The sequence below is a fragment of the Streptomyces sp. NPDC090022 genome, from assembly GCF_044748145.1.
Taxonomy (GTDB): domain Bacteria; phylum Actinomycetota; class Actinomycetes; order Streptomycetales; family Streptomycetaceae; genus Streptomyces.
Genome location: NZ_JBIVFN010000001.1, coordinates 1 through 57504, shown reverse-complemented (window position 1 = coordinate 57504; position 57504 = coordinate 1). Strand labels below are relative to the sequence as shown.

Sequence of the window (57504 nt, the reverse complement as noted above, 5' to 3'; positions counted from 1 at the left end):
CCAGGTGCTGACAGCAGTCCCCGTGTTCGGGGTGCCAGTCGAGCGCGGCCGCCGCCCGGCGCATGGGCGGGACCATCTCCCACGCCGCGTCCGGCAGCGACGCCAGCCAAGGGCCGGCGCTCTCCACGCACAGGGCTCCGCCGGCCGCGTCCCAGGCGAGCAGCGTGTCGGGGCGGTCGGCGAGCCAGAACCGGCCGCGGCTGCGGGCGGCGGCACAGCACAGGTCCTCCAGTGCCTGGTAGAGGCGTTCGGGATGGAACGGCCTGCGGCGGTGCCACACGAGCGTGGCGACGCCGGCCTCGTCGGCGTCCTGGGGCAGGAGTGCGTACGCGGGGTGCTGGGCTGCCGCGGCGGCCTCGACGTCGAAGCCGGCGAACGCGGCCCGGGCGAGTTCGACGGACCCGGCCGGTACCCGTTGGGCGGTGGGGTGCAGCTGAGCGAGGAGCGCGCGGTCCTCGTCGTCGGCCTCGTCGCTGTCGACGAGGGCGAGGACCGGCGCGTACTCCAGCTGGCGGGCCCAGGTGTCCCCGACGGTCCGCTGGTCGGTGGGGGCCGCCGCGAGGCCTGCCTCCGCGAGGTCGTCGCCGTTGCCGAGACAGGGCAGGACGAGCGCGGGGTCCACGGCGGTGATCACGTTCGTCAGGACGAGCCGGTCCCCGCCGTGCGCGGCGATGACCTCGGCCATGGCCTTCGGTTCGACCGAGTCCCACAGCTCGACCACGGCGAGCCGGGTCAGGCCGCTGTCCGCCATCCGTTCCAGTTCCGGCACCAGGTCCTCGCGCAGTGCGCAGCACGCGCAGTCGTTGACCAGCGGCGTGTCACCGGTGGAGAGGGTGCCGGAGGCGTCGCGGATCACGCGGAGCACGGTGCCGTCGGGCGCCCCGGCCAGATCGTGGTGCAGCGCCACGCTCCCCTGTACGGACCGCAGAAGGCGTTCGACGACCTCCTTGCGCGCCTCGGCGTGCATCCCGGCGACGATCACGACCGGGAGCTGGTGATCGTGTTCCATCACCGGGCCCCGTAGCGGCGCTGGAACTTCTCGACGCGGCCGGCGGTGTCGAGGACGCGGGCGGTGCCCGTGTAGAAGGGGTGGCTCGCGGAGGAGATCTCCACATCGACCACCGGATAGGTGTTGCCGTCCTCCCAGTCGACGGTCTTGTCGCTGGTCATCGTGGAACGGGTCAGGAAAGCGGTGCCGGAGGCGGTGTCGCGGAAGACGACGGGCCCGTAGGCGGGGTGGATGCCGGGCTTCACGGCAGGAACCTTTCGACGGTGGGGCGGGGGTGCCGGGGGTCAGCGCTCTTCGCGGAAGTCGACGTGGCGACGGACGACGGGGTCGTACTTGCGCAGCACCAGCCGGTCGGGGTCGTTGCGGCGGTTCTTGCGGGTGACGTAGGTGAACCCGGTGCCCGCGGTGGAGCGGAGCTTGATGACCGGGCGGATCTCGGTGCGTGCCATGGCGCTACTATATGGCAATGGTTTCCATTACCAACACGGGGACCCACACGGAGAAGGAGCAGGACCCATGTCTGCCCACTGCCAACTGACCGGCGCCAAGCCCGGTTTCGGCAACAACATTTCCCACTCGCACCGGCGCACCTCGCGCCGCTTCGACCCGAACATCCAGCGCAAGCGCTACTGGCTGCCCAGCGAGGGGCGCCACGTCCGCCTGACGCTGAGCGCCAAGGCGATCAAGACGGTGGACGCGATCGGCATCGAGGCCGCCGTGGCCCGCGTCCGCGCCCGGGGAGGGAAGGTCTGATGGCGAAGAAGAGCAAGATCGCGCAGAACGAGAAGCGCAAGGAGACCGTCGCGCGGTACGCCGCACGGCGCGCCGAGCTCAAAGAGGTCATCCGCCGCCCGTCCTCCACCGCGGCCGAACGGGAGGCCGCCCTCGCGGAGCTGCGCCGGCAGCCGCGCAACGCCAGCGCCACCCGCGTGCGCAACCGCGACAGCGTGGACGGCCGCCCCCGCGGCTACCTGCGCAAGTTCGGGCTCTCCCGCGTACGGGCCCGGCAGCAGGCGCACGCCGGCTTCCTGCCGGGAGTGACGAAGTCGTCCTGGTAGGCGAGACCCCGACCGCACACCCGACCCGCCCGGGCATGACCCGTGCACACATCCACGCCGCAGGCGTTGAAAATGATTACCATTAAGGGTTAGGGTGCGTCCCGTACGCGTGCGGCACCTCGGCGGGCAGGCAAGGGGGGCCCGAAGGGGGCCGCACGCGTACGTCGCGCAAGCCGAGCCGTCACGGCGCAGACCGGCTCGGCTTCCGAGACGCACTCGCCCATGCACCGGGCGCATCCGGCATGAACCCCGCATCAAAACCCCCGTGCACCAAGGGAGGGATCCGAGTGAAGGGCAACCCCGAATCCAACGGCAACACCTCCGAGGTCCGAGGCGAGCTCACCGGGCAGCTGTCCCGCAGACATCCGACAGCCGTCACCCTCTCCCCCTCCATCCACACCGCAACGACCGGTCGCCACCCGGTGGTCCAGCGCCTGATGACCCCGACGGCCCCGGTACGAACCTCGAGGTGGACGTCTCGTGAGAGGCAACGGGCGACCCGACGGTGATCCTGCGACAGGACCTGATCGCACTCCGGCGGGCCAAGAGGGACGTACACATCCTCCTCACCCTCCCCAGGAGGTCGACACCCTGCCCTTCCTGCTGCAGCTGCGGCGCAGCAGGATCGGGGCCGACAACCTGGAGGACCACTACGACTGCGCCCCCGTCCTCGCCGCCGTCGACCCCCTCGCCTTCTTGCACCTCCCTCCCTTCACCCCCCGACCCCCAACACCTCGCGGTGTCCAGTCTCGTATGGCATGCCCGGCGGCCGCTGCACCCGGGCCGGCTCGCCGAGGCCCTCGGGGACGTCATGTTCGGCGTGCTGCGCAGCCGAGGCCACCTCTGGCTCGCCGACAGGCCCGACACCGTCATCAACTGGCGGTCGGCCGGGCCGGGCATCGACGCCGAACGCATCACGGGCGCACTGGATGCGGCCCTGGTCACCGATGCCGAACTGTCGCTCGGCCGCGCGAGCTGGAGCGGATGGACCGCCCCTCTCTTCCACCCTGCAGCGGAAAGCTGACGACCCGTCGGCCCCAGCCCAACGGCGGACCACCCACTGAAGACACACCCCCCAGATTGATAATGAGACCCATTTTCATATAGCCTCTCCGTATCGCCACCCCGAATGAGGAGTTCCACCATGGCCGTCCCCAAGCGGAAGATGTCCCGCAGCAACACCCGCCACCGCCGCGCACAGTGGAAGGCGACCACGCCCCAGCTGGTGCCGATCACCGTCGACGGCTCCGTCTACCAGGTCCCGCAGCGCCTGGTGAAGGCGTACGAGCGCGGCCTCATCCGCCCCGAAGGCTGATCTCGTGACCTCGTACGACCGCCTGCCCGTGACGGTTCTGTCCGGCTTCCTCGGTGCGGGAAAGACCACCCTGCTCAACCACGTGCTGAACAACCGCGATGGCCTGCGGGTCGCGGTGATCGTCAACGACATGAGCGAGGTCAACATCGACGCCGCGCTCGTGCGCGGCGGCGAGGCGGCGCTCTCGCGCACCGAGGAGCGGCTGGTCGAGATGACCAACGGGTGCATCTGCTGCACCCTGCGCGACGACCTGTTGGAGGAGGTCGACCGGCTCGCCCGCGAGGGCCGCTTCGACTACCTGCTCATCGAGTCCAGCGGCATCTCCGAGCCCATGCCGGTCGCCGCCACGTTCTCCTTCCCCCGGGACGACGGCGCCACCCTCGGCGACCTCGCCCGCCTCGACACCATGGTCACCGTCGTCGACGCCGCGAACTTCCTGCACGAACTCGCCGGCGGGGACGAACTCACGGCACGCGGCCTCGACCAGTACGAGGACGACGAGCGGACCGTCAGCGATCTCCTCATGGACCAGGTCGAGTTCGCGGACGTCATCGTCCTCAACAAGCTCGACCTCGTCGGGCCGGGCGACGCCGCGCGACTGCGCGCCACCCTCTCCCGTCTCAATCCCGAGGCCCGTATCGTGCCCGCCGTACGCGGCCACGTCGCGCTCGAACAGGTCCTGGGCACCGGACTCTTCGACGTGGAGCGCGCCCAGCAGGCCCCGGGCTGGGTCAAGGAGCTCAACGGGGACCACGTCCCCGAGACCGAGGAGTACGGCATCTCCTCGCTCGTGTTCCGAGCCGACGTGGCCTTCCATCCCGGCAGGCTGTGGACGTTCGTCACCAAGGGCCTCGACAGCGGCACCTTCGGGCGGATCCTGCGCTCCAAGGGCTTCTTCTGGCTCGCCAGCCGCCCCAAGGTGACCGGCCTGTGGTCCCAGGCCGGCGCAGTGGCCCGCTTCGAGCCCTCGGGAGCCCGCGGCCCGGAGACCGCCCAGGGCCAGGAGCTGGTCTTCATCGGCACCGGACTGCGCGCCGAGGCACTCCGGGCGGCCCTCGAAGCCTGCCTGCTCAGCCCCGACGAGCCGGTCCCCGCCGAGGACGAGTTCCCGGCATGGGAGACGTACGGCATCGACGACGCCTGCGAGCACGAACCCGTCGCCGCACCCGTGACGGCGGCAGCCTGAGACTCCGGGCTGGGCGGTGGTCGCAGCCACGGCACCGCCCAGCCCGGCCCCTGTCCGATACCGCTGTCTCCTCGCCGGTCCTCGCCGTGTTCGCGGGTGAGGGCGGCGAAGGCGGGCCGGTAGAAGGGGGCGGCCATCGCGGCGCCGGCGAGCAGCCATCCAGCGAAGAAGACGGCGAGGTCGGAGGCTTGGGCCCCCGGGAGGGAGCCGTCCGCACTGTTGTCGAAGGCTCTCGATCTCTGATGAGACGTCAAAGAGAAACCCTCATGTGCGTGCTCTCTCCGAGTCGGACACCGATCGCGGATTCTCGCAGCCACGGGGCTGCGCAGACCGGTCCCGCCGGGCGCAGCCCCTCCTTGCCGGCCGGGTCGTTCGCCGCCCCAGCCATCACAAGACCGGCCGATCTTACGGCCGGGCCCGGCTTCGGCGTCTTCGACCGAACCCGGACGGTTCTGACGCCGGAGAGCGAAGTCTTTCGCCCGGAGCAGGCGGCGAGCCGTCGTCAGCGCACCCCGCTGGTCGGCGACGCCGGCTCCACGCCGTTGTGCCGGGCGTACCGCCCCGCTTCCGACCGGTTGTTCACGCCGAGCTTTCGCAACACGGCGGCGACGTGGTGCTCGACCGTGCGGCGCGACAGGAACAACACGTCGGCGATCTCGGCGTTGCGGAGTCCGTCTGCCAGCAGGGCGAGCACCTCCTGTTCCCGGGTGCTGAGCCCGTCGGGGCCAGCGGTGCGGGACGGGCGTCTGGGGATGTCGCGTGCGCCGAGCCGACGCAGGCGGCGGGCGGTGATGTCGCGCATCGGCCGTGCGCCCAAGCGGTCGAAGGTGGCGAGTGCCTCCCGCAGCATCCCCTCGTCCGTGGTGTCGGCGAGGGCGAGCGCGGCTTCGTAGGGGCATCCGGTCTCCTCCCAGCGTCCGGCCGCTTCCCGGGAGCGGCCGGACAACTGAAGCCGGTAGGGCTCGGCGGCCCGGCCCGGGACGGCGGCGGGTCCGTCGGCCCGCGCGAGCCAGTAGGCCAGCTCGCCGAGGAGCCACGGTTCGCCCTGGGTTGTGGCAGCGGCCAGGGCCGGGGTCACGAGTGTGCGTACCTGGTCCACGTCACCGGCGTACGTCCCGGCCTCGGCCAGCGCCGGTGTGGAGCCGATGATCCAGTCGACGACCGGCTCGGCCGTGACCATGACCGAGTGGACCCTGGTCAGCAGGGGGCCGGCGTCGGAGTCGCCTCGACGTGCCCGCAGCCGGCCCAGCACCACCATGGCGATCATCCTGCGCCCGTCGTCGACCCCTGCCGTGCGCAGCACCTCCGAGGCGAGTGCTCCGGCGTCGTCCCACCGTCCCTGGTCGAGCAGTGCCCTCGACCGGAACGCGCGCAGCCACTGGCGCCAGACCTCCTGCCCGTGATCGTCGGTGAAGGAGAGGGCCTCCTCGTACCAGCGGTCGGCCTGCCGGTACCAGCGGCGCGTCACGCAGATCAGCTGGAGCCAGAAGTAGGCGAGACCGGCCTGGTCTTCCGCCGATGCGCCCCGCGCCAGCCGGACGCTCTCCGCGATCAGGTCGAGTCCGGTCGGGTCGCCGTCCTGAGCGCGGCCGATGCCGATCGACAGGAGTGCGAGTGCCCGTTCCTGCGGTTCCGAGCCCTCGCCGGCAGCAGCCAGGAGCCGCTCGCCCCAGGCCACTGCGTCGGCGTTGCGGAACGCCATGGCGGACAGCTTCGCGCGGATGGCGCAGGCGAGTGCGTATTCGGGCCCTGGCGGTTGCGTCGCCAGCAGCGCGAGGGCCTCGTCGCAGGCCTTCTCCCCGAGCGGGATCTCCCGGGCCAGGTGGGCCGCCGTGATCGCCAGTCCGACCAGGGCCCCGCCCCGCCGCCTGTCGTCACCGGCCGCCCGCCATGCGTCGACGGCTTCCTGCCGGGCCCGCAGGGCGTCGTCGAGGTCATCGGCGAGATGGCATTGCCGGCCGAGTTCCTCCAGGAGCCCCGCCTGGGCGGCGTCCGGCCCGTCGCCGAGCGCGGCGAGTGCGTGGCGGAGGTGGTCCGCCGCCTCCGTGTGGGCCCCCAGCCTGGAGGCCCGCTCCGCCGCCAGGGGGGCGTAGGCGAGGACGGCGGCCCGGTCGTCGGCCCGCTCCGCGTGATCGGCGAGCCGCGCGGGCTCCACTTCACCGGGCGGTCTCGCACCGAGCACGGCCAGTGCCTGCCGGTGCAGGGCTGCCGCGCGTCCCGGCGGGATCGCCTCCAGGACGGCGACCCGGACCAGCTCGTGCCGGAACGCGACCGTGCCGTCGACGGCGGTGACCAGTCCGCGGTCCATGCACGCGTCGAGGTCGTCGGCCGGGCGGGCGGAGACCGCCTCCACCAGCCATGGCGCCGCCCGTGTCCCGAGACAGGCGAGGGCGTCGAGAGCCTCGCGCGCACCCCGTTCCAGACGGGCGGCGCGGGCGAGGACCGCGTCCCGGACCGTCGGGGGAACGGTGGCCCGGCCGTCGGCGAGGACTTCGGTCACGAAGAACGCGTTGCCTCCCGTGCGGCGGTGCAGCTCGCCCGGGTCGATGCCGGTTCCCGCGGCGAGACGGGTCACGGCCGCCTCGGAGAGCATCGGTACGGTCAGCCGGCGCACCACGGGAAGCGCCGCCAGGTCCCCGGCCAGGACGCGCAACGGGTGGCGTGCCCCCACCTCGTCCTGCCGGTAGACCACGACGATCATGGCGGGACGGGCCTCGATGCGGCGGCCCAGGAAACGCAGCAGGTCGAACGTGGCCTCGTCGGCCCAGTGCGCGTCGTCCAGCAGCACCAGGGCCGGTTCACCACCGCTGCGCAATTCGTCGAGCATCAGGCGGCGCACCTCCGCCGGCTCCGCCTCGCCGGTGAGCTGTCGGCGCAGCGGTGCCGACACACCGAGTGCCATATCGCGGAGGGGACCGAGCGGAAGCGGCGTGGTGAGGGGTTCGCAGCCGCCACGGAGGAGGCGCACGCTGCCCAGCGTCCGGGCGAACTGCTCGATCAGCGCGGTCTTGCCCGAACCCGCCTCACCACCGACGAGAACGAGCCGTCCGGTGCCGCCGCGCGCCTCCCGCCACCAGCGGGTCAGCGACGCGAGCTCGCCGTCCCGCTCCAGGAGCGTGCAGGGGCCGACCGTCACCTTGCCCATGGTAGGCAGGCCACGTCCACAAGGCTGGGTAGCCACCACCGATGTCCGCGGCAGGCAGTCCTGCGCATGCTGCCCCATGAGCAGAGGAACGGGGCACACCGAAGGGAACGGCCATGGACTACGACGTGATCATTGTCGGCGCGAGCATCGCCGGCTGCACGGCCGCCACGGCATACGGCCGGGCCGGGCTGCGGGTGGCACTCGTCGAACGGCAGCGCAGCCCGCAGGCGCACAAGACGCTGTGCGGGCACTTCGTGCTCGGCGGCACGCACGGCGTCCTGCAGAGGCTGGGCTTCTGGCAGCCGATGGTCGCCCGGGACGCGGCCGTGACGACCGGGCTCGGCATGTGGACGGAGCACGGCTGGATCGTGCCCCGGCACGACGGAACGGTTCCGCCGGCGATCAGCCTGCGCCGGAGCAAGCTGGACCCGCTGCTGCGGGAGATCGCCGGTGCCACCCCCGGCGTGGAGCTCATGCTGGGACACCGCGTCGTCGACCTCGTACGGGACCAGGCCGGCGGCATCCGGGGAGTGGTCACGGAGCACGGCGGGACAGGCTCCACCGAGCTCCGCGCCCGACTGGTGGTCGGTGCCGACGGCCACCACTCCACGGTCGCCCGGCTCGCGGAGGTCCCCGAGAACCGCGCCCCGAACGAGCGCTTCCTGTTCTGGACCTACTACGAGGGCGCGTCCATGAACGGCCCGGGCGACGGCCAGGTCTGGCCCCTGGGCCGGGACGTGGCCGTGTGCATCCGCGTCGACAACGGGCTCACCCAGGTCGGCGTCTTCCCGGCGAAGGACCGGCTGCCCGAGTTCACCGCGGAACGGGATGCCGCGTACGACCGGTTCGTCGCGCGCCTGCCGGACGGACCCTCGCTCGCAGGGGCCCGACGGGTGTCCCACCTCATCGGAACCACCGACTACCCGTGCATCCGCCGGGACCCCGTACCGCGGCCGGGCCTGGCCCTGATCGGTGATGCCGCCACCGCCTCGGATCCGGTTCCGGCAGTGGGCTGCGGCTGGGCGTTCCGTAGCGCCGTGTGGCTGGCGGACGCGACCGCCGGGCCCTTGGCCCAGGGCCGGGACCTGCGGCAGTCGCTGCGCGGCTACCGCCGGGCCCGCCGGTTCATCGACGCGTACGACGCGCTGGGGCGGCGGGAGGCGCTCGCCGGGCCGCCGAATCCGCTCCAGCGGGCGATCCGCACGGCAGCCGTGTCCGACCCCGACATCTCCCGCCGGCTCGCGCTGTTCGCGATGCGGGCAGAGTCCCCGTCCGTCCTGCTGAATCCCAAGGTCGTGATCCGCGCCTTCGCCGGATCACGGGGCCGGAGGCCGCGCAGCGGACTCACGGCCGCGTCCACCCGGTACCCGGAGGGGCCCGGTGAGGGCGGCGGGCTCCTTTGACGAGGACCCGGAGGGCGGCGTGCGGAGTGATGGAACCGGGGGCGCGTGTTCGGCATCGACGCCCCGATCGTGTGCGCGGCCTTCGGCCCCTGGGACGAGGTCGATCTCGCGGCCGCGGTGTGCCGGGCGGGCGGTCTGGGCAGTCTGGGCACCGCGGTGCGGCCCCTGCCGGAGCTGAAGGACCGATGGGCTCGGCTGCGCCGGCTGACCGACCGGCCGCAGCGAGCGTATCCTGCCGCCGTTCAACCGCCCCGGCAGTGCCGGCGTGCCCCGTTGCCTGCGCACTCCCCTGATGGACCTCCTGCGCGAGCACCCCGAGCAGGTGGATCCCGCGGAGATCGTCCGGCGGACCGTACGGGAGGCCGAGACAGCGCTGCCCCTGCGGGGTGCCCCCACCAGGCGCGTCCCCGGTCGCCGGGGCAATCTGGGAGTGGGGATGCTGCTGTACCCGAGAGAAGCGAGGCAGTCATGACGGCGACGACACGGCAGGAGACACCGGTAGCGATCGAAGGCGGTGGAGTCGAACTCCGTACGCAAGAGGTCGGCGGGGACCTGTCCGTCGCCTTCGTGCGTCTCCCCCAGGGCGCCGACCTCCGGCCGGCGGTGAAGGGCCTGCCCGACGATCTCTGCCCGTGCCCTCACTGGGGGTACATGCTCAAGGGCCGTCTGAAGATGGTGACCAAGGACGGTGAAGAGGTCTACGAGGCCGGACAGGCGTTCTACTGGCCGGCCGGGCACGCGCCCGTAGCACTCGAGGACTGCGAGTACGTGGACTTCTCCCCCACGGACGCCTTCGCGTCCGTCATCGACCACATCACGTCGCAGGGTTGACCGGCTTCCCTGCGCGGCCTCGTCGCCCCCGTGCCGCCCAGGCCCGGGCGTGGAGGAGGATCGAGCCGTCCGCCGCCTGCGGCAGCGCCGCACGGAGCTGCTCGCGGAGTTCCGCACGGTGGCCCTCGGGGAGGCCTGCCATGTAGGCGGGGGCCGGCCCCTGGCCTCCCAGGAACGGTGTCCAGTAGTCGTCGAAGTCCGCGAACCGGGTCGGTACCCGGATCTCGTCGACCTCCACGTCCTGGAGTCCCGCTCCGGCCAGGAGTTCGCCCAGCGGGCTGCGGGCGCACAGCTGGAACCTGACGGCCTCGTCCAGTGGCTTTGCCTGCCGGTCCAGGGTGACCGCGGCATCCCAGAAGGCGCGGATGGCCTCCATCCCGCCCTCTCCGTAGTCCCATACGTACGCTCCGACCTGTCCCCCGGGGACGACGACCCTCGTCATCTCGGCAACCGCCCGTGCCGGGTGCGGGACGAAGTTGAGTACGAGGCCGCTCACCGCGACCGATGCCGTGGAATCCGCGAACGGCAGCTGCATCGCATCCGCCAGAACGAATCGCGCCCGCCGGTCGGCGATGTGCCCGCGGGCGTAGTCCACGTAGCCCTGCGACGGGTCGGCGCCGATCACGCCGGCCGGGTCGGCGACCTCCAGGACCGCCCCGGTCACGGCCCCCGTGCCGCAACCGATGTCCCGCCAGGTCCCTCCCGCCGGCGCGCCCATCCACCGAACGAACCGGATGGCGACCAAGCGGCTCCATCGGCCGACATACGGCTCATACGCCTCACCAGTCGCCCACATCGGCCCACACCTCTCTCGGTACGCCTGCCCCCTGGAGATGATGCTGCGTCAAGGGCACGGGGGACGGGACCACCACACCGCCGGGAGCACACGAACGGCGCTCGCGCGCCGACCGCGGTGCTCCCGGACGGTGCGCGAAGGGGTGAAGTGCCCCGCGCCACCGGAGTGGGATGACGTGTCAGGAAAGGTCGGGGGCCTCCGCCGCCCAAAGGACCCGCCGGAGGTGGGCCTCCGCCGGCCCGCACACGTTGCGAGTGCGGGCGAGCGACCGCGCCGGGTCCAACGGGGAACACGGGAATGCCCTTCGTCGAAGGGCGACAGCTTCTCTATGGCCGGTTCCACGTCCAGTCCGAGCACTATCCCTGGTTTCGGCGCGTCCTCGCCCGAACGAGAACGGTCAGCTGGAGCGGTACCGAACCGAGGTCCCCGCCCACGCGCAAGGCATGGCCGCTGCCCGAATGGGCCTCGAAGTGGGACGGCCGCATGCTGCGCGCGAAGCGGAGGGGAGTGCCGGGTGGTGGGGCAGGCGTGCGGTGAGGGCGGTGAGGTAGCGGGTAGCGATGCGGGTGCCCAGGGGCAAAGACTGCGGCTTGGCGAGCATGCCCCAGATGCCGAGTGTGAGGACCAGGGGCGTGGGAGACGATGACGAGGCCGAGGCCGGCCGCGCACAGCTTGTCGGTGTGGCCCTCGACGGCGGCGTCGCCAACCTCGGTGCGGGTGGCCATCTCGGCGTCGCTCGTCATCCGCCAGGCTCGGCCGCCGAAGCGTTCCAGGGCGCGTTGGGTGGCCTGGCGGCGGGTGCCGGCGCCCAGGACGGGGGTGGCCGCAACCTCGCGGGCTCAATGAGGGCGCCATCAAGGCGGCTGCCTTCAGCTTGAAGGGTGCGTCAGGCGATCTTGTAAGCGCCACGCGTCCGCCCAGGAGCAGGCCGAGGGTGTCGATCACGCCGACGCTCGGCTCCGGGTCCCGCCCGGCCTGCTCGCGGGCCTTGCGGCGGATCCGGTCGCGGAACTCCTTTACCAGACCGTCGTCGCGCCAGCGGCGGAAGAACGCGCAGACCCGTCGCCCACTGCGCATCGGACATGTCCGTCGGGTACCGGCGCGCACGAACCCCGTGGTCGGCGGCGCTCTCGAACCGGTGTGCCAGGCAGTCACACGCGAGAGTGACCGAAGGCCACCCCCAGCGGTGTTCGAACGGCGTCGCCGGGAACCCGCCGGCGGCTCGGTGGACGAGCGGCCTGATGCGAGATGTCGCGTCAGATGGCCGCAGTCGCCGTGGCGGGCTCGGCTGTCATGGTCAGGTGGGTGGGGCGGGGGATGGTGGCCAGTGCCTCGCCGACGGTGTGTCCTGGGGCCTGCCGCAGGTGCCAGCGGGACAGGAGTGTGGCGAGCACGATCTTCATTTCGGTCCAGGCGAAGCCGTCGCCGATGCACTTGGCGTTGCCTGCGCTGAAGGGGATGAAGGCGCCCTTGGGCAGGTGGGCCTGGCGGTCGGGGAGCCAGCGGTCGGGGTCGAAGCGGGTGGGGTCGGTGTAGTGGCGTGGGTCGTGGTGGAGTGCGTGGATGCTGTAGCCGATGTCGGCGCCTTGGGGGACGTGGACGCCGGCCAGGGTGACGGGGGCGGTGGTGCGTCGCATGAGGAACAGGGCGGCGTGGCGTCGGCAGACCTCGTTGAGCACCCGGTCGATGAGGCCGAGGCCGGGGAGGGCCTTCACGGTGATGGGACCGTCGGCTGTGGCGGCGACGGCTTCTGCGCGGCAGTGTTCGGCGATGCCGGGGTGCTGGTCGAGTTCGTGGAAGGTCCAGGCGAGGGTCATGGCGGTGACCTCGGTGCCGGCGATGAGGATGTTGATGAGTTCGTCGCGGATCTCGGTGTCGGTCATCGCCTCGCCGGTGTCGGCGTCGCGGGCGTGCAGGAGCATGGAGAGCAGGTCGGCGTGGTCGCCGTCGTCGGCACGGTAGGTGCGGACGGCTCCTTCGATGGCGGAGCGCAGTTCACGGGCCGCGGTGTCGAAACGGCGGTTGAACGGCAGCGGAAGCCTGCTCAGCGTCGCGGGCATGAGAGCGCGGATCACCGCGCCCTGGGCGAAGTCCGGCAGAGCGCGTCCGATCGCGGCCCGCACGGTGGCTCCGAGCGGGGTGCGGATCATCGCTTCGGAGACGACGGCGGCCGCCAGGTCGCTCATGGCCCTGACGACGTCCACGCTCTGGCCGGGGTGCCAGGAATCGGCCAGCTGCTGGGCGTGGCGCTGCATGATTTCGGCGTAGCCGTCGATGTGCGCGCGGTGGAAGGCGGGCTGGACCAGGCGGCGTTGGCGGTGATGCCAGGAGCCGCTGGAGACGAGGAGCCCGTTGCCGAACAGGGGGCGCAGTTGGTCGAAGAAGCGTCCCTTCTCGAAGTGGGCGGCGTCGGTGACCAGGACGCGGCGGACGAGTTCGGGCGTGGTGAGGAAGTAGACGGGGACGGTCCCGACGTTGACGCGGACGACGTCTGCGACACCGGTGAGGGACTGCAGGAAGCCCTTGGTGTCACGCAGGAGGGCGACCGAGTGTCCCAGTAGAGGGAGGTGGCCGGGCGCGCGGGTCAGGGGGCCGGCCGGGGCGAGCAGGGCGGGGGTCATGGGCTCTCTCGGTGGTGGGACGGGAGTAATGGTTCGCGGCAAGCGGCCCCGTGGGCCTGGAAGAACCCCCTTCAGGGGACTTCGCCTGCTGCGGGAGCCGGGGTGGTGGCGGGCGCGGTGGTGGCGCGGACGTTGAGGACGCCCAGAAGGCGGGAGATGTTGCGGCCGCGGGCCATGGAGAGGAGGGCGCACGCCGCGACGGTCGTGCGGACCTGCCGGTGGTCGCCCGTCGTGGCCAGGCGCATGAACCGGATCAGTACCTCGTTCCCGTCGTGATCCAGTGCGGGGACGGTGGCGGGGTCGGCGCCGCGAGCGAGCGCGAGTGCGCGCCCGGCCCAGCGGTCGAAGACCTCGACGGTGTTCCAGTCGACGTGGCGGGCGTCGACTGCGCCGAGGAGGCTGTCGTCGGCCGGCACCGTACGGGCTGCGAGGGCCGTGGGCACGTGTGGGGCGGTCCGCGGGTCGAAGATCGCGGCCAGCGGGCCCGGTCGGCAGGTGGTGCACAGCTCGGTCTTGCCGTCGAAGGCACGGTGGTAGGCGTCCCGGCTGGTCAGGTGTGTGCCGTGCGGGGCTGCTTCGGACAGGTCCGCGAGGGTGGCACGGTCGACTTGGAGGGCGGCGCCCGCAAGGAGCCGGCCGGGGCTGTAGCGGGGGATGACCAGGGCCCAGATGTACCAGTTCAGGGTTCCCTGCGTACCGGAGGCGGTGTCGCGGCCGGTGAGGACGTCGGTGACGTTGCGCAGCAGGCAGCCGGCGACGGCGTGGTAGGCGGCCTCCCGGTCCAGCCCGAGTTCGTCGAGGCGGCCGATGAGCAGGCGCGAGTTGGTCAGGACGTTGCCGTAGGCGCAGTCGTAGGGGATGTCGTACAGGCCGGCGGCCCAGATGCTCAGGCTCATCTGGGTGAGTTCGTCGGGGAAGGGCGCGCGCCCGTGGCGGATGTAGCCGGGGCCGGCGCAGTTGTAGCCGTTGGTCAGCCACCACAGTTCGTGGGGGACATCGAAGGCGAGGCCGGTCTCCGGGTGCGGGGTGCGCAGGCTGTGGACGTATTCCTGGAGGTCGATGTCCATGGCGCCGGTGACGACTTCGACCATGCTCACCTGTGGTCCGGTGCCGGAGCGGGGAACGGGGAGGTGGACGTCGTGGGAGTCGAAGCCGTCGCGTACGACCAGGGCGTGGTCGTCGATGCCGCAGATGTACCAGGCCATCGACTCTCGGTCCGCGGTGCCGTAGGTCATCGCCCAGGAGCCGGTCCAGCCGTAGACGCAGGTGGGGGTGTTCTCGTCGCGCCAGGCGAAGCCCAGTTCGGCGCAGAGGGCGGTCCAGTCGTGCGGCGGGTCGAAGTTGCGGCGCCCGAGGTCCTTGGGCGGCAGCAGGCACAGGGCGCCGGTGGAGTCGGCGGGGTGGGACCGGTCCTGGACGGCGACGTCGATCAGCGACGCGTCGGCAGGTGCCGGGACGGGGCGCGCGAGCGAGGCGAGGGTGCTGGTGAGGCCGACGAGGACGTTCATCAGCCAGACGGGCAGCAGGGCGTCGTCGTCGAGGACGTGGGTGTGGGCGGCCCAGTCGGCACAGGCGTCGAGGATCGGGGTGAGGTCGGTCTCCGCGAACGGCGCCCGGGCCCGGTCGAGAGCGGCTCGGGATGCCGGGTCGAGCGGTAGGCCGTCACGGGAGCGGCTGTGGCACCACACCAGCACGCAGGCGGTGCGGATCATCTCGTCCAGGCCGTTGACGTGCGCGTCGAACAGCAGGGTGCTTCGGTCCGAGCAGTGGGCGGCAAGAGCCTCAGCGGTGGCCCACGCCTCATGGAGCGGCCGTGGCTGGGGACGCAGCGGCAGCCGGCCCCGCTCGTGCGCCAACATGATGCTGGAGCGAACGCAGTTGCTGGAAGACACTGCAGGGGCGGTTGTTAACACGACTCTCCGTGATCTACAGGTGAAACAGGTGAAGAGGGGGCGTCGGCGATCGGGGGCAGATGCGCGCAGCAAGCCGGAAGACGTGCGCAATACGGCCCGAGGACGCGTCCGCGTCTGTTCAAACGAGTGCCCGGCTAGCGGCGCTTGCGTCAGAGGAAGAAGGCCGACCCGGTTCCACAATCGGCCCAAGGAGTACGACCTGGTGGGCCGGCTCCTGGCGCAGCCGAGGGGTGCACAGGCATCAACGACCGGTCGGCCAGAGCGAGAGGTCGACCGGTCACTGGTGGACGACCACCTCGCCAGGGCCCTCAGCGCCGTCATGGCCGCTGCCAAGAAAGAGGATCCCTTTGCTCCGTCCACCGAGCCGGGCCCCCCTTGGAGTGCCCTGAAGATCTCGACCAGAGAGCCCGATTCGCCCCAGACCGCCAGTGGGTGACGGTCAGATCGGACTGGAGTGAATCGGGCGCGTTCTCAAGATCTACCTGAGTCTCCTAGACGGCCGCCGGCGGCCTGCCGTACAGCCAGTTGCCCGCGGCGTCGGGATCGTTGCTGGTGAAGTACTCGATGGTGGCCCGCTCCAGCTCCGACTTGTCGATCACACCGTTGCCGTCCCGGTCAAGGCGGAGGAAGCTTTCCTCGATGTCCGCACGGGACATCTTCGGGGACTGCGCCAGAATGAAGCCTGCGTACTCGGAAGGTTGGATCACCCCGTCGCCATCGATGTCGGCGAGGCTCATCACGCTGTCGATCAGCGCGCCGGAAACCTCCTCGAAGAACTCCGGCCGGGCGAACAGGCTCCGGATCGCCGTGAGGAAGGAGTCCTGGTCCACCCTGCCCTCCTGGTCGGCGTGGGGAAGCTGGACCCCCTTCCAGGCTGAGCGGTAGGCGTCGATCAGCTGCTGCTCCTGGGACGAACCGCTCGGGTAACTGAACTCCTTCGCGGCCCGCCGGCCCATCAGAACGTGGTCCTCTTCCGTGAGGAACCCGTCCCCGTCCGCATCGAGCAGGTTGAAGTAGTGCGTCATCTTCACCGTGACGAAGTCCATGGCGGACATGACGAATCCTCTCCTGGGCTGGCCAACTCCTTGCATGGCGCTGGCTGCACCGAATGCGCAATCAAGGTCAGCTGCGTGTAACGGGCTGTGACCCGCGTGTTCAACGCAGACTGTGCAATGTCGGTCCGACGCCGCACAGTTCAGACGCACACCCACGCGGCCCGGAAGGTCGTCGTACCGGCGAGCCGACCGCACCCACGCCACGGAAGGTATCCGGCTGGACGCCGGGCGATCTGCTTCACAGCCCGTTCGTAAGCGTGGCGCCCGCCGATGTTGACGCCCGTGGCGTCGCTGACATCCCCTACTGCGCCGAAACGAGGCCCGCGGGCGCCCCAGTCGGCCTGCTCACTGATCAGCGGCCGGCGCGCGGCAATCGGCAGCAGGACGGCCCGACTGCGCCTGCGGAGACGATGGTTCGACCCCCGGCCATGGTGGCCTTCGGGATCCCCGCCCTGAACGCGGCCTGGAGATCGACCAACCGGTGGAGCGGTGAGTTTCGCGAGCTTCTTGTAGCAGGTCAGGGCGGCGGCCAGGCCGAGGAAGGCGAGGAAGTGCGAGCCCTTCCGCTCGTATCGGACGGTGAGACGGCGGTAGCCGAACAGCCAGGCGATCGACCTCTCGATCTTCCAGCGGTGCCGGCCGAGCCGTTCGCTCGACTCAATGCCCGGGCGGGCGATACGCGGGATGATTCCGCGTTCACGCAGCCAGACGAGGTGGTCGGCGGAGAAGTACGCCTTGTCCGCGCGGAGCTTGACCGGTCGGCGCCGGCGTGGCCCCGACGGGAGCGGACCGCGGGTATGCCGCGGATCAGCGGCTTGAGGGCCTGGCTGTCGTGGGTGTTCGCGGCGGACACGGCGACGGCCAGGGGTATGCCCCGCGCCTCGGACAGTACGTGCAGTTTGCTGCCCTTCTTGCCGCGACCGACCGGGTTCCGCCCGGTCAGCGCACCCCCCTTTTCGCCCGCACACCGGCGGCGTCGACGTAGCCGAACGGGCTGGGCTGCTCAGCCCTGTCCGACGATCCCTCGGCAGGCCCCTCGTCACCGGCGTCCGCCGGGACATCGGCCGGCGCACGGTGCCCTCCGGGGAAGCCACTGAGAGGCACCGGCGCGGGCACCGGTTCCCGCCCGCCTCCTGTACGGCTGCTCCTGGCGGTGCTCGGGGGGTGAAGGGTCACGCGGGGACCGGGTGGAGGGTGGCCTCTCCCGTGATCCTGATGCCGGTGCGCTCGCCGGGGGACGCGGGTGAGGGGCCCGGGACGCGGATGTCGATGGGTGCGTCCACCTCGTCCAGGCTGACGGTGACCATCGCGTCGTGGCCGTAGTAGCGGACGTCCGTCACCGTGCCGCAGGCCTCCGCCGAAGTGGTGTCGGTCAGTCGGATCTGTTCGGGCCGGAGCAGCACCATGCCCTCGTGTACGCCCCCCGGCGGGTCTGCCAGCGGGACACGGCCGAGCGCAGTGGTCGCCGTGCCCCCGTCCACGGTGCCGACGACGAGTACCGCGTCACCGACGAAGGCCGCCACCCAGGGGTCTGCGGGACGGCGGTAGACCTCGTGCGGTGTGTCGCACTGGGCCACCCGCCCCTTCCGTACGACGGCGACGAGGTCGGCTGCGGACAGTGCCTCCTGCTGATCGTGGGTGACCAGGACAGCGGTGGCACCGGTGGCCTGGAGGGCGGCCCGCACATCGGCCCGCAGTCCGGACCGCAACGCGCTGTCCAGTGCGTTGAACGGCTCGTCGAGCAGTACCAGCTGAGGCTGCGGGGCCAGGGCGCGGGCGAGGGCGATGCGCTGTTGCTGGCCGCCGGAGAGCTCGTGCGGCATGCGGTCACCGAACCCGGCGAGTCCGACCAGTTCCAGCATGTCCCCCACGCGACGGCTGCGCGCACCCCGGTCCAGGCCGGTCAGGCCGAAGGCGACGTTGCGCGCCACGCTGAGGTGCGGGAACAGGGCGCCTTCCTGGGGAACGATCCCGATGCGGCGGTGTTCGGGCACCAGGTGCGATCCGGGGCCGCTGAGGATGCGGTCGCCGAGGGTGACGGTGCCCCCGTCGGCGCGCAGGAAGCCGGCGATAATGCGCAGCAGGGTGGTCTTGCCGCAGCCGGAAGGGCCGAGTACGGCGACCAGGGCGCCGGCGGGGACGGTGAGGTCGAGTCCGTCGAGCACGGTGGCGCCTGGGCCGTACGCCTTGGTCAGCCCCGTGATCTGAAGGTCGGTCATGTGCGGTGCCTTCCGAGGAGGTAGGACGGTACGGCGGCCAGCAGGATCAACGCGGCGGCGTAGGGGGCCGCGGCGGCAAAGGATCCGGTGCCGGTCTCCGTCCAGAGGCGGGTGGCGAGGGTGTCCATGCCGGTGGGGCGCAGCAGGAGGGTCGCGGGGAGTTCCTTCATGCAGACCACGAAGGTCAGCGCGGCTCCGGCCAGCACTCCGGGCGCCGCCAGCGGCACCGTCACCTCGCGCAGCACCTTCAGCGGGGATCGGCCGAGGGAGCGGGCGACATCCTCCAGCAGCGGCGGGGACTGAAGCACGGCTGCGCGGGTACCGGCCACCGCGACCGGCAGGAAGAGCACGGCGTACGCGCAGACCAGCAGCGGGAGTTCCTGGTACACCGGTTCGGCGTAGCGGACCGCGAAGAAGACGAGGGACAACGCGACGGTGATGCCCGGCAGGGCGTGTCCGGCATACGCGGACTGCTCCAGCAGGGAGGCCGTCCGACTGCGGTAGCGGGCGGCGATCACGCCGACCGGCAGGGCGAGGAGCGTGGTGAGGGCGGCTCCGGCGGCGGCTACCCCGAGGGTCGTGCCGGCAGTGTCGAGGAGCCCGGTCGGGTCCCAGGTGGCGGAATTGCCGACGGCGAGCCAGTACGCGAGCGTGGCCAGGGGGGTGAGGACGGCCACGGCCGTGACGGCTGTGCACCAGACCAGCGCGGGTCCCCGCCAGCGGCCGAGCGGTACGGGGACGGCGGGGCGCGCGGTGCCGGTTCCGGTCCTGGCATGGCCCGCGCGGCCGCGGGTGCGGGCCTCGGCGGCCACGAGCAGGATGGTCATGACCACCAGGACGACGCTCAGCGCGGCGGCCGGGGTACGGTCGAAGCTGGCCCGGTAGGAGGTGTAGATGCCGCGTGTGAAGGTGTCGTACCGCATCAGGGAGACGGCGCCGAAGTCGGAGAACACGTACAGCGCGACGAGGACGGATCCGCCGGCGGCCGCAGGGCGCAGCTGCGGCAGGGTGACGCGCAGGAAGGTCCGCAGCGGTCCGTGGCCGAGCGAGCGGGAGACCTCCTCCTGTGCCGGATCGGTGCCCCGCAGCGCGGCTGTGACCGGGAGATACACGTACGGGAAGCTCACGAGCGTCAGGGCGAGCGCGGCCCCGGTGAAGCCCTCCAGGCCGGGGAAGGCGGAGAGCCAGGCGAACGCGGCGACGTAGCTGGGCACGGCCAGCGGCAGGGTCACCAGCACCGACCAGGCCCGGGCGCCGGGCAGAGCGGTCCTTACGGTGAGCCAGGCCAGCGAGACGCCCAGCAGCAGGGAGGCGGTCACGACGACTGCGGCGAGTCCCACGCTGCGGCCGAGGAGCTGGGCCGTGCGCTCGTTGGCGATCACGTCCCAGGCGAAGGCGGGACCACGTTCCAGGGAGCGGATCGCGAGATAGCCGAGGGGCAGCAGTGCGAACACGGCGGCGACGGCGGCGGGAACGAGCAGGGCGGCAGGCGGGCGGCTCCCGGCACGCAGCCGCCCGGCCGGCGGGGTGACGCCGGGCGGGCGGGCGGCCGGATCCGTCTGCAGGACGGGATCCGTGGAGTGCATGACGGCTCAGACCATCCCGGCGTCCTGCAGCATCTTCAGGGTCTCCTGAAGAGATTCGAGCTTGCCGAGGTCGATCTTGGGGGCTTCGAGGGAGGACAGCGGCGGCAGGTCCTTGACCGTGCTGGTGACACCGGAGGCCAGGGGGTACTCCTTGGTGTCGTCGGCGAAGTACTTCTGCGCCTTCTCCGAGAGGAGGAAGTCGACGGCCTTCTGCGCCACGGGCGTCTGGTCGCTGCCCTTGATGATGCCGACTCCGGCCGTGTTCACGAGTGCCCCCGGATCGCCGCCCGGCAGGAAGTGGATCTTCGCGCCGACCTTGTCCTCGCCCTTCTCGGCGACGCGCTCGTACCAGTAGTAGTGGTTGACCAGGCCGAGGGAGACCTCGCCCTTGCCGACGGCGTCCAGCACCTTGAGGTTGTTCTCGTACACCTTCGGCTCGTTGGCCTTGAGTCCCTTGAGCCAGGCGCGGGTGGCGTCGTCGCCCTCAAGGACGCGCATGCCGGTGACGAACGCCTGGAAGGAGGCGTTGGTCGGGACGTAACCGATCCTGCCCTTCCACTCCGGCTTGACCAGGTCGTGCACGGTGTCCGGCACCTTCGCCACCTGGCCGGGGTGGTAAGCGAGGACTCGGACACGCCCGGAGGTACCCACCCAGTCACCCGCGCCGCCGCGGAACGCCTGGTCGACCCTGTCGAGCGAGGCCTGGGGCAGCTTCTCCAGCAGTCCCTTGGTGGAGAGCGCGCCGAGGGCGCCGGCGTCCTGGGAGAAGAACAGACCCGCCTTGGTCCTGTCGCCCTCTTCCTGGATCTGGGCGGCGAGTTCGGCGCTCTCGCCGTAGCGGACGGCGACCGTGGTGCCGACGGCCTTCTCGAGATCGTCGAGGAGCGGCTTGACCAGCTTCTCGTTGCGCCCGGAATAGATCACGAGCCCGGCATCGTCCTCGTCGACGCCACAGCCGGCGACGGCGGGGAGGAGGAGCGCTGCCGCGAGGAGCGCGGTCAGACGTCGGACCGAGGGGCGTCGCATGGAAAGCCTTCCTGCACGTGCAGCGAGAACCTGTGAACGCCCTATAAGTAAGGTAAAGCTAACCTAAAGGTCAAGGTGATGCGCACAACATTTCAGCCTCACCGGGGGTTCGGCGGAGCCGACCCTACCCGCGAGTTCCTTATGGATCTTCATTGGCCCAGCCGTGACATTCCTGTGACTACCCCATGAGGTAAGCCTTTCCTAAGATGCGCTCGTGACAGCCCCTTCCGCCCTGCTGCCAGGCTCAAAGAACGTCCCCTTCGCCGGCGAACTCGCGACCCACGGCGACCGCACCGCGGTCATCACCGCCGACGGCCCCGTGACCTACCGCGAGCTCGCCGCCCGGGTGGAAGCGGCAGCCGATCGCCTGGGCCGAACGCGCCGCCTGGTCCTGGTGGCCGGCGCCAACACTGTCGACGCCCTCGTCGTCTATCTCGCGGCACTCTCGGCGGGGCACCCGGTCCTGCTGGTGCCGGGCGACCACCCGGAAGCGGTGCAGTCACTCCTCGAGACGTACGATCCGGATGTTGTCGCATGCCCCGACGACAGCGGGGAGTGGCTGCTCGACGAACGCCGCCCCTGCTCCGCGCACGACCTGCACCCGGACCTCGCCCTCCTGCTGAGCACGTCCGGCTCGACAGGGTCACCGAAACTGGTCCGGCTTTCGCACGAAAACCTTCAGGCCAACGCGGAATCCATTTCCGAGTACTTGGGAATCCGGGACACCGACCGTGCTGCCACGACCTTGCCCATGCACTACTGCTACGGCCTTTCCGTCATCCACAGTCATCTGCTGCGCGGCGCCGCACTGATCCTCACCGACCTCTCGGTCGCCGACAGTTGCTTCTGGGATCTGTTCCGGGACGCCCGCGGAACGACCTTCGCCGGCGTCCCGTACACCTTCGACCTGCTCGACCGCGTCGGCTTCGCCGCGATGGACCTGCCCCACCTGCGCTACGTCACCCAAGCCGGCGGCCGGCTCGCGCCCGGCCGGGTCCGCCACTACGCGGCTCTCGGCCGCGCCGCCGGCTGGGAGCTGTTCGCGATGTACGGTCAGACCGAAGCGACGGCCCGGATGGCCTATCTGCCGCCCGACCTCGCGGAAACCCACCCCGAGGCAGCCGGAGTCGCGATCCCCGGCGGCTCCTTCCGGCTCCGGCCGCTGGCCGACTGGTCCGAGGAGGACACCGGGGAACTCGTCTACGCGGGTCCGAACGTCATGCTCGGCTACGCTCACTCCCCCGACGACCTCGCCCTGGGCCGGACCGTGGAGGAGCTGTACACGGGCGACATCGCGCGGCGCACCGCCGAGGGCATGTACGAGATCGTCGGCCGGCGCAGCCGGTTCGCGAAGATCCTCGGCCTGCGCATCGACCCCGCACAGGTCGAGGCGATGCTCGCACGGCGCGGCGTCACCGCCCTGTGCACCGGCGATGACACCGGGCTGTCCGTGGCCGCCGTCGCCACCGCCGGTGCCCACGCGGCCGACGCGCGGCGCATACGCAAGCTGGTGACGAGCGAGTGCGGCCTGCCGGCCCGGGCGGTCCGGGTCCACGTCCTGGCGGACCTTCCCCGTCTGTCGACGGGCAAGCCCGACTACCGGGCCGTACGCGAACTGGCCCGCCCGGCCGACGCCGCCTCATCGGCACAGGGCCCGGGCAACGACCCCGAAGACCTGTGCCTGCTCTACTCACGCGTACTCGACCGGACCGATGTGACGCGGGACAGCACCTTCGTCAGCCTGGGCGGCGACTCCCTCTCGTACGTCGAGATGTCTCTCCACCTGGAAGAGCGGCTCGGTCACCTGCCGGCCGACTGGCACACCACGCCGATCCGGGAACTCAGGCCCCCGGCGGGAGAGATCCCGGCACGCGGGCGGACACTGGAGACCAGCGTCGCCCTGCGCGCCATGGCGATCTTCTGCATCGTCGGATCGCACATCCACGTCTTCGGCATCAAGGGCGGAGCACACCTGCTCCTCGCCATCGCCGGCTACAACTTCGCCCGCTTCCACCTCACCACCGCCGACCGCGGCGAGCGCATCCGGCGCGCCTGCCTCAGCATCGCGCGGGTCGCGGTGCCGGCCATGATCTGGATCGGCTTCGTCCTCCTCCTCAACGATGACTACACCCTGGCCAACCTCGCCCTCCTCGACAGTGTCCTCGGGCCCGAGGACAGCAAGACGGGCATGCACTTCTGGTTCATCGAGGCGCTGGTCTACATCCTGATCGTCACCGTGGCCCTCCTGGCACTCCCCCTCGCGGACCGGGCGGAACGCCGATTCCCGTACGGCCTGCCCCTGACACTCGCCGCTCTCGGCCTGCTCACCCGCTACAACCTGCTCGGGCTCCCCGACCGCACCCGGATGCCCGACGCGGTCACCGTCTTCTGGCTGTTCGCGCTCGGCTGGGCGGCGGCGAAGGCCGGCACCAGGACACAGCGGATCATCGTCACGGCCGCCGCCCTGATCACGGTGCCCGGCTTCTTCCCCGGCGACCCCGGACGAGAAGCGATCATCATGGGCACGTTCGCCCTGCTCGTGTGGGTGCCGACCCTCCCCGGTCGCGAACGCGTCAATCAGGTCGCCGGTCTCCTGGCCGGCAGCTCGCTGTACATCTACCTGACCCACTGGCAGATCTTCCCCTTGATCGACGGGTTCTCCCGGCACTTGGCCTTCCTCGCCTCGCTGGTCTTCGGCGTCGCCTACGGCATCGCAGCGACCCGCGTGATGCGCGGACTGCCCTCGCTGCTCCCGCCGGGTTCACTCCGCAGACACGCCCCTGAGGGACTCCGAGTCCGGGTTCCGGTGTCCGTAGTGGAGCGGTTCCGTCGAACTCCTACGCCGACAACCTCCGTTCAAGGGCGCAGAGGTCCTTGAGCCACGGGCTGCGCCGGGGCCCGCTGCGCTGTCCCATGCCGACACCATTCACGTCGCGGTCGTCCCCGACAGCGAAGGAGGGGCACGGGGGACGTCGCCCGTGGCTTGAAGATCCCTTCGAGGAGGGCCCAGGCCGGCCCGCTCCCCCCGGGGGAGCCGGTTGGCATCGCGCCCTGCGTGCTCAGCCGATCGACCCGAGCTGGGGCACCACGTCCTGTCCCACCCGCTGTGCGAAATCGACCGGGTCCCGGTCCGGCATGACCTGCAGCTCCGTGACGCCGAGGCGGGCGTACTGCTCCGCCTGGCCGAGGAATGCCTTCGGGTCGTCCAGTGGCGGCTGCAGCGCCAGGACGGTCTTCGTGATCGCGTCGTAGTCGCGGCCCTCGTCGGCGCAGTGCGCGCGCAGGACGTCGAGCTTGTGCGCCACGTCCTGGGGGCTGGAGCCGAAAAGGTTGCACGCGTCCGCATAACGCGCGGCGAGCAGCAGCGTCTTCTTCTCGCCGCCGCCCCCAATCATGATGGGCGGGTGCGGCCGGGTCAGCGGCGCCGGCACATTGAGGGTCTCGGCCAGCCGGAAGCGCCGGCCCTCGTACGGTCCGTTGTCGTCGCTCCACATCTGCCGGCAGATCTGCAGCGTCTCCTCCAGACGTTCGAAGCGCTCGGCCACCGGCACCACCGGCACCCCGAGTCCGCGCTGCTCGCGCTCGTACCAGGATGCGCCGAGGCCCAGGCGGGCCCGACCGCCGGAGAGCACATCGAGCGTAGTGACGATCTTCGCCAGCAGGCCCGGATGCCGGTACATCACCCCCGTGACGAGCAGCCCGAGCGTCATACGCTCGGTCAGCGCCGCCACGTAGCCGAGGGTCGTGTAGCCCTCGAGCATCGGTTCATCGGCCGCGGAGGTCGGCGTCTCCATCTGAAAGTAGTGGTCCATCACGGTGAACGAAGCGAAGCCCGCTTGCTCTGCGGTTCTGGCCGTTGCGGCCAGGGTGGGAGCGATCCGTGCCGGATCGGCGGGCGTTGAGAAGTTCCAGTAATGCAGCCCCAACTTCACAAGAAGCCTCCGCAGAAAAGACGGCGGGCGGCAGCGCCGCCTCTCGCCGCCGAGCCTAAGCCGCGCCCAGCCCGTCCAGTACGCCGCCACACCTCGCCCGCCCCCACCCGGGTCACGGGATGGACATGGTCACCCGCCTGCCACACCGAGGGAGGACAGGGCCGTCGCTCCGATTGCGCCGAGCGGTGATCCACCTCGCTGCCCTCTGCTACCAGGGACAGGGCCGTGCCCACCCCGCGCAGGCGCGCCTTCGAGATCACGCTCGAACGTTCACCTGATAGCGTGGACGGGCCGCGCCGCTGAAACAACCGGCCCGTTCGCGGCTCAGCCGCGTGGGACCGCGAAGTACGTGAGCACCGCGGCGGCCGGTTCCAGGGCGGGGGCTTCGCCGGCCAGGAGCAGGATCAGCTCTTGCAAGCCCGGGTTGTGCAGTCGCGGCACGAAGCGTACCGGGCCGGAGAGGGTACGCGGACGACCTACGAAGCGGGCTCCCTGCGCCGGCATTGTCCGGATCAGGTGCTGGGGGTCGCCTTCGGGTCATCACACCCTCCGGCCTCTCAGCCCGACAGTCGCTGTCGGCCCCGGCGGACCTCATTCGCTTCCGCCAAAGTCGGCTACTCCGGTCGAGCTCCCTCGCTCGCTTCATAGGCCTACTTCTTGGTTACCCCGCAGCCAACGAGGGAAACATCCGATTTTCACTCTTTCCTCCCGCAGAAGCCGGCGCTGCCTGCCTGTGCGGCGTCGGGCCGACATCCATGCATACGGCAGCCGGGAGTCGCCAGTACGGCTGCGGATGTCAGGCATCACGCCCTACCCAGAGTCGGCCGGCCCCACGCCGAGGCCCATCCGATGAGTCGCCCCACCAGCCCCTCGTCGCCATCCCGCCCGTGGCGGGCACCGGCGATGGGCGCGGAGGCCGAGAGCGCGGGAAGCCGCCGGGTCCAATGCTGGCCGTTTGCTGACCGAACCTCGGCAGGACAGGATTGGAGTCTGCCGCGCGTCCTACCACTACGAGGAGGCCCGCCAGGCCACCCCGGCCGCGGCCCTCCGCACGAGGACCGTCCATCCGTCCGCCCCCCGGACCAGGGCAGCGACGGCTCCACGAAGGGCCGCTCCGCATCGGACGGTTCACAGCGACGTGTCACCCGACCTCGATCCCTGACCGAAGATCGTTCGACGACCGCCCAGGACACCGAGGAGCGCTCAGCCACCGGACATCGCCACTCAACTTTCTAGGTCGATCGACCTATACTGGGACGCATGATCACTGAATCGATGGACGAAGTGCGCCTGGACCCCTCCGGCCCCGTACTGATCACCGGCGGGTACGGCACCGTGGGGGCCGAGATCGCCCGGATGGTCGCCGTGGACACTCCGGTGCTGCTCACAGGGCGTTCCCCCGACAAGGGCGGGTCCCTGGCAGCTGCCCTCGGGGGCGAGGCACGCGCCTGGGACCTGGCGGACCCGACCCCCTTCCGGGCGGACGTACGGGCCGTCATCAGCTCGGTCAACGACCCTGACGACCGAGTGCTGCGCGCGACGGTGGCAGGGGGCGTCCCCTACGTCGACATCACGCGCTGGACGAGCCGGTTGCAGCGGGCCACCGCTCTCACCGCCCTGCTCCGCCCGGACTCACCCGTCCTGTTCTCCTCCGCCTGGATGGGCGGGGTGAGCAGTCTGGTCGCGGCGGCGCTCGCGGCGGACCTGGGCGGCGCCGAGCGGATCGAGATCGCCGTGCGCTGGGACACGGCTGACCGGGCCGGTGCGGATTCCGTCGAGTTCATGGACCGGCTGGGCGTGGACTTCGAGGTGGTCGAGAGGGGTGCGCGCCGGCTCGCAACGCCGCTCACGGACACACGGACCGTGGGCATCGGCGGTGCGCCGGTGCGAGTCGCGCGCATCGACACGCCGGAACAGTTCACCCTCCCCCTGACCCTCGGGGCCACCACGGCAGCCACCCGCATCGGCTTCAGCTCCCCGGCCACGACCCGCGCACTCCTCGCGCTGCGCAGGACGGGGTTCTTCCGCTGGGCATCCGGTGACCGCTGGACCCCGGTGCGCCGGGCTGTCCTCCACGCGCCCGGCGAGGGCGGCACGGCCCAGCTGCGCGTCGACGTCTCGCACCGAGGGCGCACCCGCACCATGACCGTCACCGACCCCCTCGGACAACACCACCTGACCGCGGTCGGTGCGGTGCTGGGTCTGCGCCGCGTCCTCGGCACCGACGGCTCCTCCGCCCCCCGAGGAACGGTCTTCCCCGAACAACACCCGTCCCCCGCGCAGGCGATCGGATCTCTCACGGCCCTCGGCGTCGAGCTCGCCTTCGACGAGGGAACCGACCGGGCTCACGGCGAGGTCGCCTCGTGAGCTCCAAGCCGACGCCCAAGGGCAGGCAGCGGCGCACGGCCCTGCTCGACGCGGCCGGGCGCATCCTCGCCTCGTCCGGAGGCTCCGAACTCACACTGCGGGCGGTCGCGGACGAGGCCGGCGTACGACTCGGGCACCTCCAGTACTACTTCCCGTCGCGCTCCGCCCTCCTGTCCGCTCTCCTCGACCGCGTCCTCGCCTCCTCACTGGAACGGGTCGCACTCCTCACCAGTCGCCCGGACGGCAACAGCGTCGACGCTCTCCTCGACGGCGTCCTCACCGACCACGACGACCCGGCTCTCGTAAGGCTGTTCACCGAGGTCTGGGCCATGGCCGCACACGACCCGGAGGCCGCCGCGGCCGTCCGCGCCTTCTACGATCAGTACGCCACCCATGTGGCCGACTTCCTCCGCGACCACGCCCCCGCGCTGTCCCCGGACACCGCCCGCCGACGGGCCGAGGTCTTCGTGATGCTCATGGAAGGAGCCTCCTTGTTCCGCTCCGGCGTCGCCGGGCGGCGCAGCGCAGAGACGGACGCCCATCTGCGTCACGTCCTGCTCACCTTCCTCGCGGACGAAGACCGGGACTGAGGCCATGCGGAGGGCGCGGGCTCCGCGCCCTCCGCGGCCTCGCTCCGACGGAATCACCCATGCCGGCTCCGTCCGGGCGGCGGTGACCACCGAACTCGGAGCCGGGACCGAGTTCTCGCCACAGCCATCACGCGTACCGAAGGACATCATGATGCACGACAACCGAACCCCGACGGCGGTACTCCTGCACGGCTGGCCGGTCACGACCGGTCACTGGCGACACCTGGTTCCCGCCCTCGAGGCAGCCGGTGTCGCCACGATTCCCGTCACGCTTCCCGGACTCGGCGCCACCCCCGCCCCCGACGTGAACGACTACCGCAAGGCGGCACTTGCTGAACGGGTCAGGACACGGCTGGCGCGGGAGGGCGTCACCCACTACGCAGTCGTCGGTCACGACTGGGGCGCGACGGTCGGATACCTCATGGCCTCCGCAGCGCCCGAGTCGGTCCGTGCGCTCGTCGTCGAGGAGGAGATCCTTCCCAGGGTCGACATCGAGATCCCCCCGGCCGGCCGAAGCCACTATCCGGCCTGGCACGGCCCCTTCAACCGAGCACCCGGCCTCGCCGAGCGGCTCGTACCCGGGCGGGAAGCGGCGTACTACGGTGCCTTCCTGCAACAGAGCGCCGGACCGACCGGCCTCGACGCGGACGTCCTGCACGCCTACGTCGAGGCGTACAGCGCTCCAGGCGTCCTGGACGCCGGGCTCGCCTACTACCGCACCCGGTCGGAAGACGTCGACAGCATCCGGGCACTCGCCCAACGGCCGATCTCCGCACCCGTCCTGGCGATCGGAGGCCGGCACGCGATGGGGATGGCTGTCGCAGAAGGACTGGCCGCCCTCGCGACCGACGTCACCCTCGTCTTCGAACAGTCCGGTCACTACCCGGCAGAGCAGGAACCGGAGCGTGTGAACAACGCCATCGCGCGGTTCCTCCACCAGCACCCCTGAGTCCCGGCGCCGCGCTCAGCGGCGCGTCTGGGAGTGCCTGGCGGCTCCGGAACGCGGCCTCCACCGACCCGTCGGGGTGGGTACCACGGCCTGCCGCGGACGAGGACCTGCGGGGCCGCAAGGTGGCCGACCGCTCCGGCAACGAACTCGGCAAGGTGAGCGACCTGATCATCGACGAGGAGCAGCGCAAGGTCCGTTTGCTGCTCATGGAATACGGCGGTTTCCTCGGCATCGGCGACAAGAAGAGCTACCTCCCGGTCGACGCCGTGGCCGACGTGACCGAGGACCAGGTCCGCATCGACCGTACCCGGGACGACGTCGTCGACGCGCCCGAGTACGATCCGGAACTTGTGGACCAGCGCGAATACTCCGACCGGGTCTACAGCCACTACGGCTACGCGCCCTTCTGGGGGACCGGCTGCATTCCCCCGCGATTCCCCTACCAGCTGTGAGCACAGTCCACCCGGCCCCCGTACGCCTCTGCGCCGGGTCCCGCACACCGACCGAGCGCCGCCACGGGCCCGGCGTTCGCTCGGGCCTGTGCGGCCGCTGCGTACGGTAGGCGCGTGCGACTACCCAGCCGGTCACGGTAGCGGCGCCTGAGCGCCGAGCACGTGATCACACCCCCGCTTTCCGCATGGCTGACCAGCCATTGTGCGATCCCGTTCAGCCAGGGGCGCCGGTCTTCGTCATCGAGCGGGTGCCCGGCCCGCATCTTCGCAACGTCGGGCGCGAGAAGACGGCTCCCTGCCTGCTTTCTGCAGGTCAAGGGCGTTTCGTACTCGAAACCGGCAGGCGTCGGACCGGAGATCAGAAGAAAAATCCACCGCCTCGGACGAGAAGGCTCCTGGCCTGCACTTTCCGCGGGTCCGCAAAATCGTCACTCTGACGCTAATTCCCCGCTACCATCGCCCTCCATGAGTAACCGTCTGAGGAACCTCGCTACCGAGAACGAGCGCGTCGCGACCACCGGCAGCTACACCACCTCCACTGGCACCCGGGTCTCCATCGCCTCCGCCCTCGCCGCCGCCCGCTCAGGGACCGTCTCCTACTCCCCGCCTTCGCCCCTGCGCCCACCGGCCCCTTCACCGGTGAGGCCGAGGTGACCGACGAGGACAGCATGCGCGCGGCCCGCCGCCTCACCGACGAAGGCGTCGAGCACGTCGCCGTCCTCAACTTCGCCTCCGCCCGGAACCCGGGTGGCGGGTACCTGCGGGGGGCCAAGGCCCAGGAGGAGGACCTCTGCCGCACCGCCCTCCTCTACCCGTGCCTGCTCGAAGCCCCCGACTACTACGCGGCCCATCGGGCGTCCGCCGACCTCAACTACAGCCACCGGGTGATCTTCTCCCCACACGTACCGGTGATCCGCGACGGCTCCCACGCCCTGCTCGACCAGCCCTACCAGGTCTCCTTCCTGACCTCCCCCGCTCCCAACGCCGGCCAGCTGGCGCTGCACTCGCGGGGTGAGAAGATCGACGTCAAGGACACCCTCACCGAACGGGCCCGCCGCGTCCTCGGCGTGGCCGCCCACCACGGGGCGCGCGAGCTCGTCCTCGGTGCGTGGGGCTGCGGCGTGTTCGGCAACGACCCGGCCGAGGTGGCGGGCGCGTTCGCCGAAGCCCTGGACACCCACGGCGCCCCGTTCGTCCGCATCACCTTCGCCGTCTGGGACCGCTCGGCCGACTCCCCCCATCGCGCCGCCTTCCGGGCCGTGTTCGCCAGTTGACGACGTTCCGCGTCACCGGGATCGGCGAGCACGCCGGCCGGCGCACCGGCATCGCCCGTGGCGAGACGGGGCAGCCGGACAGGCGCGTCGGCGCATCCGTCCCGCCGGCACAAGCCGGCCACGAACTCCTCGAAGTCAGGCCCGTCCATCGCGTCGACTTCGGTGAGCGTCCGGTGGCCGGTTCCGACCGCGTCCTCGTGGCCCGCAGGAATGGCCACCGCGGCGACGGCGCACCCAGCGCCTTCGGCAGCTGTCCGGACGACGGGCCGCGCGAACCGGCAGGGAAGCGATGGCAGATCGCACCGCGGGCCGCCCCGCCCTGCGCGAGGACATCGCCTCGCACCCCGCCCTTAGCCAGCTCCGCCCGGCCCAAACCACCCGGCAACCGACGATGACATAACATTCACATCGCAAATTTGGCACAGGGCAAAGATGTTACATTCTCGTTATCTGGCGGGAGAATGTCATCCATTGGGCGATTTGCAACCTTCTTCCTGTGTCGCCCATCACATAATCCTGCGCCTTTCTCGCCAGGTCCATACCACCTCCGACTGCATCCCACAACACTTTCAGGTCAAGCGCGTTCAATAACTTCTGGGTAGCTTCGGCCCGCATGACCACCGCCCGCACCCCGGCCGACCACCGGAGGACGCCCGGTGGCCGGGACCGACCGCACCGCGTCCCCCGGCCCACGGCTGTGCCCCACGCAGCGCCGGCCCCGTGTTCCCGCTCAGCGCCGGTCCGCCCGGCGGGGGCGCCCTGAGCCTCCGACCGACGATCAGCCCACATCCCGCCTGCCTCCTCAGCCGGAGGGCGGCGACACGGGCCACACCGGGCAACCGGCAACGGCCCATCAGAAGCAGAAAGTTTGGCTCTTGTTGGCACACACCATTCACTTCGACGGCACCTGGCGAGACGCGCTCGGCGGAGCCCGGCGCGAGATCATCGATCCCGCGGACGGACAGCCCTTCGCCGTCGTCGCCGAAGGCGCCCGCGAGGACGCCGACGTCGCTGTGGCCTCCGCCCGCGCGGCCTTCAACTCCGGGGACTGGCCCAGCACCCCGGTGGCCGAGCGGGCCGCGCTGCTGCGCCGCGTCGCCGACCTGCTGGTCCGCGACCGCGAGCAACTCGCCCTGCTGGAAAGCCGCGACGCCGGGAAGACGGTGGCGGAGGGACGCGCCGATGTGGACTGCGTGGCCGACGCCTTCCGCTACTTCGCGGACCTCGTGCTGGGCGAAGGCGCAGGACGGGTGGTGGATGCGGGCACCACGAGCGTGCACAGCGTGGTCGTCCACGAGCCGGTAGGGGTGTGCGCACTGATCACTCCCTGGAACTACCCGCTGCTCCAGGCCAGTTGGAAGATCGCCCCGGCACTCGCCGCCGGAAACACCTTTGTCGTCAAGCCGAGCGAGATCACCCCGCTCACCACCGTGGAACTCATCCGCCTGCTGACGGAGGCCGGGCTGCCCGCAGGTGTGGCGAACCTGGTCACCGGGCCCGGCCACACCGTCGGCGCACGCCTCGCCGAGCACCCCGACGTCGATCTGGTCTCCTTCACAGGCGGCCTCAGCAGCGGTGTGAGGGTGGCCCAGGCCGCCGCGCCCGGCGTGAAGAAGGTGGCTCTCGAACTCGGGGGCAAGAACCCGAACGTCGTCTTCGCGGACGCGTGCGAGACCGCGGCGGGGTTCGACACGGCCGTGGACCAGGCCCTCAACGCCGCGTTCATGCACAGTGGTCAGGTCTGCTCGGCCGGTTCCCGCCTCATCGTCGAGGAGTCGGTGCGCGAGCGGTTCGTGGCCGAGCTGAGCCGCCGGGCCGGCCGGATCCGCCTGGGCCGCGGCACCGAGAAGGACGTCGAGTGCGGGCCACTGGTCTCCAGGACCCAGCTGGAACGGACCGAGGAGTACGTCGCCTCCGCGCTTTCCGAGGGCGCCGTGCTGCGCAGTGGGGGCTCGCGCCCCGAGCCGTCCGGCATCCGTCCGGCCGGCGGGTTCTTCTACGAGCCGACCGTCCTGGACCGGTGCCACCGCCGCATGCGCGTGGTCCGCGAGGAGGTCTTCGGCCCGGTCCTCACGGTGGAGACGTTCCGCACGGAGGACGAGGCGGTCGCCCTGGCCAACGACACCGAATACGGTCTCGCGGGCGCGGTCTGGACGGCGGACGCCGGCCGGGCCCGGCGGGTGGCTGCCCGGATGCGCCACGGCACCGTCTGGATCAACGACTTCCACCCCTACCTCCCGCAGGCCGAGTGGGGCGGCTTCGGCAAGTCGGGCGTGGGGCGGGAACTCGGCCCCTCGGGGCTCGCCGAGTACCGCGAGACCAAGCACATCTACCAGAACCTGGCTCCCCGCCCCGTGCGGTGGTTCTCCGGATGACCCGGCGGCCGGCCGCCGCGGCACCCGCACGCCGCGGACAGGACCGGTTCCCCCGCATCCTCGGACACCCACGCCCCTTGGAGAAACGCACCATGCCCGAAAGCACCTACGACTACGTCATCGTCGGCGGCGGCACCGCCGGTTCAGTGATCGCCTCCCGCCTCACCGAGGACCCGGACGTCACCGTCGCCGTCATCGAGGGCGGCCCCAGTGACGTGGACCGCCCCGAAGTGCTCACCCTCCGGCGGTGGATGGGACTGCTCGGCGGCGAACTCGACTACGACTACCCGACCACCGAACAGCCCCGCGGCAACTCCCACATCCGGCACAGCCGGGCCCGGGTCCTCGGCGGCTGCTCCTCGCACAACACCCTCATCGCCTTCAAGCCACTGCCTTCGGACTGGAACGAGTGGGCCGCGCTCGGAGCCGACGGCTGGGACGCGCCGTCCATGGAGCCCTACTTCGACCGGCTCCTGAACAACATCGTCCCGGTCGACGAGAAGGACCGCAACGCGATCGCCCGCGACTTCGTGCACGCCGCGCAGCAGGCCCTCGGGGTCCCGAGGATCGAAGGCTTCAACCGGCAGCCGTTCCACGAGGGCGCCGGCTTCTTCGACCTCGCCTACCACCCCGAGGACAACAAGCGCTCCTCGGCATCGGTCGCCTACCTGCACCCCTTCCTGGACCGCCCCAACCTGCACCTGCTGCTGGAAACCTGGGCGTACCGGCTGGAGTTCGACGGCGCCCGGGCGACCGGCGTCCGGGCCCGCACCGCCGACGGCGAGGAGATCACGGTCCGGGCGGCCCGCGAGGTGGTCGTATGCGCGGGTGCGGTGGACACCCCCCGGCTGCTGCTGCACTCGGGCGTGGGCCCGCGTGAGGACCTGGCCGCGCTCGGCATCGAGGTCCGCCACGATCTGCCCGGTGTCGGCGAGAACCTGCTCGACCACCCGGAGTCCGTGATCGTCTGGGAGACCGACGGGCCGATACCCGACAACTCCGCGATGGACAGCGACGCCGGTCTGTTCGTCCGCAGGGACCCGCGGTCCCCGGGGCCGGACCTGATGTTCCACTTCTACCAGGTCCCCTTCACCGACAATCCGGAGCGGCTCGGCTACGAACGCCCCGCCCACGGCGTGTCGATGACACCGAACATCCCCAAGCCGCGCAGCCGTGGCCGGCTCTACCTGACCAGCGCCGATCCCGAGGTCAAGCCGGCCCTGGACTTCCGCTACTTCACGGACGACCACGACTACGACGCGCGCACCCTCGTCGACGGCATCCGCCTCGCAAGGAAGATCGCCGCCACCGAGCCGCTGGCCTCCTGGCTCGTCCGGGAGGTGTGCCCGGGCCCCGAGGTGACCGGGGACGCGGAGCTGAGCGAGTACGCGCGGAAGGTCGCGCACACCGTCTACCACCCGGCCGGCACCTGCCGCATCGGCGCGGAGGACGACGGCCTGGCCGTGGTGGCTCCGGACCTGACCGTTCGCGGGCTGGAGGGCGTCCGGATCGCCGACGCGTCCGTCTTCCCGACCATCCCCGCGGTGAATCCGATGGTCGCGGTCCTGATGGTCGGGGAGAGGTGCGCCGAGCTGCTTGTGGCGTCCGCCGCCGGAAAGGAGGCCGCCTGATGGACGGCGACGATTCCGTGTTCTCCGTACGCGGTCTGTGGAAGGTGTTCGGTGCCAAGGCCGCGCGGGTGGCGGCCGACCCCCGGTACGCCGAGATGTCGGCGGCCGAGATCCGAGAGCTCACCGGCTGCACGGCGGCCGTACGGAACGTCTCCTTCGACGTCCGCCGGGGTGAGGTGTTCGTGGTGATGGGGCTGTCGGGTTCCGGCAAGTCCACGCTGGTGCGCTGCCTGACCCGGCTGATCGAGCCCACCGCCGGGGCACTGTCCATGGACGGCGAGGACGTCCTGGCGATGGACTCCGCCAGACTGCGCGAGCTGCGCAGGCACCGCGCGGCCATGGTGTTCCAGCACTTCGGCCTGCTCCCGCACCGGACGGTCCTGGACAACGTGGCCTACGGGTTGGAGATCCAGGGCGTCGCACGGGCCGAACGGCAGTCCCGGGCCCGTGAGGTCGTCGACAAGGTGGGTCTGGCCGGTCTGGAGGACCGGCGCCCGGCCCAGCTGTCCGGCGGTCAGCAGCAGCGGGTCGGCCTGGCCCGGGCCCTTGCCGTCGATCCCGAAGTCATGCTCTTCGACGAGCCGTTCAGCGCTCTCGACCCCCTGATCCGCCGGGACATGCAGGACGAGGTGGTCCGCCTCCACCGGGAGGAGGGACGGACGATGGTGTTCATCACCCACGACCTCCCCGAGGCGCTCAAGCTCGGCGACCGGATCGCGCTCATGCGGGAGGGCGCCATCGTCCAGCTCGGCACGCCCGAGGAGATCGTCACCCGGCCCGCCGACGACTACGTACGGGACTTCGTCCGCGACGTCCCGCGCGAGCAGATCGTCCCCGTGGCCCGGGCGATGCGTCCGGCTTCCGGTGACGAGGCCACGCACGGCGCCGTTCTCGCACCGGACGCGACCGTGGCCGAGGGCATCGCCGCGGTCGTCCGGGACGGCGTGCCCGCCCGGGTGGTCTCGGACGGGAAGCTGCTGGGGGTCGTGGACCACGCGCACCTGCTCGCCGTGGTCGCCGGTGCGGCTCCGGCCCCGGCGGGGTCGGAGGCCGGCGCCGCCCCATCGGACGCGGGCCAGGATGCGGTGACGGCATGAGCGCCACGAAGTCCCTCGCGCCCGCGCGCACCGAGCGGACCCGGGACGGGGTACGGCCGCTCGCGCCCCGGTCCGACCGGAGCCCGCTGCGCCCCGCCGCCCCGGTGGTGCTGCTCGCCCTCGCTCTGCTGCTCCCCACCATCGCACTGCTCGCGGAGGGGGGCTGGCCGCAGTCGCTGCGTCTCGACCTGGCGCCCACCCTGGACTCCTTCGCCGACTGGGTGGTCGACAACCGGGACAGCCATCCGGTGTTCCTGTACTTCCTGCTGCACCTGTCGAACACCGCCACCGACTCGGTCGACGCGGTCCACGGGCTCCTGACCTCGGCCGGTTGGGCGGGCGTGCTCCCGCTCGCCGCGGCCCTGGCGTGGTACGCGGCGGGCGCGGGCCGCAGGGGGGCCGGTCCGGCCCTCGTCGCCGTCGGTTCCCTGGCCGGCTGTGGTCTGCTCGGCCTGTGGGAGCAGACCACGGGGACCCTGGCCCTGATGCTCGTGTCCGTCGCCGCGGCGACGCTGCTCGGGCTGCTCCTCGGCCTGGCCTGCGGCCTCTCGGACGGCGCCCAGCGACTGCTGCGGCCGGTGCTGGACACCATGCAGGTGCTGCCGGCCTTCGCGTACCTGCTCCCGCTCGTCCTGGTCTTCGGCATCGGAACCCCGTCGGCGCTGATCACCACGGTGATCTACGCGGCGCCGCCGATGGTCCGGATGACCTCCCTGGGGCTGCGCGGCACGGACGCCGGCGTACTGGAGGCGTCCCGGTCCCTGGGTTCGACCCGCTGGCAGCGGCTGTGGACGGCGCGGCTGCCCATGGCGCGGGCGCAGCTCTTCCTGGGGCTGAACCAGACCATCATGATGGCACTGTCGATGGTGGTCATCGCCTCCGTGGTGGGCGCCGGCGGCCTCGGCGAGAGCGTCTACCAGGCGCTGAAGACAAGGGACTTCGGGCAGGGCCTGACCGCCGGCCTCGCGATCGTGCTGGTCGCGGTGTGGCTGGACCGCACGACCGCCGCGGCGGGAGCCCGCGCGGGCACGCCCGTCGGCCGACGGGCGGCGTGCCTGGCCCTCGCGGTGGCGGCGGCCGGACTGGCCCTGGGCCCCCGGCTGGCCGACGACTGGCCCGGCGCCCTGACCGTGGACATCGCCGCGCCGCTGAACACGGGCGTGGACTGGCTGGTGGCCTCGGTGTACCAGGACGTCCCCGTCCTGGGCGGTTCCTCCGTGTGGGCCGGCAACTTCACCACCTGGGTGCTCAATCCGCTGAACGACGGGCTCCAGGCCCTGCCCTGGTGGTCGGTGCTGCTGGCGGCCGGGGCGATCGCCTGGCTGGTCGGCGGCCGGCGGGCCGCTCTGACCGCGGTGCTCGCGCTGTCCTGCACGGGAGTGCTCGGCATCTGGGGCAAGTCGCTCTACACCCTGTCGCAGGTGCTGGTGGCCATCGCCCTCACCCTGCTGACGGGCTTCGCCCTCGGCATTCTGACGGCCCGCGTCAAGGCCGTCGAACGGGTGCTGCGCCCGGTGTTCGACGCCATGCAGACCCTGCCCCAGTTCATCTACCTCATCCCCGTGGTGCAGTTGTTCAACGCCGGCCGGGTCGCCGCGATCACGGCGGCGGCCGTGTACGCCCTGCCTGCCGTGGTACGGGTCACGGCACAGGGCCTGCGGCAGGTCAGTCCGGCGGCCATGGAGGCGTCCCGCTCCCTGGGCGCCACCACGTGGCAGCAGATCCGCGACGTGCAGTGGCCGCTCGCCCGGCCGGCGCTGCTCGTCGCGGCGAACCAGGGCGTCGTCCTCGTCCTCGCCGTTGTCGTCATCGGCGGCCTGGTGGGCGGCGGTGGGCTCGGTTTCGACGTCGTCAAGGGCCTGACCGCGGGTGAGCTCGGCACCGGACTGATCGCCGGAACCGGCATCGTCTGCCTCGGCCTCGCCCTGGACAAGCTGACCCAGCCCCCCGCCGGGAACCCCACCGCCGCTGCCCGTCGCTGACACGGGCCGCCCGGACCCCCGGCTTCCCCACCCCCCTCCCCACGAAAGGCAACTCACCATGACCACACAGAGCTTCCGCCATCCGCGGATCAAGGCCCACGGTGTCAAGGTGGGCAGCGCGGCAGTCGCCGTGCTCGCTCTCCTCACCATCAACGCCTGCAGCGCCGCCGAGACCGGCGGCGCGTCCGGGACCGTCAACCTGCACACCCCGTCCTGGGTGGGCGCCGAGGTCAACACGGCGGTCGCGGCCTATCTGCTGGAGCACGAGCTCGGCTACAAGGTCAGCACCCGGCAGATGGACGAGACCCCGGCATGGGACGCGATGAGCCAGGGCAAGATCGACGCGATCCTGGAGGACTGGGGCCACCCGCAGGAGGAGAAGCGCTACGTCGAGGGGAACAAGAGCGTCGTCCCGGCCGGCGAGCTCGGCGTGACGGGCCACATCGGCTGGTTCGTGCCGAAGTACGTCGCGGATGAGCACCCGGACATCACGGACGCCAAGAACCTCAACAAGTACGCCGACCTCCTCAAGACGCCCGAGAGCGGCTCCCAGGGCCAGTTCATCAAGGGCGACCCGTCATACGTCTCGCACGACAATGCCCTGATCACGAACCTCGGCCTGAACTACAAGCCGATCGAGGCAGGCGCCGAGGCCACGCACCTGGCACAGCTGGAACAGCTGTACAAGAACAAGAAGCCCTTCCTCACCTACTGGTGGACCCCCCAGTGGATGAACGCGACCATGGACCTGGTCGAGGTGAAGCTGCCGCCGTACGAGGAGGGCTGCGACGCCGACAAGAAGGCGGTCGCGTGCGCCTACCCCGACGTTCCGCTGAAGAAGTGGATGAACGCCGAGTTCGCGAAGGAGGACAGCGAGGCGGCGCGGTTCCTGAAGAACTTCCGCTGGACGACCGAGCAGCAGAACCTCGTCGCCAAGTACGTCGCGGCCGACAAGTTGACCCCGGAGCAGGCGGCGGAGAAGTGGGTCAAGGAGAACGAGACCACCTGGAAGGCGTGGATGCCCAAGAAGTAGCCCGCGGGCGCGCGTCGCCGCCGTACCCCGGCGATGGGGGACAGGGGGCCGTCACGGCATCGATCCGGGCAGGTCGTGGCTCGTCACGGGTACCGGTGGTCGCGGGAGCGCGATGTGGCCCGCCGCGACCGGCCGGACCCGGTTGTAGCCGCGTCGATGGCGTGGACAGGCCGCGCCGCTGAAACGACCCGGCCCGTTCGCGGCTCAGCCGCGTGGGACCGCGAAGTACGCGAGCACCGCTGCGGCCGGTTCCAGGGTGGGCCAGGGCTCGGGGCAGCCGAGGACGGCGACGGCCGAGGCCGGGAACTTGGCCTCGATGCGGTCAAAAGCCGGGCAGGTCCTGACCGGACTCCGGTAGCGGGGTCCGGTGCGGCGGCCGTCACGAAACCCGGACCACAGCGCGGCCCGGGTACGCAGACGACCTACGAAGCGGGCTCCCTGCGCCGGCATTGTCCGGATCAGGTGCTGGGGGTCGCCTTCGGGTCATCACGCCCTCCGGCCTCTCAGCCCGACGGTCGCGGTCGGCCCCGGCGGACCTCATTCGCTTCCGCCAAAGTCGGCTACTCCGGTCGAGCTCCCTCGCTCGCTTCATAGGCAGCCGGGAGTCGCCAGTACGGCTGCGGACGTCAGGCATGATCACGCCCTACCCATGAACACGGTGCGCATCATCGAGGTTCTCCTGGATCTCTGCTCCCTGCCTGCGTTTTTGCAGGTCAAGGGCCAGGACGCGCTGTCACCGGATCCGCTTCACCGAGCCCGGGCTGCCGCGAGGGCCCGGAGCAGGCCGGGGTTCACGTCCAGCAGGCTGGGGACCACGCTCCGGCCCGGTGCCGCGGATACGGGGGTCAGGGACGGAACGGCCAGTACCGTGAGGTCCGCGGCCTCGGCGGACGCGATGCCCGCGGGGCTGTCCTCGATCGCCACGCAGGCGGCCGGGTCGGTGCCCAGGGCCGTCAGAGCCGCCTGGTAAGGGTCCGGGAAGGGCTTCGTACGGGGTGTCTCGCGCGCCGCGACGGTGACGGCGAAGCCCGGCCGGCCCAGCACGGCGAGGACGGTGTCCACCACCGGACGCGGCGATGCCGACACCAGGGCGGTGGGCACCCCCGATGCGGCCAGCTGTGCCAGCAGGCGTTCGGCTCCGGGGAGCGGGACCGCGCCGGCACGGACGAGCCGGGTGAACCGGCGCTCCAACGCGGCCGCGAGCCGCACCGGGTCGGCATGGCCGGGCCGGCGGGAGGCGACGTGGGCGGCGGTGTCCTCGATCGCACGGCCGAGGACGTACGGGAGGTCCGCGTCCGTGAGGACGAGGCCGAGTTCCCGGCATTCTTCCTGCACGGCCTGCCGCCACAGACGTTCGGTGTCGACGAGCGTGCCGTCCATGTCGAACAGGACGGCCTGGAGTTCGTCGGGCACGGTTCGGCTCTCCGGTCTGGTGTGGGGTGTCGATGGGTCGGGCGGACGGGTGAAACGGCGGAACGTGAGGGGAGCGGGGTGGCCTCCGGCGTGCTCGGCCGCATCGGCGTCGAGCCCGCCGGCGTGCGTTCCAGCAGGTCCGTCTCGGTGGCGGTGTCCCAGGGGACGTCGAGCCCGAGTGTGGTCCGGGCACGGGCGCCGTGGGCCTCGTAGAGGCGGACGACGAGGTCGCCGGACCGGTCGTCGGCCAGTTTGACCACTTCGACGACGACCGCTTCGTCGTCCACCGTGACGAGCGGGGCGGCCGCGCCCGCCGCGCCGGGCCTCCCGCTCCGGGAACCGGTCCCCACCGGTGGCCGACCTGGACCGGTCGGTACGGGGCGCCCAGACCGGCGGCGACCGGAACCGGCTCGCCGAGGACGTTCCGGATGCCGGCCTGGAGGGGGACCGTCCGCGCGTGGACGGCCGGCCGGATCCGCTCCCTGAGTACGCGGTCGAGGCGCTGCCCGACGAGGCGTCGCTTGCTGTGCACGGGCCGCTCCGGGCGGGTGTCAGTCTTCGCGGATGCCGAGGTCGGCGCGGCCGCGCAGCTCGACGCTGCGGGAGGCCGTGGCGTGGAGTTCCAGGACGGTGAGCTCGTTGCGCCCCGGGCGCAGGGCCGGGGCGGGGACGTACAGGGTGGTCTGCGGTCCCCTGGACCAGTAGCGGCCCAGCGGGAAGCCGTTGACCCAGGCGAGTCCCTTCGTCCAGCCGTCCAGGCCGAGGTACGCGTCGGCGGTCCGGCGGAGTTCGAAGGTGCCGCGGTGGAAGGCGGGGCCGGCCACGGGTGCGGAGGGCGTGAGGGCGAGGGCGTCGAGGCGGTCCAACGGCAGGGCGCTGCTCGTCCAGGAGCCGAGGGCCGCGCCGTTGACCGTGACCTGGCCGAGGAGGCCCTTGCGGTCGTGGATGGCCGTGCCGTAGTTGACGCGGCCCTGGTTCTCGACGAGGACCACCAGACGTGCGCCGCTGCGGGGCGAGACGAAGGCGAGGGCGTGCTCGTGGTGCTCCCGTTCGAGTACGCCGACGGGCTGCCCGTCGACGAAGACCTGGGCGCGGTCGCGGACGGTGTCCACGCGCAGCACGGCGGGCCCGGCGCACGGCAGCTCCGTCTCGTACCGGACGAAGCCGAAGCACTGGCCCAGCTGCTCCATGGTGAGCGGGCGCTCGGCGCGCACCGGGGCGCCGAACAGGTGCTCCTGATCGAACAGTCGTCCGCATCGGTCGAGGTCCACGGCCACGGGGGCGAGCTTCGGGGCGGGCTCGGGAAGCGGTTCGTCGGGGACCTCCGCGTGCCGGGCGATGACCTCGCGGAACGCCTCGTACTTGGGTGTGGGGTCGCCGGCTTCGTCTAGGAGCGCGTCGTAGTCGTACGAGGTGACGGTGGGCCGGTAGGTGCCCTTGTCGTTCGCTCCGTTGGTGAATCCGAAGTTGGTGCCGCCGTGGAGCATGTAGATGTTGACGGAGGCACCCGCGGCGAGCAGGCGATCGAGCTCGGCCGCGGCGTCGGCGGCGTCGCGGGTGGTGTGGATGCCGCCCCACCGGTCGAACCAGCCGATCCAGAACTCCGAGCACATCAGCGGCCCGTGCGGCTGGATCCGCCGCAGTTCCGCGAGGCCCGCTTCGACGCGGCTTCCGAAGTTGGCGGTGCGCAGGACGCCGTCCAGGCCGCCGCGGACGAGGTCGGCCGGCTGGTCGCAGGTGAAGAGGGGTACGTCGACGCCGTGTTTGCGGAGCAGGTCGGCGAGGTCCCGGAGGTAGTCCGGGTCCTGGCCGAAGGCCCCGTACTCGTTCTCCAGCTGCACGGCGATGACCGGTCCGCCCGCGGAGGAGAGGTACGGCCGGAGGGGCGGGAGGAGGGCGCCCAGGTATCCGTCGACCGCCGCGAGGAAGCGGGGGTCGCGGCTGCGCAGCGCGATGTCCTCCTCGGCGAGCAGCCACGCGGGCAGGCCGCCGCCCTCCCATTCGGCGCAGATGTACGGGCCGGGGCGCAGGAGGACGTGCAGGCCGGCTTCGGCGGCCAGGGTGAGGAAGCGGGGGAGGTCGAGACCCGCGTCCATCCTGAACTCACCGGGGCGGGGAGCGTGGAGGTTCCAGGGGACGTAGGTCTCGATGGTGTTGAGTCCCAGCAGCCGCGCCTTGTCCAGCCGGTCGGCCCACTGCTGCGGGTGGACGCGGAAGTAGTGCAGTCCGCCCGAGATGATGCGGAACGGGTGGTCGTCGAGCAGGAATCCGCTCTCGGCGATCTCCAGGCGAGGCATGCCGGGTACTCCTGGGTGTCGGTGGATCGGGAGGAGGGAACGGGGGGAAGGGATCAGGCGAGGGGGCGGCACAGCAGGGCGTCCGGGACGCCGTGGTGCAGCCACTTCCAGGTGAAGGCGACGCCGGCGAGGTACTCGTTGTCGGCGCACTGGCCCTTGTAGTAGCCGGGTGCCCAGTCGCTCTGGCTGGAACCGCCGGTGGCGGGCCGGTTGTCACCGTGGTCGAACCAGAGGGCGCGGCCGGTGGTGGGCAGAGCTGCCGCCGCGGGGGCGCACAGGAGGGAGACCATCGCGTTGCGGTTCACGCTGTAGCCGACGGCGAAGGACCGCTCGGGGCACTGGAGCTTGTTGTAGCCGCTCGCCCAGTCGCCGCCCGTGACGAAGCGTTCGTCGGAGACCACGGTCCAGGCGCCGCTGCCCTTCGCCGGCTGGCCGGCGTCGGTGCACAGGCCACGGCTGTCGCTGCGGCCCAGACCGACCAGGCGCTGGGTGTCGGGGCAGTTGCCCTTGCGGTTGCCGGGTGACCAGTCCGGCCTGGCCAGCATGGTGGCGGAGACGTTGGAGTCGCCGTAGTCGAGGTTGAGCATGTTCCATCGCGGGCCCTGCGCTATCTGGCCGGTCCTGCTCGGGGCATCGACCAGCTTGTACCAGTCCGCGGCGCGCCAGTCACCGGCGTCCATCACGCCGAGTCGGGTCCCGTCCTGGGCGTAGCTGACCATGGCCCAGGTGTCCTGCGGCCGGCCGCCGGCGTCGGTCCAGCCGACGAGGGGCCAGATGGCGAAGTCGGTGTCGTTCCTGACCATGATGTCGGTGAAGCGGGTGAACCAGTCGCGCTCCCTGTCGTCGGCCGGGCCCCGGCCCGCGGCGCCGAACTCGCTGATCCACACGGGAGCGGTGAAGTGCTGCCCCGACCGGGTGACGAACAGGGCCTCGTCGTCGACGGCCTTGACGAGCTCTTCGGGGGTGAGCTCCTCGTAGCGCGGGTCGTGGGTCTCGCCCGTTCCCGTGGCGCCGGTGTGGTGGGGACCGGTGTAGCCGTAGAAGTGGGCCGCGTAGACCAGCTTGTCGGACCGGATCAGGGTGTTGGACAGCGTCGCCACCGGTGTGAGCATCGGACGGCCGTGGGGCGTCAGGTCGGTCGGGATGCCCTGCCAGTTGATCCCTTCCATGACGATCAGCAGGTCGGGGTTGGCCTGGAGGATCTTGTTGCCCGCCTCCTCCATCGCCTTGTGCAGGTCGTGGTCGTTGCCCCAGCCCCAGTTGGGGTCGTTCCACGTGTCGCGGCGTACCTCGTTGCGCAGGTCGGCTCCGACGACCCGCTTGTCGGTCCGGTAGCGCTTGGCCAGGAAGACCCAGTCGTCGATCCACTGCTGGGTGGACTGGCCGCTGTTCCAGCGCTCGTTGCCGTCCAGTCCGCAGCAGAAGCGGTAGCTGGTGGTGTGGTTGTTGAGGATGACGGCGAATCCGTCCGCCGTCAGGGCCGCCACGACCGCGTCGAAGACCTGGAGCGGGGTCTTTCCGCGCAGCTGCGGGTTGGCGGCGACGGCGGCGTCCGGGACGACGGTCGTGTCGTGGATCAGTGCGTTGGCGAACGGCAGTCGGATGCTGTTCAGGCCCATGGCGTGGAAGTCGCCGAGGATCTGGCTCATCGGGACCCGGTCCAGGCCGAGCGGGATGTTGTGCGACATCTGGTCCGCCTGGTGGTTCGTCGCGTCGCCGACGTCGCCGCTGCCCTCCCAGGTGCCCTGCGCGCCGGCCCAGTTGCCCGACTTGAGCTTGAAACGGTTGCCGTCGGCGTCCACGACGTAGCGGCCCCGTGTGGAGAGAGGAGCGGCCCACGACGCGGCGAGTTGCTCGCCCGTGAGCACCCGGGGCGGGGCAGCGTTGGCATGGGCGTTGGCGGTGGCGTCGGCGGTCGCCGCCGCCGCCGCGGAGGCGGTGAGGGTGCCGACGAGCAGCAGGGATGACAGAGCGAGAGCCGTCGTCGCGCGCCGGAGCGCGGTGGTGCGAGGTGTCACGGGGGGACTCCTTGCGGATGGGGGTCGTATGGCTGCGGTGAGGAGCAGGGTGCGGGGGTGGAGCGTGGTGCGGGGGTGGAGCGTGCCGGGTGGAGCGTGGTGCGGTCCGGGCCTCAGCCCTTGAGGCCGGTGCTGGCGATGCCTTCCACGATGTAGCGCTGGGCGACCAGGAACATGACGACCAGGGGCGTCACCGTGACGACGGCACCGGCGAACAGGCCGGGCAGGTTGATCGTCTGTGAGGTGATGAACGTCGAAAGGGCGATCTGGGCGGTCCACGTGGACGGGTCCTGTCCGATGACCAGTGGCCACAGGAAGGAGTTCCAGCTGTCGATGAAGGAGAGCGCGCCGAGCGAGGCCAGCATCGCCCCGGAGCTCGGCAGGGCGATCCGGCGGTACAGCCCGAGCCATCCCAGGCCGTCGAGCCGTCCGGCGTCCTCGATCTCGCTCGGGAACTGCAGGTAGAAGTTGCGGAACAGCAGCACCGCGAACGGGTTGAACAGGCCGGGCACGATGATGCCCCACAAGGTGTTGATGCCGCCCATGGAACCGACGACCACGAACGTCGGTACGAAGGTGACCGAAGCGGGGATCATCAGTGTCGCCACCACCAGGGCCAGCACCACACCGCGTCCCGGTACCGGGATCCGGGCCAGTGCGTACCCGGCGGCGGAGGCCAGGAGCGTGGACACCGGCGCGGTGATGGCGGCGATCAGCAGCGAGTTGCCGAGTGCCGGCGCCATGGAGACGGCGGGGTCGTCGAAGAGGGCGGTGAAGTTCTCGACGCGCATGGTCGAGGGCCACCAGGTCCACTCCGGCGAGGTCAGCTCCCGGGCATCCATGAGCGAGTTGCGCAGCATCAGGTAGAACGGTGCCATGAAGACCGCGGTCAGCAGGCCGATGGCCAGACCACGGACCAGCATGCGCACGACGCCGGAGGGCCCGTGCACGGTGTTCGCGCGTCTCATTCGCCGCTCCTGCCGAACCCGGTGAACCGGCCCTGGAGCAGGGTCACTCCGACGATGAGGACCGTGAGCACGAAGGCCCCGGCGGAGCCGACGCCGTAGTTCTGGCTTCCCATCGCGGTGTTGTAGAGGTGGACCAGTGGGGTCTGGACGGGGGCGGTCCCGGTGCCGGACAGCCCGCTGTTGAAGAGGTTGTAGAACTCGTCGAAGGCTTGGAACGCGGCGATGAACAGCAGCATCAGCACCGCGACGGAGGTGTTGCGCAGCATCGGCAGGGTGACACCCGTCAGCAGGCGGCGTCCGGTGGCGCCGTCGAGCGCCGCGGCCTCGTACAGCTCCTGAGGGATGGCCTGGAGCCCGGCGAGGAAGAGCACCATGTAGAAGCCGACCTGGAGCCACAGGCGCAGGGTGACGAGCGCGACCCAGTAGAGCGGTGGCGAGGTGGACTGCAGCCAGGGGACGGGATCGGCTCCGAACCACCCTCCGACGGTGTTGGCGATGCCCGTCGGCAGGCCGTTGAACAGGGACATCTTCCACAGGAGTGAGGCAGCGACGTACGAGACGGCCGCCGGGATGAGGAAGGTGGTCCGGAAGAGGGCCCGGCCGCGGCGGACGCGGTTCACCAGCAGGGCCAGTCCCAGGGACGCCGCGAAGGTGATCGGCACGATGAAGGCGGTGAAGAGCAGGATCTGGAGGAGGGAGGCCCGGAAGGCGTGGTCGGACAGGAGGGTGCGGTAGTTCTCGAGCCCGACCCAGTGGCCGAGGGAGACGGTGCCGCGCGCCTCGCTGAAGCTGAGGAGGAAACTCCAGCCGATGGCGACGTACTTGAAGAGAGCGAGACCGATCAGCGTCGGAGCGGTGAGCAGGAGGAACGCGATCCAGCCCGACCGGCCGACGCGGGTCCGGCCGGCTGGGGTCCGGCGGCGGCCGGCCCGGGCGCCCCGCGGAGTGACCGCGGGGCGCCCGGCACGCGCGGGCTGTACGGGGGTGTCGGTGGCCGGGGTCATCGATGTCATCGGCCTGGCGTCTGGTCGATCTCGCTCTGTGCCTTCTTCACCGCTCCGGCGAGGAGGGCCGCCGGATCGCCCTTCCCTTGGACGATCTCCGCCGCGGCCGCGTTGAAGGCGTTGCTCACGGCTGTGTCCCAGGTACCCGGGTTGTGCTTGCCGTACTTCGCCGCCAGGGCCACGGTCTCCTGGGCCGCGCCGGTGCTCAGCTTCTGGGCGGTCGCCGCCACGGACGTGCGGGGCGGGACGTGGAAGCCGTAGCTTTCGGCGAAGTCCTTCTGCAGGTCGGCCTGCCCGACCCACAGCCACTGGACGAAGCGCTTGGCCGCGGCCACGTTCCTGCCCTTGGCGTTGACGTTGCTGGTCCACCCGCCGACACGGACCACGGGGGTGCCGCCGGCCTTGAAGGCGGGCCACGGCAGGACGCCGAAGTCGTCGCCGAGTGCGGCCGTGATGGCGGGCATCGCCCACAGGCCGCACCACTGCATCGGCACGACGCCCTGGGTGAAGGCGGCGGGGTCCCACCAGTCGGTGGTGAAGCCGAGCAGCAGCGACTTGTCGTCGTGCAGGCGCCCCAGGCCGGTGATCGCCTCCAGGGCCTGCGCCGATCCGAACGCCACGGTGCCGTCGGGGGTCACGAGGTCGCCGCCGTTGGACCAGACCGCGAGGCCCGGCGCGTCGCCGATACCGTCGTTGCCGATGAACAGGCCCTTGGTGCGCTCCGTGGTCAGGGCCTTCGCCGCGGCGACGAGGCCGTCGAAGGTGGTGGGCGGGGTGATCCCGGCCTTGGCCAGGGCGCTCTTGCGGTAGTAGAGCATCATGACGTCGTCGATCATCTTGACGCCGTGGAGCTTGCCGTCGACGGTGACCGAGCTGAGGGCGTTGGCGTTGAAGTCGCTCTTGGCGTCGCCGTAGATGTCGTCGAGGGCGGCGATCTGGCCGCTGCGGGCGTACCGCTCCCTGAAGTCGCCGGTCTCGAATACGTCGGGGGCGGCGTCGGTCAGCAGGCCGGCGTTGAGCTTGGCCGAGTAGTCGCCGGGCACCCACGTCACCTTGACCGCTATGTCGGGGTTGGCCTTGGTGAAGGCGGTGGCGTAGCGGAGCACCGCCTGTTGGGTGCCGGCTTCGCCGTAGGCGTGGTACCAGACGTTGAGGGTGGTCTGGGCACCGGAGGAGGAGCCGGCCATCGGATCGCTGCTGCAGCCGGTCGCGAGGACCGTTCCCGCGGTGATGAGCAGGGATCCTGTGAGGAACCCGCGTCGGCTGAGATCCGGTCTGCGTGCGCTCATGTCGCATGTCCTTTACGAGGGGGTGTGTGCGGGTGCGGGGCGGATGTGCTCCCCGGCCGTCGCCTCGGTCCGTGCCGGCCGCAGGCAGGCAGGCAGGCAGTGGAGGAGGGCGGCGGCCCGGGAGTGGTGCACGACGGCTTGCAGGGCGGGGACGTCGCCCGTCAGCCGGCGCCGGTCATGGCCTGCACGGGCTGGGGGAAGAGGGCCTGGATGGCCACGGCCGCCCCGCCCCGGGCCCATTCCTGCCAGGGCAGGGGGCGCAGCGACAGCGAGCAGCGTGCCGCCGCGCCGAACGCGTGTGCGGCGTACGCCTCCTGGATGTGGCGGCTGAACAGGTCGTAGGCGTCGACGCCTTCACCGCTGACGACGACCCGCTCCGGACCCACGAGGTTGACCAGTGCCGAGATGCCCACCCCGATGGCTCGTCCGGCCCTGGCGAAGGCCTCGCGGGCTTCCGGATGGCCCGTCCGGGCCATCTCGACGACCTCACGGAAGGCCAGGCGCGGGTTCGCGGCGGCCGCGCGGACGGTGGCGAGGATGACGTCGGTCGAGGCGATGGCCTCGACGCAGCCGCGTGCGCCGCAACGGCAGCGCGGGCCGGTCGGGTCGACGCAGATGTGTCCCACCTCGCCCGCGACGCCGTGGGCGCCCCGGAGCAGCTGCCCGCCCACCACCAGCGCCGAGCCGATGCCCGAGCCGATGGTGACCAGGGCGAAGTAGCCCGTACCGATGCCTTCGCCGAACCAGTGCTCCGCGACGGTCAGGGCCCTGACGTCGTTCTCGACGGTGACCGTCAGACCGGTCGCGGTGGTGAGCAGTTCGGCGAGCGGGACGTCCTGCCAGCCGAGCAGCCCCGAGCGGCGCAGCCGGCCGCTGTCGCGGTCCACATCGCCGTTGACCGCGACCCCGAGGTGGCGGGTGCGATCGCGGAACGCGGGCTCGCTGTCCAGGAGTTCGTCCGTCAGCTCGGCGACCGCGGCGGAGACCGTCTCGGGAGTGCACCGGTCGAGCGGACGGGCGGCCGTGGCCCGGATACCGGCCCGCAGATCGCACACGGCGCCGAACACCTGGTCCGCGCTGATCTTCAGCCCGACGAAGTACTCCCGGTCGGCGGCGACCGCCAGCGGGTTCACCGGCCGGCCGGCACCGGGTGCGGTCCGCTCCGGAGGCAACTCGTACAGGTAGCCGTCCTCGATGAGGGGACGGGCCGCCTTCGTGACGGCCGTGGCGGAGAGGCCCGTTCGCCGGGCCAGCTCCACCCGGCTGAGCGGTCCCTCCGCCAGGAGCAGCGCGAGGACCGCGGTCTCGGCGGGGGCGCTGACCAGAGGCTGGGGTTGATGTCGGAACACGGGGTGAAACGTAGAGGAAATAAAAAACTTCTTCCAGTATTGATTTCGGAGTCGGCGGGCCCCTACTGTCGGGTCACTTCCGCGCCCAAGTCCCCGTGCCGCCGGGTGACTTGCGCGACCCTTCCGTAGGCGTCGCCTGGGCCGAACCCTGTTCCTCCCGCCCGTCAGGGGTCCTTCCGTGCTCGCCACGCCTCCGCTCGTCACCTTCGATCCAGAGCAGGCCCTCGCGGTCCTGCGTACGCCGAACAGCGTGTACGCCGTTCGCATCGCCACCGACGGCAGTCCACGGCACCTGTACTGGGGGCCACCGGTCGCCGCCGACGTCCTGGCCTCACTGCCGGAAGCCCTCTCCCCCGCCGCGAGCAGCTTCGAGGCGGACGCGGCCGCGGACGAACTCGCCCCGCAGACCGGGCCGCGCTTCGGGCCGGCCGGCCTCCAGGTCCGCTTCTCCGACGGCACGCGCGGCGCCCAATGGCGTTTCGCCGGCCACACCGTGGACCGCGGCGAGCTGCGGCTGCACCTCGAGGACCGGCACCGGCCGCTGCGCGCGGACCTGTGCTACCGCGTCCGGCCGCACACGGACGTCGTCGAGCGCTGGACGGAGTTGTCGCACGCCGGGGCTCCAGGCGATCCGGCCGTCGCCGCGCCGGTGGACCGCACCGGCCCGATCACCGTGGAGCGGCTCGACTCGGCGGCCTGGACCGTACCCCCGCTCGGCGACTACCGGCTCAGTCATCTGGTGGGAGGCTGGAACTCCGAGTTCCAGCTCCAGCGCGACCGGCTTCCCGTGGCCGAGACGGTCCTGACGAGCCGTCGGGGACTCACCGGTCACCACGCGAGCCCCTGGCTGGCCGTGGACGACGGCACCGCGGACGAGGAGCACGGTGAGGTGTGGAGTACGGCGCTCGCGTGGAGCGGGAGCTGGCGCGTCACCGTGCACCGCGATCCCGTCGGCCGCACCACGTGGACCGGCGGCTTCGGCCACGAAGGGACCGGCTGGGTGCTGCGGCCGGGCGAGAGCCTTCGTACTCCGGTGTTCGCCGGGCTGTACACCCCGCACGGCTTCGGCGGGGCCAGCCGCGTCTGGCACGCGTACGTACGCCGGCACGTACTGCCCGGACCCGAGCGGGACCGGCCGGTCCTCTACAACTCCTGGGAGGCCACCGGATTCGACGTCTCCGAAGCCGGTCAGATCCGTCTCGCGCATCTGGCGGCCCGGCTCGGCGCGGAGCTCTTCGTCCTGGACGACGGCTGGTTCGGCACGCGCGAGGACGACCGGTCCGGGCTCGGTGACTGGACACCGCGGCCCGCGGCGTTCCCGAGGGGCCTGCGCCCGCTGGCCGACGAGGTGCACCGGCTCGGCATGCGGTTCGGGCTGTGGGTGGAGCCCGAAATGGTCAACCGCGACAGCGACTTGTACCGTGCCCACCCGGACTGGGTCATCCACTCCCCGCACCTCGACGCGACCGAACTCCGCAACCAGCTGGTGCTGAACTTCGCCCGGCCCGACGTCGAGGCCTGGGCCCTGGCCACCCTCGACCACCTGGTCCGCGAGCACCACGTCGACTGGCTCAAGTGGGACGCCAACCGGCCCTTCACCGAAACCGGCTGGGACGCCCACCCCGACCCCGACCGGATCTGGATCGAGCACACCCGGGCCGTTCACCGGATCATGGACCGGCTCCGTGCCGACCACGACGGGCTGCGCATCGAGGCGTGCGCCGGCGGCGGCGGACGCGTCGACCTCGGCATGCTCGCCCGCACCGACCAGGCCTGGACCTCGGACAACACCGATCCGGCGGACCGGATCGGCATCCAGCACGGTTTCTCCCAGCTCTTCCCCGCCCAGGCCATGGCCGCCTGGGTCACGGACAGCCCCAACGTGGCCACGGGCCGGCACACGCCGCTCCGGTTCCGCTTCCACGTCGCCATGGCCGGAGCGCTGGGCCTCGGCGGCGACCTCGCCTCGTGGTCCGAGGAGGAACTCGACGAGGCGGCCGGGTTCGTCGCGCAGTACAAGCGGATCCGTCCGATCGTGCAGCGCGGCGTCCAGCACCGGGTCGCCCCACCCGGCCCGCTGTCGGCCGTCCACTACGCCGCACCGGACGACAGCGAGCACGTGCTCTTCTTCTGGCGCGTCACGGACCGCTGGGGCCGGCGTCCGGCACCGGTACGGCTCCCCGCGCTCGACCCCGGCGCCCGCTACCTCGACCCGGACCTGCAGCGCGAGTACAGCGGGGCGGTCCTGGTCCACCGGGGGATCGACCCGAGCCTGCCCGCCGGCGACCACGCCAGCGCCCTGATCCGGCTGCGCCGCCTGGACTCCTGAACCCTGAACCCTCCGGCGCCCCGCTCCCCCCTCCCCCCTCACTACTCCTTGGACTTCTCATGGACACCGCCCAGCACAGCGCACACGTCCTGGTGGTCGGCATCGACGGTGTACGCCTCGACCTCCTCCCCGAGCTCGACACCCCCCACCTCGACGGAATCGCCCGCGCGGGGTTCATCGCGCCGGTCGAGGTGGACGCCGCCACCCCGACGATGTCCGGTCCGTGCTGGACCACGATCGTGACCGGCGTCGGCGTCGCCAAGCACGGGGTGTGGGCCAACCGACTGGACGGCAACCGCCTCGACGTCTTCCCCGACTTCACGACCCGCCTCGCCGCCGACTGCGGACTGCGGACCTTCGCCGTCGGCGGCTGGGCACCGCTCTTCCTCGCCCGGCAGGGCGGCCCGCTGTTCACCGCACCCACCCGACTCGGCTACGTCGCCCCCCGCGCGGACACGCCCGCGGCGTGGGAAGAGGCGGACGAGCGGGTGACCGTCGAGGCGGAGCACCTCCTGAGCCTGGACGAGGACCTCCACGCCGGCTTCGTCTACCTGGGCGCTGTCGACGAGACCGCGCACTTCCTCGGCTGTGGCGAGCGGTACCGCCGTTCCATCGAAGCCGCCGACCGCCGGCTGGGCCGTCTCCTCGGCTCGCTGCGCCGTCGTCCGGCGTCCGAGCGGTGGACGGTCATCGTGGTGACGGACCACGGCCACCGCGACGAAGGGGGCCACGGGGGCCGGAGTCCGCTGGAACGTACGGCGTGGATCGCCGCGTGCGGTCCCGGAATGCCGGCGGGAACGTCCCCGGCAGGCCTGCGGCACGCCGATGTCGCCGCCCAGGTCTACACGTCCCTCGGAATCGCCCCCGACCCGCACTGGACCCTCGACGGCCTCCCCTTCACCGCCCGCGCCACGAGCACCTGATCCGGCCGGAGGAACTCAGCGGACGTCTCTCGTCGTGGCGTGCTCCGGGGGTCTTCGGCACCGCCGAGTGGCGGGCATTCGGCGTAACCGACCCACGGCGTCAAGCCTGTCCGGGGGATCAGCCGGCGTGCCGCTTCTCTTCACGGGCCGGCCCGGTGACGTAGTGCACGTACTCGCGGGACAGCCGGAACCCGGCCGACCATGCCAGGAGCCGGCTGGGACGGTTGTCCCGCGAACAGGTCCAGCTCGGTACGCGATCACGGGCTGCGATGTCCGCGCACAGGGCGCTGACGCAGGCCAGCGCCAGATGCTGGCGCCGGTGGCCGGGATCGGCCAGTGCGGCAACGTCCTCGAAACGGCTGCCGAGGACATAGGTGCAGGCCAGCGCGCGTACGCGGCCGTCGTCGAAGGCGCCCCAGGCGTGGCCGGACGCCGCGAGCCGTTCCGGGCCGCCCCAGGTGTGGTGGATCCACGCGCTGTCGGGTCCGAGCGCGGCCACGGCCGCGGTGTCGGCGGTCGTGAGCCGCCGTACCGTGATGCCGCGCGGCGGGTGCGCGGCCGTGGGCGGGGCATGGTGGAGGTACACCATGCGCTCCCAGGGCTCCATCCGGGTGAACGACGCGCGCAGGAGGGGCCGGAAGCGGCTGGGGGCCTCGACGTAGCTGCCGGCGAAGGGAGCCAGCGCCCCCTGCTCCAGAACATTCGGGTCGCCTCGCAGCACGACGTGGTTGCCGCATGAGACGGCCAGTACCCGGGGGCTGACGGCGCGGTCCGCCCACCATTGGCCTGATCCCGTGGTGAGCACGTGCTCGGCAAGGGCCGCGACGCCTGGTGCGCCGCCCGGGAACCACCTGGTCAGGGCGGGAAGGCGGGAGGGATCGATGGGGATCACGGAGCAGACCCTTCGGGGAGTTCGGGTGGCGGCGCCCGGACCGGGGTCGCCGTTCGAGAAGGCCGGGTGCGGTCACGGAGCCCGGCGGGCCCGTGACCGCGTTCCGGCGGAGTTCATCCGATGCCGGGGATGGCGGAGACCACGAGGTCGATGAGTTTGATGCCGACGAAGGGCAGCACCAGACCGCCGAGGCCGTAGACGGCGAGGTTGCGGCGCAGCAGGTCGTGCGCGGAGGCGGGCTGGTAGCGGACGCCGCGCAGCGCGAGCGGGATCAGCGCGATGATGATCAGCGCGTTGAAGATGATCGCCGAGGTGATGGCGGACTGGGGGCTGTGCAGGCCCATGATGTTCAGCGCGCCCAGGCCAGGGTAGGCCGAGGCGAACATGGCCGGGATGATCGCGAAGTACTTGGCCACGTCGTTGGTGATCGAGAAGGTGGTCAGGGCGCCGCGGGTGATGAGGAGCTGCTTGCCGATCTCGACGATCTCGATGAGCTTGGTGGGGTTGGAGTCCAGGTCCACCATGTTCCCGGCCTCCTTGGCGGCCGAGGTGCCCGAGTTCATGGCCACGCCCACATCGGCCTGGGCCAGGGCGGGGGCGTCGTTGGTGCCGTCACCGGTCATCGCGACCAGCTTGCCGCCCGCCTGCTCGCGCTGGATGAGTGCGAGCTTGTCCTCCGGGGTGGCCTCGGCCAGGTACTCGTCCACGCCCGCCTCGACCGCGATGGCCCTGGCGGTGAGCGGGTTGTCGCCGGTGACCATGACCGTGCGGATGCCCATGCGGCGCAGCTCGGCGAAGCGTTCGCGGATGCCGTCCTTGACGACGTCCTTGAGGTGGATGATGCCGAGGACCCGCGGGCCGTCCCAGTCGTGGACGGCCACCAGCAGAGGGGTGCCGCCGGAGGCGGAGACGGCGGCCGACCAGTCGGCGGCCTCCGCCGGCACGGTGCCGCCGCGCATGACCACCCAGTCCATGACCTGGGCTGCGGCACCCTTGCGGATGGCGCAGCCGGCGCCGTTGTCCCAGCTCAGGTTGACTCCGCTCATCCGGGTCTTCGCGCTGAACTCGATGAAGCACGGGTTGCTCAGCGCGCTCTCCGTCGGGGGCTGGAGGCCGTACCGGCCGGCGAGGGCGACCACGGACCTGCCCTCGGGCGTGTCGTCGGCGAGGGACGACAGTTGGGCGGCGTCCGCGAGACCGTGCAGGTCCTGGCCGGGCAGCGGGATGAACTCGGCGGCCTCGCGGTTGCCGAGGGTGATGGTGCCGGTCTTGTCCAGGAGCAGGGTGCCCACGTCACCGGCGGCCTCGACCGCGCGGCCGGACATGGCCAGCACGTTCCGCTGCACCAGGCGGTCCATGCCGGCGATCCCGATCGCGGAGAGCAGGGCGCCGATGGTGGTCGGGATGAGGGTGACCAGCAAGGCGACCAGGACGGTGGTGGACTGGGCGGCCTTCGCGTAGCCCGCCATGGACTGCAGGCTGACCACGACCAGGATGAAGACGATGGTGAGAGCCGCCAGCAGGATGTTGAGGGCGATCTCGTTCGGGGTCTTCTGCCGGGACGCGCCCTCGACCAGGGCGATCATGCGGTCCAGGAAGCTGTTGCCCGGACGGGAACTGACCCGCATGACGATCGAGTCCGACAGCACGGTCGTACCGCCCGTGACCCCGGACCTGTCGCCGCCCGACTCGCGCAGGACGGGCGCGGATTCGCCGGTCACGGCGGACTCGTCGACCATGGCCGCCCCGTCCACCACGTCCCCGTCGGCCGGGATCAGCTCGCCCGCCTCGACCAGCACGAAGTCCATCGGCTGGAGCTCGGACGGGGTGACGGCCTCGGTCTCGGCGCGGCGCAGGTCCGTCCCGTACGACCAGTGCTTGATCCGCAGGGCGACGGTGTCGGTACGCGCCTTGCGCAGCGAGGCGGCCTGGGCCCGGCCGCGGCCCTCGGCCACCGCCTCCGCAAGGTTGGCGAACAGCACGGTCAGCCACAGCCAGACGCTGATCACCCACGTGAACACGGACGGGTGAAAGAGGGCCGACAAAGTGGTGAGCACCGAGCCCACCGCGACGACCAGCAGCACGGGCTTCCGGGCCAGCTCACGGGGGTGGAGCTTGCGAATCGCCTCCCGCACCGACTCGGCGAGCCGCTCGGGCTCCAGGATGTTGGCCGGCCCGGGACGGCCGCGGGGCGGCCGCGTGACCGGCGGAGGGGGCGGGCTCCCCAAGCCCGGAGGAACGTGCTGCGCTGCGGCAGGAGACATGAAGAGTCAGACCTTCGGCGGTGGAATCGGCGGGCGCCCAGAGGGCCGGGCGTCGGGCGCGCATCATCGGAGTTCGAGTGCCACCGCCGGGGACCACTCGGCATGAGCCCCCTCGGCCGTCGTCATGCGATGGTCTGGGCCCCCGGCGGCGGGAACGTGCAGGAACCTACCGTCCTGATCATGTTCGGCCCTCCTGCGGGCAGAGGAATTGCTGCGCTCTTGACGGCGGCGCACGGAAGTCCGTCAAGGACCTGCCAGGAACGCGTCAAGGCATCGTGCGCGGGGCCCGGAAGCGGAATCGGCGGGCCGCCGTCCCTGGCCGACATGCGGCGGCGTCCGCGACACGACGCGTCTGACCGGACCACCCCGGGCGCCACCCTTGACTCCACAGGGTCGATAGACCCAGACATGTCCGGAATGAGAGAATTTCGCGGGATGCGGGGCGAGGCTGCCGTCAGCGGCGCGTTAAGAGTTCCCATCGAGCCGTATGGAGGCCGTCAAGGTGTCTTAACGGGGCGAGCGTGATGCGATGTGATCCGTATCGGCCACCCGGCCGAATCCATTTCATCACTTCTTCTTCAGGAGCTCGCGATGGCCGATCTGGCCTTCGTCCTCACCACGATCGCGGTTTTCGCGCTGGTGGGTCTCGTCGCCAAGGGGGTGACAAAGCTGTGACCGCCGAGAACGTTGTCGGCCTGGTCGTGGCCGTCGCCCTGCTGGGATACCTCGTCCTGGCCCTCGTCAAGCCGGAGAGGTTCTGAGCACTGTCATGAGTTCCCAGATGGCTGGTGTGCTCCAGCTTCTTGCCCTGATCGCCGCCCTGGCCCTGGCCTACCGCCCGCTGGGCGACTACATGGCCCGGGTCTACTCCTCCGAGAAGCACTACCGCCCGGAGAAGTGGATCTACAAGGCCATCGGCGCCAACCCCACCGCCGAGATGCGCTGGCCCGCCTACCTGCGCGGTGTCCTCGCCTTCTCGGCCGTGAGCGTCCTGTTCCTCTACGCCCTGCAGCGCCTGCAGGGCAGCCTGCCCGGCTCGCTCGGCTTCGCCTCGATCGACCCGGACCAGGCGTTCAACACCGCCGCGTCGTTCGTGGCGAACACGAACTGGCAGTCGTACTCCGGCGAGCAGGCCATGGGCCACGTCGTGCAGACCGGCGGCCTGGCCGTGCAGAACTTCGTCTCCGCCGCCGTCGGCATGGCCGTCGCGGTGGCGCTGGTGCGCGGCTTCGCCCGCTCGCGGACCGGTGAGCTGGGCAACTTCTGGGCGGACCTGGTCCGCGGTGTGGTCCGGATCCTGCTGCCGCTGTCCGTGATCGGCGCCGTCATTCTCGTGGCGTGCGGTGCGATCCAGAACTTCGCCGGGATCCACGAGGTCGGCCAGTTCATGGGCGGCACCCAGCAGTGGAACGGCGGCGCGGTGGCCTCGCAGGAGGTCATCAAGGAGCTGGGCACCAACGGTGGCGGCTACTTCAACGCCAACTCCGCCCACCCCTTCGAGAACCCCAACCCGTTCTCCAACCTGTTCGAGATCTTCCTGATCCTGGTCATCCCGTTCTCGCTGACCCGGACCTTCGGCAAGATGGTCGGCTCGGTCAAGCAGGGCTACGCGATCCTCGCGACCATGGCGGTCATCTGGGTCGGCTTCGTCGCCCTGATGATGTGGACCGAGTTCGTCGGCAAGGGCCCGGCCTTCGAGGTCGCGGGCGGGGCGATGGAGGGCAAGGAGACCCGCTTCGGGATCGGCGCGTCGGCGATCTTCTCGGTCTCCACCACGCTGACCTCCACCGGCGCGGTCAACTCCTTCCACTCCTCGTACACCGGTTTCGGCGGCGGTATCCAGCTGCTGGGCATGCAGCTCGGTGAGATCGCGCCCGGCGGTGTGGGCTCCGGCCTCTACGGCATGCTGATCA

General features: G+C 71.3%; 46 protein-coding genes, 3 pseudogenes and 2 riboswitches (1 of these 51 only partly in view). Of the genes and pseudogenes, 24 read left to right on the top strand and 25 right to left on the bottom strand.

Annotation, left to right across the window (positions count from 1 at the left end):
* The 3 genes in view from ACIPXB_RS00245 to rpmG are tightly spaced (at most 39 nt apart) and all read right to left on the bottom strand, a layout consistent with a single transcriptional unit that may run on beyond the window.
* Positions 1–1009, bottom strand: the 5' portion of a protein-coding gene (locus ACIPXB_RS00245; protein WP_401442499.1) for a CobW family GTP-binding protein. It extends 143 nt beyond the left edge of the window; only the first 1009 of its 1152 coding nucleotides appear in the window; it begins with the start codon at positions 1007–1009; its stop codon lies off the left edge, out of view.
* On the bottom strand, positions 1009–1254 hold the full coding sequence (locus ACIPXB_RS00240; protein ID WP_150529997.1) for a type B 50S ribosomal protein L31: 246 nt from the start codon (positions 1252–1254) through the stop codon (positions 1009–1011). Before ACIPXB_RS00240 ends, ACIPXB_RS00245 begins: the two co-directional genes overlap by 1 nt.
* Before the next feature lie 39 nt (positions 1255–1293).
* The gene (rpmG, locus tag ACIPXB_RS00235; protein WP_401442495.1) at positions 1294–1458 is read right to left on the bottom strand and encodes a 50S ribosomal protein L33; all 165 of its coding nucleotides are present in this window, start codon (positions 1456–1458) and stop codon (positions 1294–1296) included.
* A 67-nt stretch (positions 1459–1525) separates the two neighbouring features.
* On the opposite strand from rpmG, the gene rpmB reads away from it, so the two are divergent.
* The 5 genes from rpmB to ACIPXB_RS00210 all read left to right on the top strand — a co-directional run bounded on the left by rpmB (position 1526) and on the right by ACIPXB_RS00210 (position 4568).
* A complete protein-coding gene (gene rpmB / locus ACIPXB_RS00230; RefSeq protein WP_401442492.1) occupies positions 1526–1762 on the top strand; it encodes a 50S ribosomal protein L28 in 237 nt (78 codons plus the stop codon).
* Positions 1762–2067: a 30S ribosomal protein S14 gene (rpsN, locus tag ACIPXB_RS00225; RefSeq protein ID WP_401442490.1), complete on the top strand. Its 306-nt coding sequence runs from the start codon at positions 1762–1764 to the stop codon at positions 2065–2067. The genes rpmB and rpsN overlap by 1 nt, the downstream gene beginning before the upstream one ends.
* Positions 2068–2806: 739 nt before the next feature.
* Positions 2807–3091, top strand: a complete 285-nt coding sequence (locus ACIPXB_RS00220; protein ID WP_401442487.1) for a GTP-binding protein — start codon at positions 2807–2809, stop codon at positions 3089–3091.
* 120 nt (positions 3092–3211) lie between these two features.
* Complete coding sequence (rpmF, locus tag ACIPXB_RS00215) at positions 3212–3382, top strand: 50S ribosomal protein L32 (protein ID WP_150529992.1); 171 nt, start codon at positions 3212–3214, stop codon at positions 3380–3382.
* 4 nt (positions 3383–3386) lie between these two features.
* Entirely contained in the window at positions 3387–4568 is a 1182-nt protein-coding gene (locus tag ACIPXB_RS00210) for a GTP-binding protein (RefSeq protein ID WP_401442485.1), read from the top strand.
* A 502-nt stretch (positions 4569–5070) separates the two neighbouring features.
* Here the strand turns inward: ACIPXB_RS00210 and ACIPXB_RS00205 are convergent.
* Positions 5071–7704 carry an ATP-binding protein gene (locus ACIPXB_RS00205; protein ID WP_401442483.1) on the bottom strand — a complete coding sequence of 878 codons (2634 nt, stop codon included), beginning with the start codon at positions 7702–7704 and terminating at the stop codon, positions 5071–5073.
* A gap of 122 nt (positions 7705–7826) precedes the next feature.
* Between ACIPXB_RS00205 and ACIPXB_RS00200 the strand changes: the two genes are divergently transcribed.
* Together ACIPXB_RS00200 and ACIPXB_RS00195 are read left to right on the top strand one after the other, a co-directional pair.
* A complete protein-coding gene (locus ACIPXB_RS00200) occupies positions 7827–9116 on the top strand; it encodes an FAD-dependent oxidoreductase (protein ID WP_401442481.1) in 1290 nt (429 codons plus the stop codon).
* Between the two features lie 468 nt (positions 9117–9584).
* Entirely contained in the window at positions 9585–9947 is a 363-nt protein-coding gene (locus tag ACIPXB_RS00195) for a hypothetical protein (protein ID WP_401442479.1), read from the top strand.
* On the opposite strand, the gene ACIPXB_RS00190 is transcribed toward ACIPXB_RS00195, so the two are convergent.
* The 8 genes and pseudogenes from ACIPXB_RS00190 to ACIPXB_RS00155 form a co-directional block, all read right to left on the bottom strand.
* Entirely contained in the window at positions 9931–10743 is an 813-nt protein-coding gene (locus ACIPXB_RS00190) for a class I SAM-dependent methyltransferase (protein ID WP_401442476.1), read from the bottom strand. The genes ACIPXB_RS00195 and ACIPXB_RS00190 overlap by 17 nt on opposite strands.
* A gap of 1256 nt (positions 10744–11999) precedes the next feature.
* Entirely contained in the window at positions 12000–13364 is a 1365-nt protein-coding gene (locus ACIPXB_RS00185; RefSeq protein WP_401442473.1) for a cytochrome P450, read from the bottom strand.
* A 71-nt stretch (positions 13365–13435) separates the two neighbouring features.
* Positions 13436–15223, bottom strand: coding sequence for a hypothetical protein (locus ACIPXB_RS00180; RefSeq protein WP_401442470.1), 1788 nt, complete (start codon positions 15221–15223; stop codon positions 13436–13438).
* 545 nt (positions 15224–15768) lie between these two features.
* Complete coding sequence (locus ACIPXB_RS00175) at positions 15769–16332, bottom strand: EF-hand domain-containing protein (RefSeq protein WP_401442467.1); 564 nt, start codon at positions 16330–16332, stop codon at positions 15769–15771.
* A gap of 500 nt (positions 16333–16832) precedes the next feature.
* Positions 16833–17281: pseudogene (locus ACIPXB_RS00170) on the bottom strand (IS5 family transposase); the annotation flags it as partial.
* Between the two features lie 223 nt (positions 17282–17504).
* Positions 17505–18551: an ABC transporter ATP-binding protein gene (locus ACIPXB_RS00165; RefSeq protein ID WP_401442464.1), complete on the bottom strand. Its 1047-nt coding sequence runs from the start codon at positions 18549–18551 to the stop codon at positions 17505–17507.
* The gene (locus ACIPXB_RS00160) at positions 18548–20137 is read right to left on the bottom strand and encodes an ABC transporter permease (protein ID WP_401442461.1); all 1590 of its coding nucleotides are present in this window, start codon (positions 20135–20137) and stop codon (positions 18548–18550) included. Before ACIPXB_RS00160 ends, ACIPXB_RS00165 begins: the two co-directional genes overlap by 4 nt.
* 6 nt (positions 20138–20143) lie before the next feature.
* On the bottom strand, positions 20144–21163 hold the full coding sequence (locus ACIPXB_RS00155; RefSeq protein WP_401442458.1) for an iron ABC transporter substrate-binding protein: 1020 nt from the start codon (positions 21161–21163) through the stop codon (positions 20144–20146).
* 214 nt (positions 21164–21377) lie between these two features.
* Here ACIPXB_RS00155 and ACIPXB_RS00150 point away from each other — a divergent pair, with 214 nt between their 5' ends.
* A complete protein-coding gene (locus tag ACIPXB_RS00150; protein WP_401442455.1) occupies positions 21378–24041 on the top strand; it encodes an AMP-binding protein in 2664 nt (887 codons plus the stop codon).
* Between the two features lie 181 nt (positions 24042–24222).
* Here ACIPXB_RS00150 and ACIPXB_RS00145 read toward each other — a convergent pair whose 3' ends face one another.
* Positions 24223–25089: an LLM class F420-dependent oxidoreductase gene (locus tag ACIPXB_RS00145; RefSeq protein WP_401444342.1), complete on the bottom strand. Its 867-nt coding sequence runs from the start codon at positions 25087–25089 to the stop codon at positions 24223–24225.
* Positions 25090–25567: 478 nt separating this feature from the next.
* Positions 25568–25740, bottom strand: a riboswitch (TPP riboswitch).
* A gap of 630 nt (positions 25741–26370) precedes the next feature.
* On the opposite strand from ACIPXB_RS00145, the gene ACIPXB_RS00140 reads away from it, so the two are divergent.
* The 4 genes from ACIPXB_RS00140 (at position 26371) to ACIPXB_RS00125 (ending at position 29453) form a co-directional block, all read left to right on the top strand.
* The gene (locus ACIPXB_RS00140) at positions 26371–27462 is read left to right on the top strand and encodes a saccharopine dehydrogenase (RefSeq protein ID WP_401444339.1); all 1092 of its coding nucleotides are present in this window, start codon (positions 26371–26373) and stop codon (positions 27460–27462) included.
* Entirely contained in the window at positions 27459–28052 is a 594-nt protein-coding gene (locus ACIPXB_RS00135; RefSeq protein WP_401442452.1) for a TetR/AcrR family transcriptional regulator, read from the top strand. The genes ACIPXB_RS00140 and ACIPXB_RS00135 overlap by 4 nt, the downstream gene beginning before the upstream one ends.
* Before the next feature lie 151 nt (positions 28053–28203).
* The gene (locus ACIPXB_RS00130) at positions 28204–29001 is read left to right on the top strand and encodes an alpha/beta fold hydrolase (protein WP_401442449.1); all 798 of its coding nucleotides are present in this window, start codon (positions 28204–28206) and stop codon (positions 28999–29001) included.
* Positions 28998–29453, top strand: coding sequence for a PRC-barrel domain-containing protein (locus ACIPXB_RS00125; protein ID WP_401444337.1), 456 nt, complete (start codon positions 28998–29000; stop codon positions 29451–29453). Before ACIPXB_RS00130 ends, ACIPXB_RS00125 begins: the two co-directional genes overlap by 4 nt.
* A gap of 125 nt (positions 29454–29578) precedes the next feature.
* On the opposite strand, the pseudogene ACIPXB_RS00120 reads toward ACIPXB_RS00125, so the two are convergent.
* A pseudogene (locus ACIPXB_RS00120) lies at positions 29579–29728 on the bottom strand (gluconokinase); the annotation flags it as partial.
* 190 nt (positions 29729–29918) lie between these two features.
* Between ACIPXB_RS00120 and ACIPXB_RS00115 the strand changes: the two are divergent.
* The 7 genes from ACIPXB_RS00115 (at position 29919) to ACIPXB_RS00085 (ending at position 38845) form a co-directional block, all read left to right on the top strand.
* Positions 29919–30107: a hypothetical protein gene (locus ACIPXB_RS00115; RefSeq protein ID WP_401442447.1), complete on the top strand. Its 189-nt coding sequence runs from the start codon at positions 29919–29921 to the stop codon at positions 30105–30107.
* A complete protein-coding gene (locus ACIPXB_RS00110) occupies positions 30104–30727 on the top strand; it encodes a TIGR02452 family protein (RefSeq protein ID WP_401442445.1) in 624 nt (207 codons plus the stop codon). The genes ACIPXB_RS00115 and ACIPXB_RS00110 overlap by 4 nt, the downstream gene beginning before the upstream one ends.
* Positions 30728–31602: 875 nt before the next feature.
* Entirely contained in the window at positions 31603–33102 is a 1500-nt protein-coding gene (locus tag ACIPXB_RS00105; RefSeq protein ID WP_401442443.1) for an aldehyde dehydrogenase family protein, read from the top strand.
* A 92-nt stretch (positions 33103–33194) separates the two neighbouring features.
* On the top strand, positions 33195–34733 hold the full coding sequence (locus ACIPXB_RS00100) for a GMC family oxidoreductase (RefSeq protein WP_401442440.1): 1539 nt from the start codon (positions 33195–33197) through the stop codon (positions 34731–34733).
* Entirely contained in the window at positions 34733–35830 is a 1098-nt protein-coding gene (locus ACIPXB_RS00095) for a glycine betaine/L-proline ABC transporter ATP-binding protein (protein WP_401442437.1), read from the top strand. Before ACIPXB_RS00100 ends, ACIPXB_RS00095 begins: the two co-directional genes overlap by 1 nt.
* Positions 35827–37812, top strand: coding sequence for an ABC transporter permease (locus ACIPXB_RS00090; RefSeq protein ID WP_401442435.1), 1986 nt, complete (start codon positions 35827–35829; stop codon positions 37810–37812). Before ACIPXB_RS00095 ends, ACIPXB_RS00090 begins: the two co-directional genes overlap by 4 nt.
* A 58-nt stretch (positions 37813–37870) precedes the next feature.
* Positions 37871–38845, top strand: a complete 975-nt coding sequence (locus ACIPXB_RS00085; protein ID WP_401442433.1) for an ABC transporter substrate-binding protein — start codon at positions 37871–37873, stop codon at positions 38843–38845.
* Between the two features lie 204 nt (positions 38846–39049).
* Here the strand turns inward: ACIPXB_RS00085 and ACIPXB_RS00080 are convergent, their stop codons facing one another.
* The 9 genes and pseudogenes from ACIPXB_RS00080 to ACIPXB_RS00040 form a co-directional block, all read right to left on the bottom strand.
* Positions 39050–39295, bottom strand: a complete 246-nt coding sequence (locus ACIPXB_RS00080; RefSeq protein ID WP_401442430.1) for a hypothetical protein — start codon at positions 39293–39295, stop codon at positions 39050–39052.
* Positions 39264–39436: riboswitch (TPP riboswitch) on the bottom strand. Its footprint overlaps the gene before it by 32 nt.
* A gap of 156 nt (positions 39437–39592) precedes the next feature.
* Positions 39593–40258, bottom strand: coding sequence for an HAD family hydrolase (locus ACIPXB_RS00075; protein ID WP_401442427.1), 666 nt, complete (start codon positions 40256–40258; stop codon positions 39593–39595).
* A gap of 125 nt (positions 40259–40383) precedes the next feature.
* A pseudogene (locus tag ACIPXB_RS00070) lies at positions 40384–40518 on the bottom strand (glycosyl hydrolase-related protein); the annotation flags it as partial.
* 291 nt (positions 40519–40809) lie between these two features.
* Entirely contained in the window at positions 40810–42555 is a 1746-nt protein-coding gene (locus ACIPXB_RS00065; RefSeq protein ID WP_401442424.1) for a glycoside hydrolase family 35 protein, read from the bottom strand.
* Positions 42556–42608: 53 nt separating this feature from the next.
* Positions 42609–44573 carry a glycoside hydrolase family 5 protein gene (locus tag ACIPXB_RS00060; RefSeq protein ID WP_401442421.1) on the bottom strand — a complete coding sequence of 655 codons (1965 nt, stop codon included), beginning with the start codon at positions 44571–44573 and terminating at the stop codon, positions 42609–42611.
* 113 nt (positions 44574–44686) lie between these two features.
* Positions 44687–45541, bottom strand: a complete 855-nt coding sequence (locus ACIPXB_RS00055) for a carbohydrate ABC transporter permease (protein ID WP_401442418.1) — start codon at positions 45539–45541, stop codon at positions 44687–44689.
* Positions 45538–46554: a carbohydrate ABC transporter permease gene (locus ACIPXB_RS00050; protein WP_401442415.1), complete on the bottom strand. Its 1017-nt coding sequence runs from the start codon at positions 46552–46554 to the stop codon at positions 45538–45540. Before ACIPXB_RS00050 ends, ACIPXB_RS00055 begins: the two co-directional genes overlap by 4 nt.
* Positions 46551–47834: an ABC transporter substrate-binding protein gene (locus ACIPXB_RS00045; RefSeq protein WP_401442412.1), complete on the bottom strand. Its 1284-nt coding sequence runs from the start codon at positions 47832–47834 to the stop codon at positions 46551–46553. Before ACIPXB_RS00045 ends, ACIPXB_RS00050 begins: the two co-directional genes overlap by 4 nt.
* Before the next feature lie 161 nt (positions 47835–47995).
* Positions 47996–49183: an ROK family protein gene (locus ACIPXB_RS00040; protein WP_401442409.1), complete on the bottom strand. Its 1188-nt coding sequence runs from the start codon at positions 49181–49183 to the stop codon at positions 47996–47998.
* A gap of 178 nt (positions 49184–49361) precedes the next feature.
* On the opposite strand from ACIPXB_RS00040, the gene ACIPXB_RS00035 reads away from it, so the two are divergent.
* Both ACIPXB_RS00035 and ACIPXB_RS00030 read left to right on the top strand, forming a co-directional pair.
* Positions 49362–51512 (top strand): alpha-galactosidase, encoded by a 2151-nt coding sequence (locus tag ACIPXB_RS00035; protein WP_401442406.1) that lies wholly within the window; start codon positions 49362–49364, stop codon positions 51510–51512.
* Positions 51513–51571: 59 nt separating this feature from the next.
* On the top strand, positions 51572–52435 hold the full coding sequence (locus ACIPXB_RS00030) for an alkaline phosphatase family protein (protein ID WP_401442404.1): 864 nt from the start codon (positions 51572–51574) through the stop codon (positions 52433–52435).
* Positions 52436–52553: 118 nt separating this feature from the next.
* Here ACIPXB_RS00030 and ACIPXB_RS00025 read toward each other — a convergent pair whose 3' ends face one another.
* Together ACIPXB_RS00025 and kdpB are read right to left on the bottom strand one after the other, a co-directional pair.
* Positions 52554–53327 carry a GNAT family N-acetyltransferase gene (locus ACIPXB_RS00025; RefSeq protein ID WP_401442402.1) on the bottom strand — a complete coding sequence of 258 codons (774 nt, stop codon included), beginning with the start codon at positions 53325–53327 and terminating at the stop codon, positions 52554–52556.
* A 113-nt stretch (positions 53328–53440) separates the two neighbouring features.
* A complete protein-coding gene (kdpB, locus tag ACIPXB_RS00020; RefSeq protein WP_401442400.1) occupies positions 53441–55591 on the bottom strand; it encodes a potassium-transporting ATPase subunit KdpB in 2151 nt (716 codons plus the stop codon).
* Between the two features lie 531 nt (positions 55592–56122).
* Between kdpB and ACIPXB_RS00015 the strand changes: the two genes are divergently transcribed.
* The 3 genes from ACIPXB_RS00015 to kdpA all read left to right on the top strand — a co-directional run.
* Positions 56123–56266 (top strand): hypothetical protein, encoded by a 144-nt coding sequence (locus tag ACIPXB_RS00015; RefSeq protein WP_190345098.1) that lies wholly within the window; start codon positions 56123–56125, stop codon positions 56264–56266.
* Positions 56263–56352: a K(+)-transporting ATPase subunit F gene (gene kdpF, locus ACIPXB_RS00010; protein ID WP_363061053.1), complete on the top strand. Its 90-nt coding sequence runs from the start codon at positions 56263–56265 to the stop codon at positions 56350–56352. The genes ACIPXB_RS00015 and kdpF overlap by 4 nt, the downstream gene beginning before the upstream one ends.
* 8 nt (positions 56353–56360) lie before the next feature.
* The coding region (gene kdpA, locus ACIPXB_RS00005; protein WP_401442396.1) for a potassium-transporting ATPase subunit KdpA at positions 56361–57504 on the top strand (1144 nt) is incomplete at its 3' end.

What these genes read in the sequence shown, in the direction of transcription:
- rpmG (WP_401442495.1), bottom strand. Translation starts at nt 1,458, where the DNA reads ATGGCACGCACCGAGATCCGCCCGGTCATCAAGCTCCGCTCCACCGCG.
- rpmB (WP_401442492.1), top strand. Translation starts at nt 1,526, where the DNA reads ATGTCTGCCCACTGCCAACTGACCGGCGCCAAGCCCGGTTTCGGCAAC.
- rpsN (WP_401442490.1), top strand. Translation starts at nt 1,762, where the DNA reads ATGGCGAAGAAGAGCAAGATCGCGCAGAACGAGAAGCGCAAGGAGACC.
- rpmF (WP_150529992.1), top strand. Translation starts at nt 3,212, where the DNA reads ATGGCCGTCCCCAAGCGGAAGATGTCCCGCAGCAACACCCGCCACCGC.
- ACIPXB_RS00200 (WP_401442481.1), top strand. Translation starts at nt 7,827, where the DNA reads ATGGACTACGACGTGATCATTGTCGGCGCGAGCATCGCCGGCTGCACG.
- ACIPXB_RS00195 (WP_401442479.1), top strand. Translation starts at nt 9,585, where the DNA reads ATGACGGCGACGACACGGCAGGAGACACCGGTAGCGATCGAAGGCGGT.
- ACIPXB_RS00190 (WP_401442476.1), bottom strand. Translation starts at nt 10,743, where the DNA reads ATGTGGGCGACTGGTGAGGCGTATGAGCCGTATGTCGGCCGATGGAGC.
- ACIPXB_RS00185 (WP_401442473.1), bottom strand. Translation starts at nt 13,364, where the DNA reads ATGACCCCCGCCCTGCTCGCCCCGGCCGGCCCCCTGACCCGCGCGCCC.
- ACIPXB_RS00180 (WP_401442470.1), bottom strand. Translation starts at nt 15,223, where the DNA reads ATGTTGGCGCACGAGCGGGGCCGGCTGCCGCTGCGTCCCCAGCCACGG.
- ACIPXB_RS00175 (WP_401442467.1), bottom strand. Translation starts at nt 16,332, where the DNA reads ATGTCCGCCATGGACTTCGTCACGGTGAAGATGACGCACTACTTCAAC.
- ACIPXB_RS00165 (WP_401442464.1), bottom strand. Translation starts at nt 18,551, where the DNA reads ATGACCGACCTTCAGATCACGGGGCTGACCAAGGCGTACGGCCCAGGC.
- ACIPXB_RS00160 (WP_401442461.1), bottom strand. Translation starts at nt 20,137, where the DNA reads ATGCACTCCACGGATCCCGTCCTGCAGACGGATCCGGCCGCCCGCCCG.
- ACIPXB_RS00155 (WP_401442458.1), bottom strand. Translation starts at nt 21,163, where the DNA reads ATGCGACGCCCCTCGGTCCGACGTCTGACCGCGCTCCTCGCGGCAGCG.
- ACIPXB_RS00140 (WP_401444339.1), top strand. Translation starts at nt 26,371, where the DNA reads ATGGACGAAGTGCGCCTGGACCCCTCCGGCCCCGTACTGATCACCGGC.
- ACIPXB_RS00130 (WP_401442449.1), top strand. Translation starts at nt 28,204, where the DNA reads ATGCACGACAACCGAACCCCGACGGCGGTACTCCTGCACGGCTGGCCG.
- ACIPXB_RS00115 (WP_401442447.1), top strand. Translation starts at nt 29,919, where the DNA reads ATGAGTAACCGTCTGAGGAACCTCGCTACCGAGAACGAGCGCGTCGCG.
- ACIPXB_RS00100 (WP_401442440.1), top strand. Translation starts at nt 33,195, where the DNA reads ATGCCCGAAAGCACCTACGACTACGTCATCGTCGGCGGCGGCACCGCC.
- ACIPXB_RS00095 (WP_401442437.1), top strand. Translation starts at nt 34,733, where the DNA reads ATGGACGGCGACGATTCCGTGTTCTCCGTACGCGGTCTGTGGAAGGTG.
- ACIPXB_RS00090 (WP_401442435.1), top strand. Translation starts at nt 35,827, where the DNA reads ATGAGCGCCACGAAGTCCCTCGCGCCCGCGCGCACCGAGCGGACCCGG.
- ACIPXB_RS00085 (WP_401442433.1), top strand. Translation starts at nt 37,871, where the DNA reads ATGACCACACAGAGCTTCCGCCATCCGCGGATCAAGGCCCACGGTGTC.
- ACIPXB_RS00080 (WP_401442430.1), bottom strand. Translation starts at nt 39,295, where the DNA reads ATGCCGGCGCAGGGAGCCCGCTTCGTAGGTCGTCTGCGTACCCGGGCC.
- ACIPXB_RS00065 (WP_401442424.1), bottom strand. Translation starts at nt 42,555, where the DNA reads ATGCCTCGCCTGGAGATCGCCGAGAGCGGATTCCTGCTCGACGACCAC.
- ACIPXB_RS00055 (WP_401442418.1), bottom strand. Translation starts at nt 45,541, where the DNA reads ATGAGACGCGCGAACACCGTGCACGGGCCCTCCGGCGTCGTGCGCATG.
- ACIPXB_RS00050 (WP_401442415.1), bottom strand. Translation starts at nt 46,554, where the DNA reads ATGACATCGATGACCCCGGCCACCGACACCCCCGTACAGCCCGCGCGT.
- ACIPXB_RS00045 (WP_401442412.1), bottom strand. Translation starts at nt 47,834, where the DNA reads ATGAGCGCACGCAGACCGGATCTCAGCCGACGCGGGTTCCTCACAGGA.
- ACIPXB_RS00030 (WP_401442404.1), top strand. Translation starts at nt 51,572, where the DNA reads ATGGACACCGCCCAGCACAGCGCACACGTCCTGGTGGTCGGCATCGAC.
- kdpB (WP_401442400.1), bottom strand. Translation starts at nt 55,591, where the DNA reads ATGTCTCCTGCCGCAGCGCAGCACGTTCCTCCGGGCTTGGGGAGCCCG.